This is a genomic window from Desulfopila sp. IMCC35008, assembly GCF_010646885.2.
GTDB lineage: Bacteria > Desulfobacterota > Desulfobulbia > Desulfobulbales > Desulfocapsaceae > Desulfopila.
This window is the reverse complement of sequence record NZ_CP050700.1, coordinates 1,104,386-1,162,056: the sequence shown is the minus strand read 5'-3', so window position 1 is coordinate 1,162,056 and position 57,671 is coordinate 1,104,386. Positions and strand designations below refer to the sequence as shown.

Here is a 57,671-nt window from a genome sequence, read left to right as displayed (position 1 = left end):
TTGATTCGGGTTCATAATTTTTCGAGCACAATAGAGGAATTGGTATAAACACAGACAGAAGCAGCAATTTCCATTGCAGTCCTGCAAATTTCTTCAGCATCGAGATCGCTCTTTCGAACCAGGGCGAGAGCTGCCGAATGTGCATAAGGACCACCGGAACCGATGGCCAGCACGCCACCATCATCCGGTTCAATTACATCACCGGTGCCGCTCAGCAGCAGGGAGTGCTCTTTGTCGACGGCGATTATCATCGCCTCAAGCCGCCGCAGCATCTTGTCCATTCGCCACTCTTTTGCCAACTCAACGGAGGCACGCATCAGGTTGCCGTTGTATTGTTCCAGCTTCTGCTCCAGTTTTCCGAACAGGGTAAAGGCATCCGCAGTCGCTCCCGCAAACCCGACAATCACCTGGTCCTTGTACAAACGCCTCACCTTCCTGGCGTTATGTTTCATGACGGTGTTACCCAAGGAAACCTGGCCGTCACCGGCAATGACAACTTCCCCTTTATGGCGTACGGTAAGAATCGTTGTTGATCTGATTTTCATTACTATTTCTTTCCTTCTTTAAGTCAATTACTTCCTGTCATCACCAAGAGGATGAGCCTTATCATACACATCCGAAAGATGATCCAGGGTCAGGTGCGTATATCGCTGGGTAGTGGACAGGCTGGCATGACCGAGCAATTCCTGCACCGATCTCAAATCTGCCCCCATTTCAAGCAGGTGGGTAGCAAAAGAGTGCCGCAAAGCATGCGGGGTTACAATCTGGGTAATACCGGCCCGCTCACCATAGGCACGCACAAACCTCTCCACGCTACGAGTTGTGAGGCGGCTACCCCTGTTGTTTAAAAACAGGGCATCGGTATCCGCCTTTTTCCCGCGTGCTGCCCTCTGTTCAAGCAACTGGCGCCGTTGCGGTAAGTATTTATTCAATGCTTCAACGGCAGGGCGACCAACCGGAACGATCCGCTCCTTGTTGCCTTTGCCCCTCACCCTAAGCACTTCTTCCTCGAAATCAAGGTCGGCAAAATCGCGCGAAACAAGTTCGGAGACACGCATCCCCGTTGAATATAACAACTCCAGCAAAGCCCGATCACGAAGCTTGAATGTGTCTCGTTCATCAGGGGCTTCGAGCAGGGCAAAGGTTTCGTCAACGGTCAGGAAAACGGGTATCGATCTGCCAACGCGTGGTCCAACAACCCCGGCCAGGGGATCACCCGTCATTAATTTATGCCGTTGGAGGTACCTGAAAAAGCTCCTGAGCGCAGAGAGTTTTCGACCTACGGTGGCACCGCTGTTTTTGCCATGGAGGGATACAACGAAACCACGTACGTCAGTTGAGGAGACCTGCCTTGCAGCCGTACCTTCAGCCAGAAAGCTTGTAAACTCGAGCAGGTCGCGCCTATACCCAGCCACAGTGTGGACCGAATACCCCCGTTCTACGGAAAGGTATCGGATAAAGAGTTCGATTGATTTTTCCATGGTAAATGTATAGTGTTGTCTGGCCTGAGTGAAAACGTGAAAGAGGGCTAATGAGGCCCGCAGGCTACCTGAGAACAACGCAGAGTAAAAACTACCCTATACATAATATCAGTCCAGTTCAATATCCTTTTTAGTAAACAGCATCCTACCCGCCATGGCCAAAAAAACATTTGAATCCGCTTTGTCTCGCCTGGAACAGATCACCGAAGAGCTCGAGGACGGTGAGCTGAGTCTTGACAAAAGCCTCAAGAAATTTGATGAAGGCATTCAGCTTGCCCACTTTTGTAACGAACAGCTTGATGAAGCACGGGCAAAGGTAGAACTCCTGCTGGAAAAAGATGGAAAACTTGAAGCCGTTCCCTTTAACGAAAGCGAAGATGAAGATTAAAGAATACTTAGCCGAACAGCGCGCCGTTGTCGAAGAAGCGATGGACGCTTTCATGCTGGCAGTCGAAGAGCCCTTTACAAAACATATCGAAGCGATGCGCTACAGCCTCTTTGCGGGAGGAAAACGAATTCGCCCCATTCTCTGTCTTGCAGCAGGTAATGCGATCGATGACTCACCCGAGATGACTGAGAAACTGCTCTCCATTTGTGTTGCACTGGAGTGTATTCACACGTACTCCCTGATCCATGACGATCTGCCGGCCATGGACGATGACCACCTGAGACGCGGGAAACCAACCAACCATATCCTCTATGGCGAAGCGGGGGCTATTCTTGCCGGCGACGGCTTGCTGACGTATGCGTTTGACCTGCTCAGCAAACCGGATATCTGTACTATCAACGCCACAGCCAGGCTGCGGATTATTTCTCTTATTGCCCAAGCCGCCGGCTCTATTGGCATGGTAGGAGGGCAAAGTCTCGATATGATTAATGAAAATAAGGAATACCCCATAGAGACCCTGCAGACCATTCATCGCCACAAAACCGGTAGCCTGATAACATGTTCTGTACTTACCGGAGCTGTCGGGGCCGGGGCAGATGAGAAACAAATTGAGGCTCTACAACAATACGGGGACAATATCGGTCTTGCTTTCCAGATAGTGGATGATCTGCTTGACGCCACCTCAACAACAGAACAGTTGGGCAAGGAGGCAGGAAGCGATGCCGAACGTGGAAAGGCAACCTATCCCGCTTTTTACGGCATAGAAAAAACCCGGCAGCTGGCTCAAGAGGCGGTAGAAAGATCAACTCGCGCCTTGTCTGGTTTTGACGATAAAGCAGAACCACTGAGAGCACTCGCCACGTATATATATACCCGCAGTCACTGATATTCCGGTTTTTTTCACCAATACACGTTTGCAGATTGTGCTATCTGTAGTAAGTTAAGGGGTTCTACATACTACAGATGACTGTTTGCCGTCTCAAAAATTGGCGGCTTTTGCTTATAGATTACGAACATGTTACCCACCTTCACAACAGAACTGGATGCACGCTTGCTGCCCAAGATCAATTCACCGGAAGATGTCAGAAAACTCTCCATTGGTGAGTTGAAACAACTTGCTCAGGAACTGCGTGACACCATTATCCACACCGTTTCCAAGACAGGGGGACACCTTGCCCCAAGTCTCGGCGTAGTCGAGTTGACCCTTGCGCTGCATTATGTGTTCAACACCCCGGAAGACAAACTGATATGGGATGTCGGGCACCAATCCTACGCCCACAAAATCATCACCGGACGCAGGGAACTTTTCGCCAGCCTCAGGCAATACAAAGGGCTCAGCGGTTTTCCAAAAAAAAATGAGAGTCCCTACGACGCTTTTGAGACCGGTCACAGCTCTACGTCCATCTCTGCTGCGCTCGGCATGACCATTTCAAAAGACCTGAAACATGACAGGAACAGGGCCATTGCTGTTATCGGCGACGGATCCATGACCGCGGGCATGGCTTTTGAGGCACTCAACCATGCAGGAGACCTGGATAAGGATCTGATCGTTATCTTAAATGATAACGAGATGTCCATCTCACCTAACGTAGGGGCAATCTCCAGCTTTTTGAGTCGCAAACTGACCGGCAAGACCATGCGTCAGGTGAAGAATCATATCGAAGAGAGGTTACAGGCCTTTTCCAATGTCGGCGACAACATCCTCAACGTACTGAAAAAAAGCGAGGGATCGTTTAAAAGTTTCTTTACACCCGGCATGCTCTTTGAAGCCTTCAAATTTGATTATATCGGACCAATACAGGGACACGAACTCGATGATCTGATATCCACCCTTCAGGTCACGCGGGACAACTATCATGGACCAACACTGGTCCACGTACTAACCACCAAGGGCAAAGGGTATAAGCCAGCTGAAAAGAACCCCGGCGCCTACCATGGGGTCGGCCCTTTCAGTATTGAGACCGGTACCATTCGCAAATCCAAGGGACCTGCCAGTTATACCCAGGTTTTTGGCCAGGCCATTTGTGATATCGCGGAACAGGACGACCGTGTGACAGCGATTTCTGCAGCCATGACGGGCGGGACAGGGCTGCTGCCTTTTGCTGAACAATATCCTGAACGTTTTTTTGACGTGGGTATCGCCGAACAGCACGCGGTAACTTTTGCCGCAGGTATGGCTGCTGAGGGACATCGTCCAGTGGTGGCCATCTATTCGACCTTTATGCAACGTGCAATGGACCAGATTATACATGACGTTTGCATCCCCAACCTGCCTGTCACCTTTGCTATCGACAGAGGCGGTGTGGTTGGTGATGACGGTCCGACTCATCATGGAGTATTTGATATTTCGTTCCTGCGCTTCATCCCTAACATGGTTATCATGACACCAAAGGATGAAGAGGAATTGCGGCATATGCTCTATACAGCCATTCGTTACGACGGCCCTACAGCGGTGCGTTACCCACGCGGTGCAGGTGAAGATATCGACCAAACAGAGGGATTCGAAGAGCTTGAAATTGGCAAAGGGGAGTTATTGGTTGAGGGCGACGACATCTTGTTGCTACCCATAGGAAACAGGGTGTACCCTGCGTTGAAAGCTGCAGAAAAACTTCAAGAAGATGGTGTTCATGCGGCGGTTATCAACCCTCGTTTTGTCAAACCTCTCGATGCGGAGTTGATCTGCACGTGGGCTGAGCATACAGGTGCCCTGATCACCATAGAAGACCACGTGACAAGTGGAGGTTTTGGCACCGGCATCCTTGAGCTGCTAAGCTCCAAAAATATCAGTTCGGTAAAAACACGTCTTCTCGGCTATCCTGATAGTTTTATCGAACACGGCCCCCAGAAAACACTGTGGAAAAACAATCATATCGATACAGCGGCTATCGTCAGGGCGAGCCTTCAGCTTCTCGACATCCCACCCAGGGACAACAGCTGAAAGATACGCTTAACCTTTTTACAACATGCCGCACACCAAGCGCATGAAAGTCCTGGTCGTAGCAGACACAGTTCGTGAAGAACTTCTTGAGACTGCCGGGGGCAGTCCCCTGCTACCGGATATCGATCTCGTCATCTCCTGTGGCGACCTCCCCCCTGAATACCTGACGTCTCTCAAAGCCAGATACGACACACCCCTCTTCTATGTATTGGGTAATCACGACCTGCGCTACAAAAGCAGTCCTCCCTTGGGATGCACCTCTATCAACAGAAGACTCATAACGTATAAAGATATCAGGATAACTGGTTTTTCCGGAAGTCGTTGGTATAATGGCAATGTCAACCAGTTCACCGAGCGGGAGATGACCGGTTTCATCCGCAGGCTCAAATTCACGCTTTGGCGAAAAAAGGGAGTCGACTGGGTGGTAACCCATGCTCCACCACGTTACATCAACGATGAAGAAGACCGTTGCCACAGGGGTTTTAACATCTATCGAACGTTTATAGAAAAATACAAGCCCCCTCTGTTCCTCCATGGACACATTCATAAGTTGTTCAATAATGATGATGAGCGGATCACCCGCTACGACAACACCAAGGTGATAAACTGTTATGGCTACTACACCTTCACATTCCCGACCGATGGCCTTTCTTAAGCGACTCTTTTCCAATGAACAGGAAAAAGATCAACTCCAGAGTTTTGGGGAACGCCAGGAAAGTGAAGGAGCTTATGACCCGGTAGATCGCGGGACCTCTATGGTTGCCCTTGAAAAAATTATCGGCAGTGTAGGCAGGTACCGGGATTTTGACAGTAAATTCGAGCCTAAATCAGGCTCTATGGATGAACGCCTTATGGCCATCATAGAACGAATGAAATCAGGGAAGTCATTGCCCCCCATATCCCTTTACCAGATAAAGGAGGAATACTTCATCCTTGATGGTCATCACCGGGTCACCGCCGCCAGGAAACTGGGACACAGCCATATCAAGGCATGTATCCTGGAGCTCCTGCCCTCCGGCGACACCCTTGACAACAGACTGTACATGGAACGATCCGAGTTTCGCGATAAAACAGGGTTAACCCAGAACATCGAGCTCACGGAACTCGGCCAGTTTCCTCGTCTGGACTGGCAGATTCGAGAGCACCAGAGTTACCTGTCAGAAACAGAGGAAAAGGACATCACCTACCAACAGGCTGCTGCCGACTGGTATCGCACCATCTATAAGCCACTGGCCACACTGATCCGAAACAGCAGACTCATACAATCATTTAAGAACAGGACAATCGACGACCTCTATCTGTACATTTCTGTACACCAGTGGGAACAGGGGCAAAAAAGAAAATACGGCATCGGGGTAGACAAACTCATCCCCAAGGATATGGAAGTATTCCGCGAGAAAATGGCTGAGCACCAGGAACAGGAATACCCTGAAATGAGACGGGAGATCACCGCCTTCATCCTGCTCAATGTGGATGGCAAGCATGAAGACCGTATTTTTGACAAGCTGGTTGAACTCAGTGAAGTTCGTGAAGTACACTCCGTTCACGGCTCCATCGATATTATCTGCAAGGTAGTTTTGACGAGAGACCTGCTCTCATCGGATGCGGAGCTGCTCACCCACTTCCTGTCATCAACCATCCGACAGTGGCGCGGGGTCCACGCCACTCAGACATTACTACCGGGGCTGGCCGTCATAAAAGACAAACCAACCCTTTAGGACAACAAAATGTTATTTACAAAACCTTATAATATTCTTTATACCAGCTGACAAATTTGTCGATGCCGTATTCCAGGGTTGTTCCCGGTTTATAATCAAGATCTGCCACCAGGTCGTCGACATTAGCGTAGGTCGCCGGAACATCACCCGGCTGCATCGGCATCAGGTTCATTTCCGCTTTTTTCCCCAGGCAATCTTCAAGTATTTCGATATACCTCAGCAGTTTTTCTTTGTTGTTATTTCCGATGTTGTAGACTCGATACGGACAATAGGACGTGGCTGGATCGGGGTCAGCACTGCTCCAGGCCGGGTTGGGTTCAGGTACTTTGTAGATAACACGGAACACACCCTCCACAATGTCATGGATAAAGGTGAAATCCCGTTCCATATTACCGTTGTTGAACACATTAATCGGTTCCCCGGCAAGAATCGCCTTGGTAAACAGGAACAACGCCATATCGGGCCGTCCCCACGGTCCGTACACGGTAAAAAAGCGTAACCCGGTAGTAGGCAGCCCAAAGAGGTGACTATACGTATGGGCCATCAACTCATTGGCCTTTTTGGACGCAGCATAGAGGGACACAGGATGATCCACGTTGTCGTGGACAGAGAAAGGCATGGTGGTATTGGCCCCGTACACGGAGCTGGACGATGCATAAACAAAATGTTTTACGCCGGAATGCCGACACCCTTCAAGGATATTTACAAAAGCAACCAGGTTCGTATCAACATAGGAGTGCGGGTTTTCAAGAGAATAGCGAACACCTGCCTGGGCGGCAAGATTGACCACACAATCAAAAGAGTGCTCTTGAAACAGCTGGGCCATGGCCTGCCGATCGGAGATATCCATATTCAGATGGGTAAAGCGCTCCCCTTCTGCCAGGGCAGCCATTCTGTCTATCTTGAGCTGTGGACTGTAATAATCATTGATGTTGTCAATCCCGTACACTTCCGCCCCATTGGCGATCAATTTCTGACTCAAATGGGCCCCGATAAAACCAGCAGCCCCCGTTACCAATATCTTTTTCATCTTGCTATTCACACCCCAATAAAAATCCGGATTCCATTAAGAATCCGGATATCTGTCAAGCAGTTATCACTCTATATCCAGAAAGTCCAGCACAGGCTTCCCGCCCGGCTAATCGTCGAAATCCCCTTCCGGCCCTTTATCCACATCTAACGTTTTTGCCCTTTCTATAATAAGTTCTTTGGTCCAATCAGCAACATTTTCTATCTGCTCCGCCTTGGGGCCAAGATCATACCCACCTGCTCCGGCCAGAATATCCCTGGCTATGGCACCCGTACCACCGGCATTGAAGACATTGGTAAGCATGTTATGGACAAAATCCTCAACCCTGCTGCTCATACGTTCACGCACGTCCCGAGGTAACGCCATGATCTTACTCTCAAAAGGCAGGTTCAATTTCTTGTAATTACCACCTTGCCAGCCCTGTTTCTCGGCATAATTGGTCATTTCTTCCCATAGTTCCGCGGTTACGCCCTCTCCCTTAACCTTCCTGAAACTTCCGTCATTATCAAAGATGGCATTACCGTAATCGTTGACCTCGACTCCCCAGGCAACCATCTGTAAAGCGGTGGCCACATTCGCCTTGGTAGTCTTGGTCCTACCTGCTATGGCCCGCAGTTTATCAGAGTTGTTGCCGGAAGTACCATGTTGTGCTCCTGACACCCTGTATGAAGAAAGAGCCTCATGGATGGTTGCCGTAAGTTCCACCTGGATTCCCTGCCCACTCGCCTCGATACCATGCGCGGAGCCATTATTCAAGGCGATCCAGTCAGCTGAAATGCCATGGGCATTGAGCCCTTTGATCAGAAACGAGGCATCATCCACGGTCGAAAGACCCTGATCTCCTTTTATCTCCCCGACCTCTGTTTCAAGACCGGCCCAACCGGGAATCAAACTATTGAGTTCGATGTTGGCCAACAGGTTTTTGTCATCGGTCATATGCGAGGCATCGATAGCGATAGAAGTTACGCCTGCATCGAACATGGAAGGGATCTCCATTTTGGCATACGGCAGGTCATCTTCACTCTTGAGGCCGTAATGATCTGCATGAATCGCCACCGGAACGGTTATACCAAGCTCGTTACAGATCGCATCAACCTGGCGGGCGATATTAAAAAAATTTACCGCGCAGTAGGTACCCTCTGAACGGGCAATCTCAACAATTATAGCTGCATCAGCACGCTGGGCTGCTTTCAGGGCACCGCGGATAACAATATTGGAACGGCCGTTTGCAGCAATGGTCATCGCTTGTGACTTCTCCAGGAGTGCCCGGTCGATCACTTTGCCGCTCACTAGAAGTGCTTTTGAATTGGGAAAGAGCCTTTGTATATTCGGTGGTCGGCCTGTCTCCAGAATCTTTTCATAATCTGCAGGAAAACTCATAATCGTCCCTCCTGTTTGTAGGTAGCGGTATCAAGTGAACACAATAGGCTGCCATTTAAGTTTTAATGTAAAGCACCCTTCATTTATACTGCACGTTTGTCAGGAAATCCAGTTTGATTCCACCATTTGAGCTCGAAGATCAATCACTTTCCGGCACCATGAATTTTTTACGCCCAAAAAGCCAAACGCAAAGAACACTGATTTCATATAACACCAGTAGCGGTATTCCCATCATCATCTGGTTGACCACATCAGGTGTAGGTGTAAGAATCGCTGCAATAATAAAATTAATCAGGATGGCGTATTTTCGGTTACGATTAAGAAACGACACATCGATGATTCCGAATTTTGCCAAGAATACCATAAGGATCGGCATTTCAAAAATTGCACCAAAAGCAAGCAGGAGCCGTAAAGCCAATGAAAAATATTCACTTACCGATGGCAGAGAGGTAAGGAACTCATTGGAATACCCAACCAGGAAACGAAAAGCAGGAGGAAAAACTACATAATAGCCGAATGCCGCACCACCCAGAAAACAACAAGTCGATAATAGGCTGAAAGGCAACAGTAACCGTTTTTCATGCCGGTATAATCCGGGGGCAATAAATTTCCAAATCTGGCTGAAAATGACCGGGCTGGCCAGCAGGATTCCGCAAACTAAAGCGAGTTTTAGATAAAAAAAAACCCTTCCTGGTACGAGGTGAAGATGAGGGAGCTTCCTTCGGGTAAAACCTCGGTCAAGGGTTGAAAAAATCGGTGGCCTATGGGGCGGATAAAGGCATAAGAAGCGCAAAAGCCGAGAAAAACGGCAACAAAGGAGACAATCAAGCATGTACGGAGTTCCCGCAGATGCTCTGTTAGTGCCTGGCTTTCAAACTGTTCTGTTGAATTCTGGTCTGTCATGGTATCTATTTAAGTTATTCCGTACATCATTAATCCCCGACGATTATAAAACGAATGGGACCTTTTTCCAGAGGCCGGAGACCCAGAACGTTTACCATCTACAGGGTAAATTTGCAACGCAAAGAGCGAGAAAACGTACAGCCGATGAAACCTGCGAAAGAGACAAAAAACTGGTACGTCTATATACTTCGTTGCTGTGACGACACACTGTATACCGGTATCACCACCCACCTCGGTCGCCGGTTAGCAGAACATAACAGTCCCGGTTCCGAAACCAGATACACCAGAAGCCGCCAGCCGGTTGAAATGGTGTACTATGAAAACGCCGCAAACCGCAGTGAAGCCGGGAAACGGGAGTACCGGATTAAGAAAATGGCACGACGGGAAAAGGAAATGCTCATATCTTCGGAATCCCACCACCTTGAGGGGCCTGAAGCACAACAGTAACCTCTTGTGCTATCTCACTGTTTCGACTAAACTTGCAGGTAATCTGTTTATTTTGAGAGGATCGGGCGCAACTTCCGCTTCCCATAGAGAGCCATTGACGAGGAGCCATCGTTTCCACCATGATTTCCATACTGATTGTAGATGATGAACGCAGTATGCGTGACTTTCTTAAAATACTCCTCACCAAAGAAGGATACGATGTAACCACCGCACCGAACGGGGCGAGTGCCCTGGAGCATCTGCAGGATAACTCTTGCGACCTGATCATCACCGATAACAGGATGCCGGGCATGAGCGGTCTGGACCTGCTGGCCGCAGTCAAGGAAGAAAGTCCAGATATGCCGGTCATCATGATCACCGCCTTCGCTTCACCAAACGATGCGGTCCTCGCCATGAAAAACGGCGCTTTTGATTACATCAGTAAACCCTTCAACGTTGATGAAATCAAATCGGTTATTGAGTCTGCCACTAAAAAGAAAGATGGGGAGAACAGGACAGAAAAGATCTCCGATTCATTCCCTGGAATTATCGGTTCGAGCCGCGAGATGCTCAAGATATTTGACATGGTGAAGCGGGTCGCACCAACGCCGGCCAACGTACTTATCTATGGGGAATCGGGTACCGGCAAAGAGCTTGTGGCCCAGGCCATCCACGCGAATTCCAAGGTTGCAGGGAATGCATTTATTCCCATCACCTGTAGCGCCATCCCTGAAGAGTTGATGGAAAGTGAATTGTTCGGCCACGTCAAAGGATCATTCACCGGAGCCATAAGTGACAAAAAAGGCCTCTTTGCAGAGGCGGACCACGGAACCGCTTTTCTAGATGAGATTGGCGAACTGACACCAATTATCCAGACCAAGCTGCTCCGTGTACTTCAGGAAAGAGAGATCAAGCCGGTTGGTGGAAACCGTATTCAACAGATAAATGTCCGCATTATTGCCGCAACCAACAGGATACTAGAGGATGAAATTGCCGCCGGTCGATTCAGGGAAGATCTTTTTTACCGCCTGGCCGTTGTCCCCATCAGGGTACCGCCGCTCAGGGAGCGTAAAGGCGATGTCCCGCTCCTGGTCAACCATTTTCTGGAAAAATATTCCTCCCTGCTTGGCAAGGAAGTAAGAGAAATATCTTCCTATGCCATGGAAGTCCTCATGAATTACAACTTTCCAGGCAATGTAAGGGAACTCGAAAACATAATCGAGCGCGGTGTTGCCCTCGAAAGCTCAAATATCATCCTGCCTGAAAACCTGACCCTGCCGCGAAGTAATTCCCAATCATCTCAACCTGAAGTGGAAGATGCCCATGACACCTTCAAAGCAGTTACAAGTGAAGAGGAATTGTATGACATAGGTCTTGAAAACATCATTGTGGGGTTGGAAAAAAGGCTGATCCGCCATGCCCTGGAAAAGACCAACAACTCCAAGATGAGGGCTGCCGACCTCCTCAAGATTAGTTTCAGGTCACTGCGATATAAAGTTAAAAAATACGGCATAGATTAATCCCGGCTGAGTTATGGCATTCAAGGACCTGTTCACATCATCACCCCGCAGTTCGGCCATGGACGAAATCCTCAAGTACCAGATATTGTGGATGTTGCTCCTGCGCGTACTGCTTTATACCCTGCTGCTCGGCCTGAATTATTTTTTCCGCAAATCGAGCTTTGACCTGATCCTGATCCCTCCTGATATCATGATCGGCCTGCTGATGGCTGTGTATCTCACCTCCATTGGTTCCGGTTTTTATCTTCTGGTAAGTGAAGCCAATATCCGTAAAGCCGGATTTGTCCAGATACTTCTTGATACGATTTTTGCCACTGTGCTGGTCTATTCTACAGGTATCTCCCGTTCCGGTTTTACCTCTGTCTACTTCTTTCCCATCATTGCCGGGGGACTGTTGCTGCCTCGAAAAGGGGGGTTAGTGTCGGCGGCGGCCTCGACTCTGCAATTCGGTATTATCCTTGCGTTGGAGCTGATGGGCGATTACTACCCTGACCACATCATGGCTATGGGTTATACCGGCAACCAGGACCAGATGGTCGCCCTGAACCGTTTTGCCGTTCACGGTCTCACCTTTTTCCTGGCCGCGATCTTGAGCGGACTTTTCTCGATGCGAGTCAAGTCCACCGAATCAGCTCTCACTGATTCAATCAAGAGTTACGACAGGCTGGCAATACTCTATAAACAGATTTTTGATAATATCGGCACCGGTATTATCACTATCGATCATCGTGGCTTGATCACCTCTGCAAACGGTGCCTCTGAGCGGATAACCGGCTATGCCATGGAAAAGCTACTGGGCCGAAAAGTGGACAGGGTCTTCCCCAGCTTCAACCTGAACGCTCCACGAATGCGACAGGCGGCCAATTTTGTCCGCCTCGACGGTAAAAAAATCCGGCTTGGTTATTCCCACGTAGACCTCAAGCAACCGGAAGAAACCGGTTACGACTCACTGGACCGGCACAAGATCATCACTTTACGCGATATCAGTGAGATAGAGCAGATGGAGAGGCAGATGCGCCAAGCGGAGAAACTTGCCGCTATCGGTATGATGAGTGCATCCATTGCCCATGACTTCCGTAATCCCCTGACCGCGATATCCGGTTCCGCCCAGATATTGGCGAAAGAGTTTGCCCAGGAAAATACAGAGAACCTCGTTCATTACGAGCTCGCACACATCATTCTCAGGGAGTCAAACCGGATGATCGGCACCATCTCCGATTTTCTGAAATTTTCACGACCAGAGAATATCAACAGGGAATGGTTCTCCATAACGGGCTGCCTGGAGGAGGTCATACAGGTGGCAAAAGCCGACCCCAGTTGGCCGGTTTCGACACAGGTTAAAATCATAGTAAACAATGTAACGGACATCTGGGCTGATCCCAAGCAGATGTTCACTGTCTTCAATCACCTTATCCAAAACGCCTTGGCGTTCTGTCTTCCGGGGGAGGAGGTCATCATAATCGAAGCCCGCGAAATACGGGATGAAAAAGAAGGGGATCTCACAGAAATAACGGTCAGTGATAACGGCCCCGGTATCGATAAGGAGATTCAGGACAACATCTTCGAACCTTTTTTCACCTCGCGTGCCGACGGTACAGGGCTTGGATTGGCAATCGTGAAACAGACCATTGAGGATCACTCAGGAAGTATTAATATCGGCCGTTCAGAAGCGGGCGGAGCCAGCTTCATTATCACCTTACCTTTGCCCTCCTGAGCTCATCACTGAGTTTTGTAAATAGGTTCCCATTCTAAAACTCAGCATTCTGTTCAATATCGAGGCGTGGCTTAATTATGTACCGCACGCATATGTACGATATTCGGAGGATAAATAATGTAGCCGGAACGCTGAGATTGGGCAGAAGGGTCGTTTTAGGATGGGAACTACTTAGTACTTTTCGACTCGGCCCGTTTTACCTCTTCAAGCTCTTCCCTGAAACGGACATGCTCGGTAGTCATATAGATGGTACCTGTTCCATCCGGATCAATCGCACTTATCTCCCCTGCAAGCCAAACCTTTTGGTATGGAAGTGCGGCGAGGATATCCGGGTTATCCAGTATATTAATTTCAGTAGAAATATTAACACCGAACCCATCTTTTGAGGTATCGAAAAGAACAGTTGCCTTTACCGAATCCTGCTCCAAAATTTTGAAGAAGTAAGCGGGCCAGACGATCCGCAGGTTATTGTATTTTTCTTCAGGAACAGGCAGCTCCGATCCCACGATCTCCTTAACCATACTCATCACTTCAGCTGGAGAAGGTTTTAAAAAATAAGTGGTTATCGGCAAACCACTTTTTTGATTCCCTTCACTATCAACATCACCTGACTCAGCAGATTGGGTTGTTAAATTAACCCGCTCACGCATCTTCTCCTTATCACCCTTGTCCCCTCCCCTGAAATAATTCTGCTTCATATTGAGGCTCAGGTATATCAATAAACCGATCAGCAGAACAAACCCGGCGACAATGACCAGTTCCTGCCTTTTTTTGATCCACTTTTTCAGTGTATTCATCTATAAATTTCCCCTGCACCGGGCGGTCATATCATTCCTCTTCATCAAATTCCTGATCACTCTTCATTCTGCAAGTATTACAGGTTTTAACAAAACAGCCAAGAAGCTAATTCACCATATCCCAAAACTCACTCTTCTATTCAGGGTTGTGAAACGAGATTCTCGTAAGTACCACAGACATCTGGTCAATACAGGGGTCGAGGCGTACCTTTACTGGGGTAAAATGAAACCAAAAGGCTGAAGACCGGACAGAAGTGTAGTTTAGCGTAGCGATATTGACCAACTCCTCTCCAATGACCTTACAAGGACTCGACAGCGCCAACTTCCTATTGTATATTCTGCATAGTAGAGCATGCAGTACACATCAAGCTAATTCTTTTTTGCACCTGGAGAATATCCATGTACCGATCGGCATTCCACCTATTCAGTACACTTTTCGCACTCCTGTTGTTCCTCCCCACATCAAGCTTAGCCACGAGTGCAGACGAGATCATCAAGAAAGTGGAAGGCAACCTCAATGGCGAAAGTGCTATTTTACACTTTGCCATGGTGGTGACAACCGGCCGCGGGGAACGCACCATGAAAATGGAGAGCTATTCCATCGGTGTTGAAAAAAGCTTTATTAAAATAATCTACCCGGGAAAGGATAAGGGTATCACCTTCCTGAAAATTGACAACAACATGTGGCAGTACATCCCACGAATAGAAAAAATAATCAAAATTCCCGCCTCCATGATGCTGCAGAGCTGGATGGGTTCTGATTTTACCAATGACGATCTGGTCAAGGAAAGTTCACTGAGTAAAGATTATAGAACGACCCTGATCGAAGAGAATGGCAAAGAGTACACCCTGAATCTCGCCCCCCTCGAACACGCCCCGGTAGTCTGGGGACGGATCGTCATGCAGGTCTCTAAACAATATTCTCTGCCGACCACTGTTCAGTACTTTGATGAAGACGGTATCCGTGTCCGAACCCTGGAGTACACGGATGTGAAAAAGTTTAATGACCGTTACTACCCAACCGCATGGCTCATGACACCTCTCGATCCGGATAAGAAAGACCATCGAACCAGCGTAAAAATTGACTACGCACTTTTCAATTCTGATCTCAACCCCAATTATTTTACAAAACAGGCTTTAAAACGATATTCCCGGTAACGACATGCTGCCGCAACTGGCCCTAAAAAACATTCTTACTTTTAAGAAACGGTCTATCATTACTCTGTTGCTTACAGCTATCTCGACCGCTCTCCTGGTATTCGCGTCCGCTTTCATGGGTGGCAGTCATTCCACCATGATCAGGAATGCAGTAGAACTCTACCCTGGTTATCTGCAAATTACCGGAAAAGGTTTCAGGGACACCCCGTCTCTTGAACACATCATGGTCGACATCAAACCGGTACGGGAAATTCTCCTATCACAAAATGAAATAGAGGTCTTTGCTGAACGGTTCGAGACTTTTGTACTCTTTTCATCAGATGAAAAAGCCACAGGGGCCCTACTCGCCGGCATAGAACCTGAAAAAGAGGCTCACATCTCCCGCCTGAAAAGTTCATTAACAGAAGGGAAGTACCTGAGCAACGTTACAACAGGCCAATTATATATCGGATTCGAACTCGCTAAAAAGCTTAGAGTTGGCGTGGGAGACAGCATCTCTTATATCGGTACAGGTGCCGATTATTCCTTTGCCGCCGACAACCTGACGGTTGTCGGCATTTTCATGACCGGGCTCTATGAATTCGACGGTTCGTCCGCTTTTGTCCCCAAAAGTTACTTTGATTCCGCAATGGCATCGTACAATATGGCAAGCCATATTATAGTTCAACCAAAATTCACAGAAGGTGCAGAACAACTGGCCCAGAGACTTACAACCCTTCTACCAGACGAGTTTACAGCCGAAAGCTGGCAAGAAACCATGTCTGGCCTGGTTCAGGCGATGGAGCTCGATTCCATCTTTGGTTACATTACCCTGGCCATCATTTTTATCGTCATCTTTTTTGTCATTATGATCTACACCCTGCTCGGTGTTTTCACCAGGATCAGGGAGATCGGTGTACTGCGGGCGATCGGAACTACCTCAAATCAGGTTTTTGCCCTTTTGGTGTTGGAATCAACCCTGCTGACCCTGGCTGGTGTCCTGCTTGGAGGAGTGATTGGCGGCCTGCTTGCCTATTATTTTGAAGTACATCCTCTCTACTTCTCCGGGTATGAAGATCAGTTCAAACAATATGGTCTGGTTCAGAGTTCATTGCCCACTGATTTCTCGCCAATTGCAATCCTCCGTGACATGACGATCATGTTCCTGTTAGGTGTCGGATGCACCATTTATCCTATTTTCAAAATCCTGCGCTACAACCCGGTAGAGGCCATGCGCCATGTTTAGATTCATATGCAGAATTGGCTGGGCATCACTGCTCCGGAGACGGCTGCGCTCACTCCTTGTCATCCTGATGATTACCACCAGTCTATGGGGGTTACTCCTGATGGAAGGTGTCTATGAAGGCATGACGGAACAGATGATCGATAACGCCATACGCAGCGACAGCGGGGATATCACTATTTACGCGAAAGGTTACAGGGAAGACAACGACCTGAAACGTTTAATCCATGATACGGGTGAAGTCGAAAGTATCATCCATTCCATACCTGAAATTAAAAGTTTTACTAAAAGAATAATCCAGGATTGCCTGGTTGCTACAGCCCACTATTCCCAAAACGCGACACTGCTGGGAATGGACCTTTTGAGTGAGAAAAAGCATGGTCGACTCGACCAGTACATGTCAAAAGGGCAATTTTCTTTTGGACAAAGAGGAACAGGAGTACTGGTCGGTTACAAACTTGCGGAAAAGCTGAAAACGGATATCGGCAAAAAGCTTATCCTCTCTGCCCAGGACAGTAGTGGTGAAATCAGCTCCATCGCCCTGCGGGTTTCCGGGATCATCAAGACCAACAATATGTTGCTCGACAGCCGGGCTTTATTGATGGATCTGGAGAAAGCTGCCGAGATGCTGCAGATTGAAGACGGTGTTACCCGTATTTCACTCATTCTCTCAGACAGGGGCCTGACCGAATCCATCCACACCAAATTACAAAATGCCCTTCCGGACCGGGAATTGTTCCGTTGGGATCAACTCTATCCGGCCCTTATGCAGGGCAAAGTGATGATGGATGGCTTCAACCTGGTGACATCTATTATCGTTTTCACCGTCGCCTCTCTCGGTATTTTCGGGGTTATGATGGTCTCGGTGCTAGAGCGTTTACGTGAGTTCGGTATCATGATGGCAATCGGCACCCGTTACAGCCACCTGACCGCGATTGTCCTTTCCGAATCGGTGATTCTTGGTATGGTCGGGTACCTCTCCGGTTCGCTGCTGGGATACCTGACACTTCTTTACTTTAAGACATATGGACTTGACCTCTCTGTTTTCAGCGAAGGAATCGAGACATTCGGGATGGACACTATCAGTTATGCCGCCATACATGCAGATTATTTTATCACCGCCGGCATTGCAGTTATTTTAGCGACCCTTTCCTCAATAATAGTCCCCTTAAGGATACTTAAAAAAGTCCACCCAGTTGAAGTTATCCAGGCAATGTAGGAGATCCAGGCAATGCAACCTTTCTTACAGACCAGAAATCTCGGCAAGATTTTCGACAAGGGGAAAGACCTTGAGATAGTTGGTCTTGCAGACATCAATATCCGTATCGATCGCGGGGGCTTTGTTGTTATCTCTGGTCCATCCGGAAGTGGCAAAACAACACTTCTCAACATTATAGGCGGGCTCGATTCCCCAACCTCGGGAACGGTCGCTCTGGAAGGGGAAATTATCAGCAACTGGACCGGTAAAGATCTCACCCGTCTCCGTCGTGACGATATCGGCTTTGTCTTTCAGGCCTATAATCTGATCCCGGTACTTACTGCCGCTGAAAACATCAGTTACATCATGAAACTTCAGGGGAAGGATAGCAAGAGTTGCGACAGACGGGTGCTGGAGGTGGCTGACAAACTCGGAATTACAGAGTTACTCACCAAACTCCCCGGACAAATGAGCGGAGGACAGCAGCAGCGGGTCGCCGTTGCCCGTGCCGTTGCTGCCAAACCACGGCTCATTCTTGCCGACGAGCCGACCGCCAACCTCGATTCCATATCAGCCGCAAACCTTATGGATATGATGGAACAACTCAATATTGATGAGCAGATCACCATTATTTTTTCTTCCCATGACCCACGGGTCATCAATAAGGCGCGTCACTCGATCATCCTGGAAGACGGGCATGTCGTGCGTAACAGTCAACTGACAGAAAACAGTGAGTAAAACAGATCGGCTCTTCCCATCTCTTTTTCTCCTGTTTTTTCTTTTGCCGTCACATTCCGTTGCTGTATCTCCGCTACAAATAGAGGCATTTCTTGAAAACACAGCCATTGCCAGATCCTTGAGTAATGGTTCCTGGCAGGGACTCAACAGGTTACGACTGGACACCTTGACAACCGTTGATGGATACGAGCAATATTCCCTCACGTTCCTCGGCGATGCCAGCCTTTTTTACGACTCGGACGATGACTATATAGATAATAATCTTTCAATATACAGGCTGTATGGCAGCTACGATGGAGAGCGAGCCCGTCTCGTTGCCGGAAAACAGCGAATCCCCTTCGGGGTTGGTAAAATATGGACACCGGTGGACATCTTCAATCCGATAGATTCAACTAAAATCGAAACAGACGAGAGGGAAGGTACCGATTCGATCAGGGGAGAATACTCCCTCAATGATCTGTCTATTATTGATGCAACTCTTTCCGAGGAAAAAGGCGCTCTGCGCCTGAAGGGTTTCCTTGACCTGGGCGATGTGGCCCTGATATCCCAGTATGATACAGAGCAAAAAACAGCCATACTGGGATGGGAACTGGAAGGTGACCTTACAGGGACCGGCATTGAACTGAGAAGTGAAGGTGGTTTCTTTTATAACCGGGAATCCAACGACACAACAGTGCAAGCCATAGTGGGTTGTGAATATGGGTTCCCGAATTCCCTCACCCTGATAGGAGAACTGTACTACGATGGCCAGCAAAATGAGCAATCGTTTGGGCTTAGCGCGAGCTATCAGCTCAACATGCTCACTGTTATCAACCTGCTCACCATCGTAAATCTCGATGACGAGTCCTTTTTCCTGGCACCTTCCCTGCAATATTCAATCAGTGACGAGATGACACTGGATGCAGGTATCTTCATCAATTCAGGAGAAAGTGGTACCGGTTATGGTGACTCGCCACATGCCATTTTCATAAAATGGTTTGCGCATTTTTGATCTGAGCTGTTCCGGAGTAAGACTAATTATATACTAATATTATTCTTTTCAACCCGGACTATTCCTTTTCCTTCCAGACACTAGCACCAAGCTCGGATAGTTTCTCCACCAGTTTTTCATATCCGCGTTCCAAATGATAAATACGGGAAATTTCAGTCCGTCCGGAGGCGGCAAGTCCGGCAATGACAAGTGAAGAACTGGCTCTTAAATCTGTTGCCATAACCGGGGCACCGGTCAAACCATCCAAGCTCCTGCCATTGATCACCGCAGAGTGTCCGTCGACTCGAATATTGGCACCAAGTCGCATCAGCTCCGGCACATGCATGAAGCGGTTTTCAAATATTGTTTCCTGGATCACGCACACATCTGAACACAACGTCATGAGGGCCATAAACTGTGCCTGCAGGTCTGTAGGATAGCCAGGATATGGACGCGTGGTAATATCAACACTCTGAAGCCGGTCATAGCCACCTTTGGGTTGACGCACGGTAATAGTGTCCTCTCCCTCTTCTATCTGCAAACCAGTGGCCCGCATCTTTTCAAGAAGGGAAGGAAGGTGTTCAGGTATGCAATGAGTAATGGTTCCTTCTCCACCGCTGGCAGCAATTGCAAGCAGATAGGTACCCGCCTCAATACGGTCAGGGATAATTGCGCAGTCCGCAGGTTGGAGATGCTCTACTCCATATATAGTCAGCCGGTCGCTCCCTTTTCCTTCGATCCGGGCTCCCATTAAATTGAGCATATCGACAAGGTTGCCCACTTCCGGTTCCCGTGCCGCATTTTTTATGACCGTCTTGCCTTCGGCAAATACGGCGGCCATCAATAGATTTTCGGTCCCTGTAACGGACGGAATATCAAAATAGATAACATCGCCTTTCATGCGTCCCTCAATCGAGGCGTCCACATAGCCGTTTTCAAGTTTGCAGGTTACACCTAGACGTTCCAGTCCGGTTATATGAAAGTTAATGGGTCTCGCCCCAATGGCACAACCGCCGGGAAGGGATACCTTTGCTTTACCGAGCCTGGCGACCAATGGCCCAAGCACCAGCACTGAGGCCCGCATTGTTTTCACCAGATCATAAGCTGCTTCAGCGTGGTAGAGATCTGTAGTGTCGATTGTTACCACGTCGTGTTCCCTGCTATGACGAACACCGAGATTTTCCATTAACCTCAACATGGTCCGGGTATCCCGAAGATCAGGTACATTACGAAGAGTATGAATTCCGGAAGTAAGAAGTGTTGCGGCAATCAGAGGCAGCGCGGCATTCTTGGCACCACTGATCCTCACCTCACCTTGTAACGGTTTTCCACCTTCTATTATGAGCTTATCCATTCTACATCCTGTTCAATGGTATTTGTTATTCGATAACTGCTGAGAGCACTCGATCCCTTCCTGAGTAATCCCGGAGGATTTCTACCTCGTTAAAGGAAGGTGTCCCCTCAATCCCGGTCTGAAATAGACTTTTAACAGCATCCCCCTGATCAAAACCGATCTCCATCATAACAACACCACCTGGTTTCAGTATTCGAGGGAGGTCGACCCGAATGCGACGGACGAGGTCGAGTCCCTCTTCCCCTCCATCCAGGGCCAGTCTCGGTTCAAACCTTGCGACTTCCGGTTCTAGTTCATCACGGATAGCCCTGCGGCTCACATATGGTGGATTGGAAACGACCAGAGCAACATCGCGCTCCGAATGAAAACAGGAAGTAAGGTCCGAACAAATCAAACGGACCTGGTTATCAACTCCGTGCCTAAGACAATTATCGCGGGTAACTTGCAAGGCTCCTGCCGAAATATCAACAGCCTCAACAGAGCAAGCCAGTTCAAGGGCGAGGACAATTGAAATGACACCACTGCCACAACAGAGATCAATAAACCTGCCTGCTGGAATGGATCTGTTCTTCACATGGGAGATAACCCGCTCAAGCAGGAATTCAGTCTCCGGACGTGGAATCAGCACCTTACGGTTCACCATAAAATCCAGGGACCAAAACTCCTGTTCCCCAATGATATAGGCTACTGGCTCCCGCTGTAACCGTCGGTCAAGCAGGTTCCTAAAGATGGCCTCTGATACAGCATCAACCTGTTCGCCTCCTGCTGCGAGCAGCCCGGTCCTGCTTTTCTCAAGAACATGCCCCAACAACAGGAACACATCACTTCGACAGTCAGGAATATTCGCCTCAGTTAAGAGTGCCATTCCTTCCTGGAGTAGATCGGCTATCTGCATAGGATATACAGTCGATCCTTTATAAACACTTATTGGATAGTCTTGAGCTTTTCTGCCTGATCATGGGCAACAAGTGGAAAAATTACGTCATCGAGTTTCCCGTTCATGATCTGCTCAAGCTTATAGAGGGTCAGATTAACCCTGTGATCGGTGAGTCGTCCCTGAGGAAAATTATAGGTTCTGATCCTCTCACTGCGATCCCCGGAACCAATTTGGCTTTTGCGATCCTGGGATATCTTGTCATGCTGTTCCTGTTCCATCTTGTCAAGCAAGCGCGCACGCAGGACAGTCAAGGCCTTAGCCTTATTTTTGTGCTGGGATTTTTCATCCTGACAGGTGACCACCAGCCCTGTTGGAAGATGGGTAATACGTACAGCTGAATCTGTGGTGTTTACACTCTGCCCGCCAGGTCCGGAAGAACGGTATACATCAAACTTTAATTCGTTCAAGTCGATATCGAGTTCCACCTCATCCGCCTCCGGTAAAATAGCAACAGTTACGGCAGAAGTGTGAACACGTCCCTGGGTTTCTGTTTCAGGGACTCGCTGGACACGGTGTACCCCACTCTCGTACTTGAGTTTTGAATACACCTGTTCCCCGCGGATCATCGCAATTATTTCCTTAAACCCACCAATCCCCAAAGGGTTTGAGGTAACGGTCTCAACTTTCCAGCCCAGGGTCTCAGCGTATCTCGTGTACATCCGGAACAGATCACCGACAAATAATGCCGCCTCATCGCCACCGGTGCCAGCACGGATCTCAAGGAAGATGTTTTTATCATCGTTGGGGTCTTTGGGCAATAACAACAGCTTTATATCATTATCAAGCTGCACCTCTCTTACTGCCAGTTCCTCCAACTCCGCCCTGGCCAATTCTTTTAATTCCGGATCTTCCTCGTCATCTTTTACCAATGCCTTGTTGTCTATGATATCGGCCTGGACCTGCTTAAGTTCCTCATAGAGCAGATTGAGCTTGGAAAGCTGGGAATGTTCACGAACAACCTTCTGATACTCTTTCTGGTCGTTCACCAATTCCGGATCAGAGAGACGTCCCTCTAGCTGATTCAGTTTTTCCTGCAAGTCTTCGAATTTACCAATCATGAGTACAAAATCAGGAATGAGATATAGGAATACGAAAAAAAAGTCCACAGCCATGCCAAAGCATCACTGTGGACCAAAACTAGCCAATCTGCATCATGGATTCGACGCAGTTGCAGTCAGTGAAACAATCAGCCGTCCTGCTGCTCCTTGGTGGCGTAATGCTTCGCGTAACGCTGCTTGAACTTCTCAATACGTCCTGCGGTATCTACCAGCTTCTGCTTCCCGGTAAAAAACGGATGACAGGCAGAACAGATCTCAACTTTCATCTCATCGATAACAGATCCAAGCTCAAACTCTGCACCACAGGCGCAGGTAGCTTTGATCTGCTTATATTCCGGATGTATATCGCTTCTCATGGTTTCCGTTTCCTCCAACACACGTTGTTGTGTGATTTATATTTCAGTCTAATTCAATTCAGAATAAACACAAAACATGGCATTATAACCAAGAAAAAAACTATTTCAATAAAAAACAGCCTCAAGAGTACTATGCCATGTTGATTCAGAAGACGGATCAGCCGTTCATCGAATCAAGGAAATCCTTATTCGTCTTCTGGTGTTTAAGTTTATCGATAAGGAAATCCATGCAATCTGCAGGATTCATAGAATTGAGCAGTTTACGGAGTATCCAGATACGGTTCAACATATCCGGCTTAAGCAACAGGTCTTCCTTACGCGTACCGGAACGTTTAATATCAACCGCAGGAAAAATTCGCTTATCAGCCATTTTCCGATCGAGAATGAGTTCCATATTTCCGGTCCCCTTGAACTCCTCAAAGATGACTTCGTCCATGCGGCTTCCGGTCTCAATCAGAGCAGTTGCCAGAATGGTGAGACTGCCACCTTCCTCAATGTTTCTTGCCGCACCGAAAAAACGTTTCGGCCTGTGCAAAGCATTTGCCTCTACACCACCCGACAGGATCTTGCCGCTGGCAGGTGTAACAGTATTATATGCACGGGCCAGACGGGTGATACTATCCAGGAGGATTACCACATCCTTTTTATGTTCGACCAGTCGTTTGGCTTTTTCAATGACCATCTCTGCAACCTGAATGTGCCGCTGTGGCGGTTCATCAAAGGTTGAGCTTACAACCTCAGCAGTGCGTACCGAACGTGTCATTTCTGTCACCTCTTCCGGCCGTTCGTCGATCAAGAGGACGATGAGATACACCTCCTTATGATTGCGGACTATGGAATTGGCAATTTTCTGCATCAGGACTGTTTTACCGGTTCTCGGTGGTGCAACGAGAAGGCCACGCTGGCCTTTGCCGATTGGCGCAAACATATCCATGACACGCATTGAATAATTGTCAGGCTGCCACTCCAGATCAAATTTTTCATTGGGATGAAGAGGAGTAAGGTTACCAAATAGAGTTTTCTGCTTCGCGGCCTCAGGAGGATCAAAGTTGACACTTTCTACCTTCAATAAAGCAAAATAACGTTCACCTTCCTTCGGAGCCCTTACCAATCCGTCAATGACATCACCGGTGCGGAGATTGAGTCGGCGAATCTGGGACGGTGACACATAGATATCATCAGGACCGGGTAGATAGTTATAATCAGGTGCCCGCAGGAAACCGAATCCGTCCGGCAGAATCTCAAGAACACCGCTTCCACGCATTTTCCCATCTTTATCAGCCTGGGCCTGGAGCAGGGCAAAAATGAGTTCCTGCTTACGCATGGAACTGAAACCATCAACCTTGTATTCACGGGCGAGCTTTACCAATTCACCGATCTTTTTATTCTTCAACTCCGCCAGATTCATTAATCAGTTTCTCCTCTTCAAACTAGTAACGGGATAACCACTCATTATCCGATAAAAATATAAATAATCTACCACCCGACCTAACAGAGGACAGGTAAAATGTTATATACGCACAATCCGAACAAAAACCTCGTACTACAATGAGGAACCATAGCCCCCCCGTAATGGTGCAGAATTCCAAATATGACTTTCTACTTATATGTAAAGATAAGCGATCGAGTAGGAGTAATTGAGTATAATTGCAGGATCTTTTTTTGTTTTCGCCCGAAAATCAGGGATTTTGTTCTAGATCGAGGCATGAGAGAAATTTCATCATAGAGATCTAACTGATATTCCGTATGATAAAATTTTCGAACATATTAAGGGATCGGACAAAATAACAATTTTCGTATGGGAGCTATTTCTTTCGAAGGATCAAAGGTAAGGTCTTCTACCTGAACAAGGATGTATTGGGTAATGTGAATTTAATACGATAATTATTTCAGACTCATTAAAATGGCAGGACTTCCCTTCGATCACACCTCCCTTATACGTGCTTGAATTAACACTGTCAAGCTTTTAAGTAAAAGAGACAGGATTTCTCACTGCTTCTTGCAGATACAGGCCCAGTGAAACGGAAAACATACAGCAACTCTTCGCCCTCCTGGGCACGAAGCATTGAAATATAACCTTCATCCCTATAAGGATTCAACCACCGCCAAGTGACCGCACGACGACGGCAGTCTGCAAAACAGTTGAGGACCAGGTTCCGGCATTATTAATTACGTAATCACCCTTCTCTGCTTTTAGTTCAGGGTTCATCTGCAAAGCCAATATAGAATCGACATGTGCCGAAGACACCCCATCTCTTGAAATAACCCTCGACCTGCAAACGTCTTCCGGTGCATAAACAGTTATTACACGGTCAAATCTTTCTGCCCAGCCCACCTCGAACAGTAAAGGGATTTCTGCAATGAGAAACGCCCCTTCAAAATCTGCCTCACCCATGAGTTGCCGGACACGATCCTGTACCAGCGGATGCAAAATCTTCTCGAGTTCTTCCCGGATCTGTGGCGTTGAAAAAACGGTCTGTCTCAACAATCTCTTATCAAGCTCACCCTGAACGGTAAAAAAACGCGCACCCCATCGGGATTCCAGTGCAATGCAACCCTGATTGCCTGGTAGTAAGAGTTCACTGCATATCTCGTCAGCATCCACAGCTTCTGCACAAAGCATTCCAGCGAGAAGTGACGTTACACCGCTTTTCCCACTGCCAATATTACCGGTAACAGCAATATTCATGAGAAACCTGTTTCTGTTACACAGTACTCACTATTAAGCAGGGTCAAAACCTTTGCAAAATCAGGCCAGAGTGGAGCTGTAAAACGCATTTTCCTGCCTGTTACAGGATGATTGAATGCAAGCCGTGAGGCATGCAGCATTTGACGGGGAAATAATTTATTATCACGGCTTTTACCATATAGAACATCGCCTGCTACCGGATGTCCTGTATAATTCATGTGCACACGAATCTGATGTGTTCGTCCTGTTTCTATGCCAACCTTGAGCAATGAATAAGTATCCGCAAGGTGCTCAAGCAACTGCCAGTTACTAGCGGCATATTTTCCACTCAACTCACGAACTGCCATTCGTTGCCTATGCACAGGATGACGTCCTATAGGTGCAGTTATACGCCCTTCGGATTGTTTGATAACACCATGCACCAAGGTAAGATACTCTTTCGTTAAAGCTCGCTCCTTGAAGGCATCTATTAACCTGTTATGGGTCAGTTCGGATTTGGCTACAACCATCACTCCGGATGTATCCTTATCAAGCCGATGAACAATTCCCGGGCGGATGGAATCACCAACGCCGGCTATTTCGTTACAGTAATGAACAAGTCCATTAACGAGTGTACCACTGGGATTGCCGCTACCGGGATGGACAACCAATCCAGGGGGCTTGGAAAGGACCAACAGATGACTGTCTTCAAACAGTACATCAAATTCCACCTCCTCCCCCAAAACTTCAAGAGGTGGAGATTCTTCCGGCTGTCCGACAACCAGGTCCCCGGTTTTCAACTTGTAACTGTGCTTTTTGGAGATTCCGTTAACAGTAAATGTCCCAGAGCGGATAGAGGCTATCAATTTTGCCCGGGAACATTCAGGGAAGTGGTGTACCAGGAAATGATCAAGTCGTAACCCAGCGGAACTATTTTCTATAGTAACATGAAATGTGACGGCCGGATGTTGATCTATAGTAATGTCAGGATTGGTACTTGGCATACGACATCCGGCTCTACCATCTGGGAGGACTGGGGCCAGTGCCCCTTCATCATCAGGCGAATATGGTATCAATTCTGCTTGACACCTTTGATTCTTCTATCTTCTGAGCCAAGGATAGTTCTTTTACAAGAAGACTCTTGGCGGTATCGAGCATCTTTTTCTCACCGTAGGAGAGATCCTTGTCGACACTCAGTAGAAAAAGATCGCGTAACACCTCCGCAACTTCATGTACCGACCCTGTTTTGATTTTCTCCATATAATCCCGGTACCTTCTGTTCCACGTCTGGGTACCGATTTCACTGGTTCGATCCTCAAGGATATCTATAACTTCATCAACCTGCCGGTTGGAGACGATGGCCCTCAAGCCCACATTCTCACTACTATCTGTGGGGATCATAATTGTCATACCGTTTTCAAGAATCTCCAGCACATAAAACTTGTGGTCGACACCTGCAACAGTTTGCGTTTCGATAGCCTTGATAACACCAACTCCATGGGCTGGATAAACAGCCATATCACCTTCAGCAAACACTTCTTTCACCTCTTGGGAAAACATCTTTACCAGCAACACCATTCAAGATAAGTAAATATAAAACTTATTCCAAATCATGTTGTTAAGAATTCTGTCAGCATTGAACTGTTTCAGAATTTTCTGGATAACGTAAAATCATCTACAGACAACAGGTAGATGAATTTGAACCGAGCATTAATATATCATATTCGACGCAACTATGCCCCTCTTTTTACAGTAAGTTGGTCGGAGAGGTAGAATTCTACACCCTATTTTGAGTTTCCGACGTTGAGAAAAGAGAATAGACAACGAACAACCCAGCTACTACAAATACGGGTTATTTGATACTGTTGATAAGAGACATCGCCTTGGCGACTCCAGACTCTATAAAGGTCCGTAGTCCTTCTTCAATGGGGTCAAACCTGCTCTCAAGAATTTCCTGTTCCTCAGCCCCCATATTAGACAGCACGTAAGACTCAACGGGGATCTCTGGATGCACCTCACCCCTACCGGGCCTCCCGATACCTATTTTCAACCGAAAGAAATCGTTCCCACCAAGACTTTGGGTTATGGAACGAATACCATTATGACCGCCGGCCCCTCCACCCTGCACAAGTTTCAATCGTCCAGGATGCATATCGAGATCATCATGTATCACGATTATATGCTGTAGAGGGATCTTGTAAAACTTTGCAAATTCGGCAACAGCCTGGCCACTGCGATTCATGAATGTCTGCGGTTTGACCATCAGTACTCTGCTGCCCCACTTTCGTTCCCGGCAGGACTGACTCTGCCACTTCCCGGCAGAAAGAGAAAAGCCCCACCGCCTGGCGAGTTCATCAATGATGAGAAATCCAACGTTATGCCGGTTAAAATCATACTTAGCCCCGGGATTTCCGAGACCTATCAGAAGCAGGTCACTATCTGGCATAATACATTACGAGGGGATTATTAAACCCTGAAAAACGGGTATTTGCATTGTAGAGGACTACAATGCAGTATTCTGAGCAGTATGTACATACTCTGGTAACTTACAACGAATGACGAGAAGTAAGCCGTTACCATTTCACAGATTGTGGCATATCAGTGCCACACCGCTAAATACAAAATCCGGAAAGAGAAAATCTCTTTCCGGATTTCAAGTCGTCTTCCGGCAGCTTGTAAGCAGTAATACCGGATAAACTATTCTCCGCTGCTACTCTTTACTTGCCTACACCTACGCAGACTTTATCAGCACCAGACACCATCTCGACTGATTCTGGAATCGTAATAGCAGAAAATGTGAGGTCTTCTCCGATTGCGAGATTGCTCACATCAAGGGTACACTCATCTGGTATATCGAGAGGCCTACCTTTCAAAACCACAACATTGGAAGCCACATTCAGGAAACCACCCAGATCAACGCCCTTGGCAGTGCCTGTATAAGAAACAGGAACATCAAAGCATTGAGGTTTTTCCAAATCTATCTCACAAAAATCGGCATGCACCAGGATGTCGGTGACGGGATGTGTCTGAACTTCTTTTACAACCACATCCTTCTCAGAACCATCATCAATTTTCAATTTAACAACAGCATTCCGTCTGTATATTGAAAGCAGGTTGGTCATGAGCGACTTGGTCTCAAAGGTGAGAGCAAGGGCATCCTTACCTGAACCGTATACCACTGCCGGAGTCTGTCCCTGACTGCGCATCTGACGCATAGGACCTTTACCGGTTGCTGTCCTGACACCAGCAGACATTTCTACCTGAAGCATAATTCCTCCTTCGTACACCGATCAAGTTCCTTCACTAACATTAGATCGATTGACGAGTATCTCTATTATACGTGTTTATTCAATTAAAAAAGCCGGCCTGGCTGCTTACACGAAAAGCGAACTGACCGAATCTTCATTGTGTATTCTATTTATTGCATCTGCCAGCAGTTTCGATACCGACAGGACCTTAATTTTTTTACAATCCCTCGCTTGAGCACCCAGCGGAATGGAATTGGTGACCACCAGGGATTTTATATCCGACTTAGTAAGCCTTTCCACAGCAGGTCCAGACAACACAGGATGGGTACAGCAGGCATGGACTTCCTTGGCACCATTTTCAAGCAGGGTCTGCGCTCCGCTACAGAGGGTTCCTGCCGTATCAACCATATCGTCCATGAGAATGGCCACTTTGCCCTGAACATCACCGATAACGTGCATAGCCTCGCACTCATTTGGCTTGTCACGCCTTTTATCAATGATCGCCAGACCTACATTCAATCTCTTGGCAAAGGCTCTGGTCCTCTCAACCCCACCTGCATCCGGAGATACCATGATGACATCCGAATACTCATCCTTTATATAATCGAGTATTACCGGTGCAGCGTACAGATGGTCTACAGGGATGTTGAAAAAACCTTGAATCTGCCCTGCATGCAAATCCATGCAGAGTACCCGACGTACACCCACAGCCATAAACATCTCGGCGACAACCTTGGCGGAGATAGGTACACGCGGCGCGTTTTTCCGATCCTGACGGGCATATCCGTAATAGGGAACCACCGCAGTAATTCTCCTGGCCGAGGCACGTCGAAGTGCATCAACCATAATAACGAGTTCCATCAGGTGATCGTTGACGGGCGAGCAGGTAGGCTGAACAACAAAAACGTCAGCCCCTCTCACATTTTCCTTAACTTCAACAAAAATCTCCCCGTCACTGAACTTTCTGACGTCAGATTCTGTCAGGCTCAACCCGAGGTGCTGCGCGATGTCACGGGCCATGGAGGGATGGGCATTACCGGTGACTATCTTGATGTCTTTTGGCATGATCTTCTCTGTCGTTTACAGGAACCATTCTGTTATGTATACGAGTTGGCTGGGGCGGGAGGATTCGAACCTCCGCATGCCGGGATCAAAACCCGGTGCCTTCACCACTTGGCCACGCCCCAACACTAGCTCGCACTACAAAAACTTTATAACAGTATTCCCGGCGGATGCTTTCTGCTACAGCCGGTAAATCAATCTCTTCAGAATCCGCATCCGGAAACAGCCCGAACACCGTCGGCCCGCTTCCCGACATCATAGCCGCCGAAGCACCTGCTTTTAGCAGGCGCCCCTTCATTTGCTCGATTTCCGGAAACTTTCCAGAAGTAATCCGCTCCAAATCATTATGCATATTTTTTAATGACAACGAAGGGGATTCGTCTTTCCGAAAACCAGCCAATATAGAATTTTCATTTTGTCTTGTCAACGCAAAAGTTTCAAAAACCCATTTGGTCGACACCTCAAAATCCGGATTCACCAGGATGTAGGTATAATTATCCAACGAGGGTACCGGTTCCATTATGTCACCGACCCCTCTGGCCAGCACGGCAGAATGTTCCACGGCAAACAGAGGCACATCAGCCCCTAACGAACGCGCCATATCAACCATCTGCTGCTCACTGAATTCAAAATCACACAGCCTGTTCAGCCCACGCAGGACAGTACCCGCATCACTCGACCCTCCACCCAGACCGGCAGCAGCAGGGATATTCTTCTTGAGGTGTATACGTATACCATGGTGACCAAACCGACTGCTATTTTTTAGAAAAACATCAGCAGCCTTCCAGGCCAGGTTGGTATGATCCGAAGGGACTCCTAATGTGGAGCAAGCAAGTTGAATACCCGCAGCGGTGGTCGGCTGTAAACATATCTCATCATACAGCGCCAGCTTTTGCATCCAGGTTTCCAGCTCATGATAGCCATCCGCCCTTCTACCGACCACATGCAGATTCAGGTTAATTTTTGCAGGAGCCCACAGGGTCAGGCCTCCTTTGTCGTCAACAACGTCCAAACCGTTTATTCCTGCTGTCGCAATAACCTACTGATTATTATTTTACTGCTTTTACGAAACGAATTTTCACGTCATAGACGATATTTTTGAGCATCTCTTCTTCTTCGTGGTTGAGATTGCCTTTCGTCTTTTCCTGCAACATGACAAGAGTATCGATCGCATGCCGGGCAAGATCATAATTAACCTCACTCTTTCCCGTCGCCGGATCCTGAATTTCTCCAAGATGATACAACGCAGAGGTGTTGAGCGACATGATAAATGCGGAAAATGTCACTTCAGGCATTACACACTTGCCTTCCCTGTCCGGGACTTTACCTTCGCCGCAGCCGCAATCGCCGGTTTTCACATCATTTTTGTCCGGGGTCTTTTCTTCCATCATCATTCCTTCCAGATAATCAATTACTTGTAAAGGCCCCGGACCTTATGCTTATACGCCGTTAAGATCAAGAACCTGTGCTGCACTCACCTGATCGAGGTCGAGCACTTTCTTCAACAATTCCTTTGAAACCAGCTGGTCCGTACAGACCAGGATTATATTTTGATTGCTCTCCTCCTCATGGCCGACCGTCATACGGGAGATATTGACATCATCATTGCCGAGTGTAGTGCCCAACGCACCGATAGCTCCTGGAACATTTTTATTAAAGACCAACAACATCGGACCAGTAGGCAAGGCTTCAAGCCTGAAGGAATTCAACCTGACAAGGCGCGGTTCATTCCTGCCGAAAACGGTACCAACCAGAACGTTCTCCCCTCCTTCTGATACGACCCTTATGGAAAGCGTATTGGTGAAATCACCAGACCTGTCAGTCTTGGATTCCACAACCCGGATACCGCGGTCTTTAGCAACTACCGGAGCATTAACATAATTTACCGCATCTTTCAGTATCGGAGTGAATAATCCTTTCAAAAAAGCGACCGTGATGGGACTGGTATTCAATTCTGCCAGTTCGCCACTGTACTCTAAGTTCACTTCCTGAACCCCGCCCTGTGATAGCTGCATATGCAGGGAGCCAAGTTTCTCACCCAGTGTAATATAGGGCCCGACCTGGGCCAGCACATCACTGGAAACAGAGGGCACATTCACCGCATTGGTGACTGAACCGCTGTTTAGGAATTCTGAGACCTGCCGGGCGATAATGAGTGCTACATTTTCCTGTGCTTCACTGGTCGAGGCTCCAAGATGCGGCGTACAAATAAAATTATCCAGGCCAAGCAGAGGGCAATTCTCAAGAGTTGTCGGTTCTTCGGCAAAAACGTCGAGTGCTGCACCACCTATCTGACCAGCCGCCAATGCTTCATAGAGCGCCTTCTCGTCGCAGACCCCCCCCCGCGCGCAGTCAATAAACATACCGTCCTGTTTCATGTTGTTGAAAAACTCCGTGGAAACCAGGTTGGCAGTCTCCTTGGTTTTAGGAACATGAACAGTAATGTAGTCGGATCGCTTCGCCAGTTCTTCCAGGTCTACAAGTTCGACCCCGATTTTCTCGGCCATTTCCGGAACCATGTGCGGGTCGAAGGCTATAGTCTTCATTTTAAGTCCCTGCGCCCTGCTTGCGGCTATAGAACCAATCCGACCTATACCAATAATGCCAAGAGTCTTACCTGTCACCTCCCGGCCCATAAATTTTTTCTTTTCCCATTTGCCGGCTTTCATCGAACCGGTTGCCTGCGGAATGTTCCTGGATAGCGCCAGCATCATGGATATGGCATGTTCAGCAGTGGTTGTGGCGTTGCCGTCAGGAGCGTTCATGACCACAATACCCTTCTGACTGGCAGCGGGGATGTCCACATTATCAAGCCCGATACCTGCCCGCCCCACAACTTTGAGGTTGGTGGCGTTTTGAAGCAACTCTTCCGTCACCTTGGTGGCACTCCTGATCACAAGCCCGTCATAATTACCGATAATTTTAGCCAGTTCTTCAGGCGGAAGACCGGTATTGACATCTACTGTCAGCCCCGCTTCCTCCATGACTTTAACTCCTACAGGTGATAAATTATCGCTGACCAGTACTTTCATTTTCACTCCTTTAACGGCGCACCAACCACTGCAATTCGCACTGAAGACGCACACATTTGCATATTTCGTAAAATAATCGACACAAATTGCCGAATACCGAACGTAAGCTCTAGTAAAGGCGAACATTCTTTCCATGTAAAATTCGAAAATATACTGCTTTACCAAGGAGAGAACAACAAAAATTCTGCCAATTACAGCCCTGTTTCATAAACTCAATTACGAATACCGGCTTCTGCAACGAATAATTCCTTTACTGCTTTTCCCGGAATGGTATTGAAGATTCATCCTAATGCGTATATATAGCATGCACATCCGGGTGAGAACCACCCTGCCGAGAAACAGCTAATTAGCACGGAGTAGCGCATAATTATCTCAATATAGATGGAAGAAAAGCGCTTTGCGCCGGTGTGAGAGATGTACAAAAGACAATTCGTGGTTACTTTTTGTACGCTTTAAATAGATGACTTTCACACCACAATTTTCACTGATACTACATTTTCTCAGGAGTTCTTTGCAATGACCGAAGTACGATTACGCTTTCCACCGAGCCCTACAGGGTACCTGCATATCGGAGGGGCCAGAACTGCTCTTTACAACTGGCTCTTTGCCAAGAAAAACAACGGTAAACTTATCCTCAGGATTGAAGACACCGATACCGAACGCTCAACCGACGAATCGATCCAGGGTATCATTGAAGGACTGGAATGGCTGGGTATCGATTTCGACGAAGGCCCCTATTTCCAGACCACGTTCGATGGCGACCATAAGGCAGCAGCCGAACGATTACTTCAGGAAGGAAAGGCCTACAAATGTTTTTGCACCAAGGAAGAACTCGACGCCAAAAGGGAAGCAGCCCTGGCAGCCAAGCAAAGTCTGGGATACGACCGGACCTGCAGAAACCTCAGTGCTGAAGAGGTTGCAGCCAAGGAGGCCGCAGGAACCCCGTCTGTTATCCGCTTCAAGGTCCCGGAACGTGAGGGTCGACTTGGTTACGACGATTCGATCCTCGGCCGAATTGAAGCTGATTACAAGGAACTCGATGATTTTGTCATCGTCCGCTCCAACGGGAAACCTCTCTATTTACTCTGTAACGTTGTCGATGATATCAGGGATCGTATCAGTCACGTTATCCGCGGTCAGGACCACATGACCAACACCCTTAAGCAGATATTACTTTACGAGGCTCTTGAGGCGCCGGTTCCGATATTTGCTCATATGCCGCTTACCCTTGACACCAAGAAGGCAAAAATCTCCAAACGGAGTCATGGTGAGATTGTTGCCGTCCAATTCTATCGGGATTGCGGTTTTATTCCCTGGGCTTTCAATAATTTTCTGGTTCTTCTTGGCTGGGCTCCCGGCAACGACCAGGAGATCTTTTCAAAAGAAGAGCTGATCGAAACTTTTTCGCTTGAACGCATCAACAAATCGAGCTCGATCTTCAATTACCGGAAAAACGACCCGAAATTCTTTACCGACCCCAAGGCCATTTCCATCAATGAACACTACCTGCGAACCATGGAAATATGTGAATTGGCCAAGCTGGTTGAGCCGGAACTGAAAGCCGAAGGATTATGGCAGGAGAGCTTCAACGGAGAAAAAAGAGAGTGGTTCCTGGCCACCCTCGATCTTATCCGGGACCGCTTCCATACCTTAAAGGATTTTACCAGCCTGGGACGTGCTTATTTTGGTGATGATTTTACCGTAGAAGAGAAGCCCCTCAAGAAAAATGTTTTAAAACATGACGGCCTGAAAGAATGGCTACCGATGCTCGCAGACCGCTATGAGCAACTTGATGACTTCACCCTTGAAAGTGCGGAACAGGCAGCACGAGACCTGGCTACGGAACTGGACATCAAACCGGGCATCATCATTAACGCCATGCGGACTGTGGTGACTGGGCAATTGGCAGGACCTTCAATGTTTGATATTCTTATCGCAATCGGCAGGAAAAAGGTAATTGAACGGCTCAGGGACGTCGCCAGGCTCTACCCGGCATAATCATTTTTGGGTACCCACTATCCTCAACAATCTATAATGAAAACTATGGAACCAAAAGACGTAAAAGAAGAAAAACCCCTCGATTTTATCAGACAGATCGTTGCGGAAGATCTTGCCAGTGGTAAACATAGCACGACCATCACCCGTTTCCCACCGGAGCCAAACGGGTTTCTGCATATTGGTCACGCAAAATCGATATGTCTCAATTTTGGCATCTCCGTGGAAAACGATTCAACTTGCCACCTGAGGTTTGACGATACAAACCCAAGCAAGGAAGAAACGGAATACGTGGAGTCAATCAAGAAAGATGTGCAGTGGCTCGGTTTCAATTGGGGGGACCATCTGTATTTCGCCTCCGATTATTTTGAAAAACTCTATGACTTTGCCGTCCAGCTTATCAAATTAGGCAAGGCCTATGTATGTGAGCTGAACGCCGAAGAGATGCGCCAGTACCGCGGCACTTTAACTGAACCTGGAAAAGAAAGCCCATATCGCAACAGATCCGTTGAGGAAAACCTGGATCTTTTCGAGCGTATGAAAAGAGGGGAGTTTGAAGAGGGGAGCCATGTTCTAAGAGCCAAAATTGACATGGAGTCTCCAAACCTCAATATGCGTGATCCTGTTATTTACAGGATACTTAAGACGGATCATCATCGCACCGGTGACACATGGTGCATCTACCCGATGTATGATTACACTCACTGTCTTTCCGATTCTATTGAGAATATCACTCACTCCCTCTGCACTCTGGAGTTTGAAGACCACCGCCCCCTTTATGACTGGGTGTTGGAGACGTTGCAGACTCCGTGTCATCCGCGGCAGATCGAGTTTGCCCGTCTCAACCTGACCTATACGGTCATGTCAAAACGAAAACTCCTGCAACTTGTAACTGAAAAGTATGTGGACGGCTGGGATGATCCACGCATGCTCACCATTTCCGGCCTCAGAAGGCGAGGATATACGCCTGCCTCGATCCGTAACTTCTGCCACACCATCGGTATCGGCAAAAGAGAAAGCTGGATCGACATGGGCGTACTTGAAAACGCAATCCGGGACGACCTTAACCCCAAAGCACCGCGAGTAATGGGAGTTCTCGACCCGCTGAAGTTGGTCATCGACAACTATCCGGAAGATAAAACGGAGATGATGACAGGGCAAAACCACCCACAAAACCCCGAAATGGGTACCAGGGAACTCCCCTTTAGCAGGGAACTCTACATCGAGCGGTCCGATTTCATGATCGATCCTCCCAGGAAATTCCACCGTCTTGGGCCCGGCCGGGAAGTCCGTCTTCGTTATGGGTACCTTGTAACCTGCGTTTCTTACGATACAGACGAAAGCGGTGAAATTACAGCTATTCACTGCACTTATGACCCGGAGACAAGAGGCGGCTCCGCACCTGATGGCAGAAAAGTCAAAGGCACCATCCACTGGGTGGATGCAAACTCAGCAATAGATTGCAAAATACACCTTTACGACAGGCTGTTCACCGTTGAACATCCGGATGCGGATAAGGATACTGATTTTAAACAGTTCCTCAATCCGGAATCTAAAGTGGTCATAGAACATGCCAAGGTTGAACCATCCCTTAAAGATCTGGAACCCGGAAGGCAGGTACAGTTTGAGAGAACTGGCTACTTTAGTCCGGACCCGGTGGATTCATCCCCCGGCAACCTTGTATTTAACAGGGTGGTCACCCTGAGGGATTCCTGGGCAAAAAAACAGAAAAATGGCTGATTTCACAGGCACCCTGGGGTACACAGGGAGTGACTTAACATTTTGCATTGAGGTGTAGTATGGCGCTTATAAATCTGCGTCAAATGAAGAAAAATCAATCGGGAACCATCCAGGCCGTTAAAGTGGGAGGAGAACTGGGCCGCAGAATCAGGGAAATGGGTCTGGTTCCTGGTACCGACATAACGATACAGGGTCGAGCCCCACTCTATGACCCGGTTGCACTTCGGGTCATGGGCGGTACCTTGACCCTGCGCAATAACGAAGCGGATTTTATTATTGTCGAAACCCCTAAAAGTACGTAGACCATTTGTTGTGGGGCAGGAGTCCTTCCTGCCCTATTCGTGCTAAAGCCACAGCCCATTACTCCTCTCAGCCCGAATTTTCCATGATTATTGTTTCGATTTGATTCTAATCCAGGCATTACCTGGCATTTAATACTACGTTGTCTGTTACCAAATCATACACAATGTTCATCCAAGGTGCCCTGAATGAGATCCGTGAAGACTTCGAATGTCCTTGGAGTGCTTCCCGGGAGGTACCTTCTTCGGCAGTTTTTTTAGCAGTAGACAGAGCTTGCTGTGTCTGCTGCTAAAAATTATTATTCCGGTGCAGCCTGAACTAATTAGAAATCCGAGCTGATATTCATATACTCCACAATCATTTTAATATTTCATCCCTTTCCTCACCGTTGATTGACCATAGTATTAGACGTGACTAATATTATTTCAATGGTTTGAAAAAGATATTGACTCACTTTCATGTTTGGTGTACCTAAGAAGACACTTTTACAATAAGGGCAGGAAAGGCTTTGAAAAAATTTAACCAGACATGTTGCAGTTTTGCTGACAGGGTACGGAAACGATTCGGGAAGCGTCGTTGCCATCATGGCATCTCCCCCCTCTCAAAGCATTATAATAATGGGCCGGTAAAAATCCACCGGGTAAAAGGCGACAGAAGGCAATGCGCCAGGATGGCCGATCTCGGCCTTTATCCTGGGACGGAAGCCGAGCTTGTCTGCCAGGAAAATGGCAGCCAGTGTATTCTGAAAGTGAATGGCAGCACCATCTGTCTCGACCAATCAATCACCGAAAATATTCTGGTCGAGGGCAGCTGAAAAATAGTATTTTTTATAAACTTTCCGTGTTCGCGGATTTTTTTTGGCAACAACAGTTAGTTGGTTCTAATTTTAGATGGCACCGTAAACAGTATGCTTCAGACAATTATCTCCACAATTATTATTGCCCTCTGCGCCTTCTTCGTAGGCAGAAGACTTTACAGGCAATTCAAGTCGGCAGTTGATCCGAATAAAACCATTTCCTGCAGCTGCAGTTGCCCTGACTGCTCAGTCTCTTCCTGCGACAGCAAGGAGCAATCATCATGAGCATAAAAAGAAAGACTGTCGAACTGCGGGAGATGCAAGAAAACCATACCGGCACTATCGCTGCCATCCGCGCCGGGGGAGAACTGGGAAGAAGAATCCGTGACATGGGCATTATAACCGGATCACAAATTACCGTCTGTGGCAGGGCTCCACTCAAAGACCCGGTAGCCTTCCGGGTTCTCCACACCACCCTCACCCTCAGAAATAACGAGGCGGATTATATCTCTGTTCAGATTCTCGAAAAGTAGAACAGATCTCCTCAAAAAATATTTTCTGTTTTTATCTTCGATAGAATAGTATGCAGATGCTTTACAGCTTACATAATTTCCAGGTTTGATTTGCCTGCTTTAGACTTTTAATTAACTTCTCTGAAACCACAATGAAAGATTCACTATCCGTAGCCTTGGCCGGCAACCCCAATGCCGGTAAGACAACACTTTTCAACCAAATTACAGGTGCACGCCAGCACGTAGGGAATTACCCCGGAATTACGGTTGACCACAAGGAAGGAAAGGCCACACATAATGGCCACAAAATAATTGTCACCGATCTTCCCGGCATTTACTCGATGACTGCCTACACTGCTGAGGAACTCGTTTCGAGAGATTATCTGGTAAACGAGAGGCCCCAGGTCGTTATTAATATCGTTGATGCCTCCAATCTGGAACGAAACCTTTATCTCACCTGCCAGTTCATGGAACTGGGCGTTCCCATTGTAATCGCCCTGAACATGATGGATGTAGCCAAAGACCGGGGGATAGAGATCAAGGCTGACAGGCTGTCCGAGCTTCTTGGCGTGCCCGTTGTACCTATTATTGCCCGGTCAGGTATGGGACAGGAAGAACTGCTTGATGCCACCATAGCTCTTGCCGGGGAAAACCGGGAATGGACTCCCCGCGATATTTCATACGGCGAAGACATTAACGATACGATCATGACCATCATCGATCTGGCCGCCGAGAACGATTTCCTGACCGAAGACTATCCTCCCCGCTACACCGCCATAAAATACCTGGAAAACGATGAACAAATAGTCGAGAAAGGACGATCAACCAACCCCGGGATGGCCGACAAACTTGAGGCCATGGTTGAAAGGGTCAGCAACCATACCATGAAAACCATGGAAGTGTACCCGGAAGCCATCATAGCCGATCATCGCTATGGTTTTATTAAGTCTATTGTTAAACAAGGGGTTATCACTCACAAGTTTGATGCCGACAGACTCTATACCTCAGACAAAATCGACAAGGTATTGACCAACAGGCTCATCGGGCCGGCCATTATGCTGCTTATCCTGCTGGGACTTTACCAATTCACCTTCTCGTGGAGTGAGGCGCCCGTTGCCTGGCTTGAATCATTTTTTGGATGGATAGGCGGCCTGGTCGAATCAACGATGCCTGATGGACTGCTCAAATCAATGATTATTTCCGGGATCATTGATGGTGTAGGCGGTGTACTCGGTTTTGTACCACTTATCATGTTCATGTTTTTTGGTATCGCCATTCTCGAAGACTCAGGCTACCTTGCCCGTGTCGCCTACATGATGGACAGGCTGTTCCGCATTTTTGGCCTGCATGGTTCGTCAGTCATGCCGTTTATCGTCTCCGGAGGTATTGCCGGCGGCTGCGCAGTTCCCGGCGTTATGGCAACCCGCACATTGCGCTCACCGAAAGAGAGAATGGCCACCCTGCTTACCGTCCCGTTTATGAACTGCGGGGCCAAGCTGCCTGTATTGGCCCTCCTTATTGGTGCTTTTTTTAGTGAGCATCAGGCTCGTTACATGTTCATATTCACCATGCTGGCCTGGGTTGTAGCCCTGCTCGCTGCCAAGATCCTTCGCTCAACGGTACTCCGGGGTGCGCCAACACCTTTTGTTATGGAACTCCCTCCTTACCGTTTCCCAACCATGCGCGGCCTGCTCATTCACACCTGGGAGAGAACCTGGCAGTACATTAAGAAGGCGGGAACTGTTATCCTGGGAATATCCATTTTACTTTGGGCCTTGATGACCTTCCCCGGACTCCCGGAACAGCAATCCGCCCGGTTCGAACAAAACAGGCAGACTATTCTTGCCGCGCATCCCGAGCTTGAAGAAATTAAAGCGAGTTCAGGCATTGAGAAACTCCCGGCAACATCCCGCCAAGCCTATACAGAACTTATCAGAATAGATAATCTTGAAAGTGAAGCGACCTTAAGGAACTCGTTTGCGGGCAGAATAGGGACAACTCTTGAGGGCTTCTCGCGTTTTGCCGGTTTTGACTGGCGAACAAACATAGCACTGGTTGGAGGCTTTGCTGCAAAAGAGGTTATCGTTTCAACCCTTGGTACAGCCTACTCCATGGGGAATGTGGATGTTGAGGCCACAGAGAGCTTAAGCCAGCGGTTGCAACACGACCCAAACTGGAACCGTGTAGCCGCCGTGGCAGCCCTTGTCTTTATAATGTTCTATGCTCCCTGCTTCGTTACCGTGGTCTGTATTGCCAGGGAATCCTCATGGAAATGGGCAGCTTTTTCCATTGTCTTCAACACCGTTTTTGCCTTTATGCTGGCAACTCTCGTTTATCAAGTCGGCACCATACTCAATCTTGGTTAAGCCAAATTAATGCTTGATATCGTGTAAAGTTCCGTCAAAGGTAGTGGGATCCGCAATACTTTGCCCCTTCACCAAAAAAAAAAGCGCCTGGTGATACACTCACCGGGCGCTTAGGGGGGGAAAGGAGAAATAATTCTCTCATCTACAAATAAAGCAAGAACAAGGCCAACCGAAAAATAAATTACACTATCACGCAACTTCAGCACGATAACAAACTATTCCTGTCTCTTCCTGCATACCAGCACTGAACATGTGCGCAAATTTTTCCCGTTACCTGCGCAAGTGGGAAATGTTTGCACACTTTCTTGTGATCGAAATATCGTCCGGACTGCATCATGGCCTTTCGCCCCTTTCTTCTCAACTTACCACAGCATAGACATTACCGTTCTTTTTCCAGAAAGTTATCCGGTTCTCTTCTATGCCCAGGGTATACGTTTTTCCCAACTCAATATGGAAGCCGGCATCATTTTCATCTACTACAAAAACAGATACCAGTTCGTCGCCTTTGCCATACACCATGTGAATTACCCGGCAATCCTCAATCGTGCAAAACCGCGCACCCTTCACAGTAAATCCTTCAGGAATCCGATCAGGAGAACCGACTTTTCGTTCCACATTTCCAGTCAGCCATACGGCGGGATCGTCAACAGGATCGTAAATGTCCAATGCCCCGTGATTGAGATGTCCCGCTAGAACGGAGGCTGCGAGTTGATCCATGGTTATAAAATCAGGTCGCTGATTTAAGACCATCGCCACACCAAAAACGAAGCAGAGAGCGACTACGGCCCCGATAAAACCGGTGACACCTTTTCGCGCACGAGATCGGTCCAGACTCATATCAATGCGCTGCATCAAGCCATCCGGTATTGACTCTCCTGCCATAGCCTCTCGGATACAACGATCCAGAGCTTCATCCTGCAACATGAGTTTGCTGCACTTTCTGCAGGACTCGGCATGGATGCGGGCGCGATCTGCTTCAGATACATCATGTATATCCCGGTTTTCTAACCATGAGATAAATGATTCACATTTCATGTGGACCTCCCTTCTAAACGAACAAACCGGTGAGGTAGATAATATCTGCACCTTTTTTCCCGGTACCGAAAGCACTTTTCACCAGACTGGATTTGAGATGTTTCTTTCCACGAGCTAAACGGGACATGACTGTCCCGATGGGTATATCAAGAAAATCGGCGATCTCCTGATACGTCATTTCTTCCATATAATAAAGCACAACAATCGTCCGGAACTTTTCGTCTAACCCGGCCAGTCCTTTCTCCACCCGTGCCTTATCCATCTTATTGTCTAACTGTTCAACAAAATCAACGCCTGCCGTGTCCGGAATATTTTTAAGGTACCCGGAACCGTCGTCCAGTAGCGGCCTTTTGATATATTTCCGGTGTTCCCTCAAAAAATGGCTGCGCAGGATTGAAAACAGCCAGGCCCGGCATTTACCTGTATCCCGCAACTGGTGAAATTTCCGGTAAGCGGTATACATCGTTTCCTGGACCAGATCTTCGGCATCATAGGAGCGGGATGTATATTTCATACCCATATTGTACAGAAACTCCATATGAGGATAGGTGAGTTCCTTGAACTTTTTTTTATCTACACGTCGTAAAATACCCATCACGTTCTCCGATTACCGGATGTCAGTATCCCTAATCCGAATTTCTCATCAGTCCGTAGTGAGCATTGGGTGAAGTCTTTCATGTACAGATATTGCTTTAACTAACTGCAAGATCTAATGAAATCCTGAATTGACACAATGCTCATGAGAAATAGAGGTTAAGATGCTACGAACAGCACCATTCACAGGATACCTATTTCAGTTCTGATTATATGATGAAGAAGCGGGCGTACCTATTCCCGGAAAAATGGGCTGTGCTCAAAAACTGGGCATTTTTATTGAGAAATCTCCACGACCGTCCCTCCCCGACGCGGGTCTCCTGCACCGCTTTCCCCTGGAATGACAGCATGGACTCCACCGAAATAAACATCTTTCTGTTCCCAGATAACAGTTTTCACTCTCTCCTGCAGGATATCGGTCACAGATCTCGGAAAACCGGGTTCAACCTGAAGACGGTCCTCATCCCAGTAAAGTCTGGGAGCAGCAACTGCCTCGTCAAGGTCTCTCCCGAAATCCACAACCTGGCTTATTACCTGGCTGATCGCGGTACGGATTCGTTTTGATCCACCACTGCCGATTACGAGCTGTACTTTATCGTCGCGCAACAAAAGGGAAGGAGACATCATGGAACCAACCCGTTGTCCGGGAGGGCTGGAATGAAACCCTTCCGGATGGAGATCATCTTCTCCCATCATATTGTTGAGCATGATGCCGGTTCCCGGCGCAAAATACCCGGACCCCTCACCGTTTGAACAGGTCATCGATGCACAGTTCCCTTCACAATCAGCTATGGACACGTGGGTTGTCCCCCTGGAGAAAAGCCGACCATCAGCTGTCTGCTCTCCCACAGTCCTGTTAGCCAGATATTTCCGCAACGCGCCAGGATTAGTAATTCCCAACGCCCTTTTCCGTTCCACATCCTGCATCAACCGTACAGTGCGCAGCAAATGATCGGAGGACCCCCAGGAGTCTTTTGGTATGTCACCAGAAGCAGCGAGAAGCGAGAGGGATAAACCGATCAATGTTCCTCCCATGGATGGTTCCGACGGTGTCAGGAAGGTGTAACCGCGATACGGTATCCTGAGTGGTTTTGCTTCGTGCACCCTATACCCGGCCATATCTTCCATGGTCAACAAGCCGCTTTGCCCGGCCATCTCCGAGACTATTGCCGAGGCGATCTCACCCCGGTAAAAACTTTCGTCACCCTCGATCGCGATTTGATCAAGATAACCTGCTAATTCGGGATTACAAAGTCTATCCCCGCTTTGCAGGTAGCTGCCTCCCGGTTCATATAACTTTTTCCCCACTTCGCTTATCGTCATGATAGGGTAGAGCAACCTCAAAAAATGTGCCTGCTGCTGATTCAGGACATGGTCTGCCGCCAACTCCCTGGCAGGCCTGATAACCTCCTTCAAACCAATCCGACCAAGTTTGTTATGAATATGCAGCAATCCTTTCAGGGTGCCGGGAACAGCAACTGAGCCGAGGCCCACATTGAAGTCTTGTGATGTTCCGGAAAAATTAACGGTAACAGGAAAAAAATCAGGGGGCTCATTGTTCCTGATTCCACCCCTGCCCGGTGTATCGACAAAAAAATCATAGTATAGTTCCTGCCCCTTCTGAGCGTTGTACCCCACCATCAGACCACCGCCCCCCAGACTTGTGAGTGCCGGTTCCACTACCGCTGACGCAAAACCCGCAGCAACCACTGCGTCAAAGGCGTTGCCTCCCTCGGCAAGGATCGTACCCGCAGCCCGGCAGACCTCTTCGTGACCTGCTGCCACTATTGACTTCTCATATCTGCTCATTTCCAGAACTCCTCCTGCAAGGCCCTTATCACTCTCAGGAAACTCTTTTCCCTGTTATATATTCTTCGCTGCAGTGCGGCCACCGAATCACGGACAAGGATGTCCTCCACCAGTTGCAAGTGTGAAGCACACCCCAGCCTCACCGAATAGGGCTGGATACGTTTCAGCAACTGCGTACACGCCTGCTTCATACCGACCGGACCAGGACTAATCATACCTGAAAGGTCGATAAAACGTCCCTGCAGCCCATGTCGGGCCGCCTGCCACTTGTTTGCCTGGAGAATGGTATTATCAGGAGGTTTTTGAACATCTTCCTGTTCTGCCAGGAAAGCACCCAGACATTGTATGGCCGCTGTCAGACCGAGTATATCATTGAACCGACCCGGCAAATCGCAGATGCGTATCTCCAGGGTTCCGAAAGCAGGATTCAGCCGCGCATCCCACCAGAGATCCTCCAATTCATTGATAATACCTAATCGTTTCAGCCTGTCCACACCCGCAACCAAATCGTTCCATGACGTAAACCTGTTATAGATTCCTGCCAGGGGAAGCATCTCAAACAACTTCGTGCGATAGGACATAAATCCGGTATCCACTCCTTGGAAATACGGTGAAGATGCGGAAAGTGCCAAAAAAATTGGCAGATATTGTTGAATGGAATTCCAGACCCGGACAGCGGTATCACCATCCGGCATACCGATGTGAACATGGAAACCTTGCGAAATGAATTGCCGGCCAACCAGCTGCAGTTCTTCCATGATTCGGTTATACCTTACATCGGACGACAACACCTGATCTTCGATGCGGGCAAAAGGATGAAGGCTTGCTGCATAGAGTAAGGCCCCGTTATCTTTCGCCAGCTCTTCGGCAAGACAACAGGTCTGTTGAAGGTCATACTCCACATCATCCATGGTGAAACAGACCCCGGTGCGTATCTCAAGGATTGAACGAATGAGTTCTTTGGCGATTCGGGGTCTTAATATCGGTGGGGCATTTTCATACAGAGTTGGGGCAAAAGGTGCCAGGTTGAGGGTCTCAGCATCCAGAGTCTGGAATTCAACCTCAACGCCAAGCGTATATCGTGAACTTGCAGTGAACTTCATCCTGCGTGGTTCCCCCTCTACCGGTTGGCTCACCACCTCGTCAATTACTCGATCCTGATGGAACCGACATCAGGTGCATCATCATCTTCCGGAGAATCATCATCGAGTTCCGTTGTCAATTCAGGCTCCGACTCGACATCTGCATCTTCAACGGCTTCCCACTCCTCAACGATATCGTCTTCAGGTTCTTCAGCAGGTGTTTCCTCTTCCAGTTGTTCATAAACCATGAGTCCCGACTCGCCCTGATCTTCCTCAGACGGAGTGACAGGCATCGTAACGGGAGTTTCCTCCTGCCTTGGCGTATATGGTTTGGTTTGCAACTCTTCGAGCAAAGGCTGCTTGAAAACACCTACAATCCCATCCCGGGTATCCAGCATGGAGATAAGCTCCCACCCGGCCTTACCAAATTCATTCAGAATTTCTTCCATTTCGGACTCATCAAGGAAGACCCCCCCCAGCAATCCGTCCTTCTTCATCTCAAAATGAATAGTTTTATAACTCCAGCGCACGACTACCTCTTTTGGTTACCGTTTCTCAACCAGTCTATCATCCTTGAACAGACCACTGAATACCCTTCCGTCAGCCAGTTTCAGGGTGCCCTCGCCGTTTCGCTTGCCCCCTCTGAAACCTCCTTCAAACCGACTACCGTCAGAAGAAATCAGTATACCGTGGCCATGCGGCAGGTCATCCTTGAAGTCACCCTTGTAGACGGTGGAATCATTATATGTGAGGGTTCCCTTGCCATTAAAGCTGCCATCAGCAAAATCGCCTGTATAGGCACTGCCGTCGGCAAAATGATAGGTTCCCTTCCCGTTGAATTGGTCGTCCTCGAAGTTCCCCGAGTAACGGGTGGAATCCGGGTAGACCAGAACCCCTTCTCCATATTTCACACCATTCATGAAGTGGCCTTTATATTCTCGTCTGTCACTATATTTAAGGGTTCCGGTTCCGTCATACTTACCACCCTTAAAGGTACCTTCATAACTGTCGCCATTGGGATGCTGCAGCAGTCCTTGACCCTGCAACAACCCATTGCGGACCTCACCTGAATAAATGGACCCGTCCTGCAACAATATCTGGATGGTACCGTCAACCGGTTTCCCGGTACCGTCGTCATAGCAGATCTTGCTTCCCTGGAACGTATAGCGGTTATATTTCCCTGGTTTTGGCGGGTTCACCCGGTATTGATCAACCGTCTGGGCCACACCATTACTGACCTGGCCGACATGATCATCAAGTGGCCTGCCACCAACAAAGGTACCGCTGAAATCGGTGCCGTCCGCATACGTAATATGTCCCTGCCCTTCCATTATATCGTCCCGGAACTCCCCCGTATATATGGATTGGTCGGCAAAGGTGTAGGTTCCGATACCGCTCCGTTTCCCCATGGAAAAATGTCCTTCGTAACGGCTGCCATCACTGTACTCGATGATACCGTTGCCATCACGCAGGTCATCGGCAAAATCGCCCGTATATTTGCTCTGGTCGGCCATGGTGAGGACCCCCTTACCCTGCCGTTTAGAATCAACAAATTCACCCGTATAGCGTGATCCATCCGGATAATTCAAAACACCCTGGCCATTATAGCGGCCGCCCGCAAAAAAGCCCTCATACCTGTATCCTTCCGGGCTTGTGAGTACACCGTATCCATGTCGTTTACCGGCCCTGAAACTTCCAACATAGACGGAACCGTCAGGGTAGATCCGCCTGCCGTCACCGCTCGGTTTACCGTTGACGAAACGCCCTTCGTGGGAAGAACCGTCGGCATAGGTTATCTTGCCGTTCCCATAGATAATATTATTTCTGAAATCGCCGACATATTTCCGGCCATCAGGATAACTAAGGGTGCCACGGCCATGATATTTACCTAGGCTGAATTCCCCCTTGTATTTCAACCCATCATTGTATAATAAGGTTCCCTCGCCCTCGATAACATTCTGCTGGAAGGAGCCCTCATATTTCCGGCCGTCACTTCCTATCAACCGTCCTTCGCCGTGAAATTTCCCCCTGTGGAATTCACCCATGTAGACAGTTCCGTCTGGATATTTCAGTTGCCCTGAGCCCTCGCTTAACCCCTTTTTGAACTCCCCGTCATACTCCCTCCCATCCTCATGGACAAAAAGACCAAAACCGTTGATGCAGTCACCACGCACACAGCCAGCTTCCGCAATAAACGGTGCCGTAAAATACAATAGTGTAAGACCTGCCAGGACAATTATTCGACCCGCGTTCATTCCGCCTCTCCCCGCTCGTAAATAGAGTTCAAGATTATTCATGTAGTTTCTCAAGATGCCCTGGTCGAAACCCGCTCAGGCAATGCTTTTAGTAATCGGACCAAGATAAAGGTGACCACCAGGGAAAAGAGTATCCGCCCCCACAGGATACCACCAAGTCGCCCCCCCATTGCAACCATAATGAGCGTATCTTCAACCAGGCCATGACATAAACCCATCATAGCCATGGAATTAAAAACCTCTGCCCGACTCATTTTTCCGGCTGCAATCTCCCGGATGATGAGAGCGCCGCCGTAGCTAATACCCATCACCATACCAACAACAGTTACGGGGGCCATCTTGCCACTCATCCCGAAAAGGGGTAATACCGGAGTCAGGATTCGTTCCAGCAGCCCTAATACACCAACGGAACGAAGTACGCGCATAATAAGCAATATACAGAAAATAATGAAAATAATCAGGCCAATATTGAGACATTGCTGCAACACCCAGGCCCCCAGACTTAGTTTTTCGGCCGGCACTACAAAGAGAAGGAGCGCAGGCTGTTGCCATATACCCAAGGCGCTACATAACCTGTCGAGAATAAAGCAGTAACAAAGTGCACCGACAACCCGAAGAAGCAGGATAGGGAGAAGCGGTACACCCGACTTTTTGCTGATACTCAACTCGATCGGCAGGGAGTGAGCGATAAGCATTGCCGAACAGAGCACCGTCACCTGGGCAATGTTCAGGTCAAGGGAAGGTGCCAGGGCCGCGAAGACAGCAAGGCCGCCATAAAGCGTCGTCAACATGGCTGTCCCCCAGACCAGCCCCAATTCACCCGGCAACCCAATCAGATTCATCAAAGGGGAAAGCAGGGTTGACAAGGTTGAAATCAGCCCGCATTCCTCCAGTATCTTGGTAATTATAATGACGGGAACCGTGATCTTGATTAATTCCCAACTGGTCAGGATCGTGTCCCTTCCAAGTGATTGCAGATAGGCAACTATCCTGTTTTCCTGCAGCTGTGTCATCTGTTTGTCAACGCCTGTTGCCCTGACCCGTCTTTTTGGGTGTAAATAACTGGCAGATAAGACCCGAACTCTCGTAAACAACAATCGCCGGATTTCGTTTACTCCTGAAATTCATGGCCCTGCAACCATACGGCAAGGACGGGTTATGGGTTATATAAAAATGCTTGCAGTGTCTGCACTGCGGAACCTTTTCTGACATTATCGCCCCTTCATTCCAAAAACAGCCAGCGAAGCCAGGATCATCATCGATCCGGCCACTACAAAACCGTATCCAAGTCTCGACATATCACCGACACCACCTATCAGGGTCGGCAATATTCCCCCGCCGGCAAGAAATGCCAGGGGCAACAAAAACGAGATAGCAGCTCCTTTGTCTTTCCCGTGACCGAGAGACGAAATCTCTGCAAAGCCAACAGGGAAAAAGCAAACGGCAACCATGGCCTGGGCCACAATGAGCACCACCAATGGTAAACCACTTGAGACCCCCAGGGGAACGGTCAACACACCTGCCAGAAACAGGACACCTCCCATAATCTTCCTGTTTCCGAAACGGTCGCCCAACCATCCTCCTGCAATAGGCATAAACACGGAACTAATACGGGATAAAGACACCAGCAGATTTGCCGCTTCCTCCCCCATGCCTTTCTCTGTGACCAGATAGAGGGGTAACAGTGCATATATACCAAGGGTAGAACATATCGCCATCGAAAACATCAGGGTAAGCAGCCAAAAACCGGGTAGCCGAACCATCCGCATAATCAGGCTAAAACCTGGTATGGTCCCGAATCCACAATCCTTTTGGGCCCGCAGGTAATAGAGAGCACCCACAACCATCAAGATGCAGCCAAGTACAACCAGCCCCTGACGCCAGCTGATAAAGGGGAGTGCCGCCCCACAGAGAAGAGGGGTAAGGACAAAAGATAAACTCGGTGCCAATTCGTGTATTGCCATACCTCTGGCCAGATAGCCACTCGGAACCATCCTGCCAATTGTCGCCAGACCAGAGGGAAAATAGAGACCGGCCGTCATGCCGATACCCACAAGACCCAACCTGAGGGTGGTGAAAGAAGTACATGATGCTAGCACCAGCAACATCACACCGGACAAACAAGAGGAAAGCGCAACGGTAGGGGTGTGGCCCAGTCGTGACGAAACATGACCGGACAGCAGAATCGATACAAAATAACCAGCTGAGATAAAGAAGAAAAACGAACCGGAATCGAGATAATCCAGCCCCAGCTCACCACTGACAACAGGCAACAGAGGTGAAAATACAACCCGGGAAGTAAAGTTGAGGAAAAAGATCAGGGCCAGAAACAACAGGGCCCGCAGTACCGTCGCAAATGGCAGTCCGTCCTCCCCACCCGGGGAAGAATCACTCATGCTGTTCCACCCTGCCTGTGTTTTTTGGGATAATCAAAAAAATCCATATCTGCCAGGCCGCCATTCACCATCTGCCAGGAATCACAGTTGAAATGCATGGCAACGATACCTGCAGTCGGTACATTGATAAGAACCTCACCCGTAAAAAATTCTGCGAGTTCTGTCAAAACATAATTATGCCCCACCAAAAAGAGGGTTGTAACATTGGCGGGTGCACCGCGGATTACAGCCATCAGAATATTGATATCAGAAGTATATATATCACCTTTTCTGACAATTTTTTCCACTGGGTAACCAACACCCTGGGCAATGTGTTTCGCTGTCTTCCGTGCCCTTTTGGCCGGGCTTGTGTATATCAGGTCGGGCTCGATACCCATCTGGTGGAGTCTGCCGGCCATAAATGGGGCATCCCTCTTCCCTCTTTTATTTAAAGGTCTGTCGATATCTGCCAAATGAGGCTTGGTCCAGCTTGATTTAGCATGACGTATCAGGATCAATCTCTTCATGTAACCGTGCTCCTGCTCCAGATCTCTGCCCACAGTCGGCTATACTGCATAGCAGCACGGGAAGATTTTGACATCGCCCCTACCGGCTGGCGATAAATACCCATTTTCTCCACCTCTGCCAGATAAGGGATCTGGGTTGACCTGAATATCGGGTACTTGCTGTATTTATCAATCACGTCCCTATGCATGATCTTCCGCGGTTCCACCATGGAGAAAAAGGCATGAAGCCGCCCTTTTTCTGCTCCGACCTTCTTGAACATCTTCAATAACTGCTCTAAAGCAACCAGGGAGAGAGTGGTCGGAATAACCGGGGAGACCACACTATCGGCGGCAACCATGATATTTTCAGAAAGCAGGGTGATATTCGGCGGACAATCGAGAACCAGGACATCATACTCTTCGGCAAAAATGGAAAACAGGCTCCGTAAGGCCTGACGCCGCCTCGCCCCTTCCAGCTTATCGAGAGCCAGGTCAAGGTTACGAAACGAGAAATGGGCTGGCAGCAAATCGAGGTTATCAAAGTCCGTCGCACGGATAAACTCGCCAATCCTGCCATTAAGGAGTTTTTTGCTGCTGAATTTTTTCCTGGGCCGTATACGGAAATAATAGGATGCGGCCCCTTGGGCGTCCATATCGCAGAGCAATACTTTTTTGCCCCTGGTAGAAGCGGTGTAGGAAAGATTTACCGCTGTAGCTGTCTTGCCTACTCCGCCCTTACTGCTGTAGATGGCCAGAGTTTTCATTTCGGCCCTCCCTTTGCCGTTTCCTCATCAGGTTCGGCAAAGATTGATTCAAGCAACTCGATATTCTCAAGGGAAGCAAACCTTTCAAAAGTCTTTTCAAATTTTTCCCGGACCTGTTTCTGTCTGTCCCGCAGGTGGACAATAAGCCCTCCGAGTGCGGCCCCTGCCTGAATCGCCTTATCGTCATCGGCCGAGAGCAATTCCATCTGGGTAGCTAACATCTCAGCCTGGACAGAAAGGTCATTAAAATCGCCAAGATTATTCTGCAGCCGTTTAAGCTGTTTATGATATTTATCCACCGCATCCCTTACAAAAAGTGAGCGGAAGAATTCCAATAAATACCTGAATTTTTTTCCCTCTATCCGCAAGGCATGAAGACTCTTGTCCGGAGACTCCGGGCTGATATGGCCACCATCCCGCAATATCTTCGTAAATCGTTTGCGGATAATCTTGCGTGCTACCATGCGACATGTTTTTTTGCCTGCTGGGTTTAGGTTGTTTTCCGGAAGCTCTTCTAAAAATTGCTTCCACTTCTCCATAAAAACTGCAAACCGTTCCGAGGCCAGGTTTCGACGCAATGCCCGGATACTCTTTTTGCGGCGTATTTCAAGGTCATTAAAAAAATTATCAAGACCTGGATGGAGCAGCAACGGCAACATCTTCCTGAATTCATCTTTTGCCAGCAGATAGACATCGAGATCTCGTGTCGGCCCGGTGATATTTCCCAACCATTTCAGCTCATCCCGATAAAACTGTAACCCCTCAACATCAAGATACTTTTTCAACAGTGACAGAAGCGATCGGGTTCTGCGTATGGCAACCCGGAGATCATGCAGAAACTCGGAATCAATATCTTCATGTATGCCGGGTAATGTCTGCAACATCGTCTCCCTCAATTGCAAACAGATATCGCGCACCACCTCATCGACAGTCTCTTGGCTGTCAAGGCTTACCTCAAATTTTGAGTTCGTCACTTGCGGATCGACCCCATACAGGGCCAGGGCTTCTTCAACATAAGTAGAGCCAGAATCCCATTCAACCAAGCCAATATCATTAAGCAAACCGCATATTGATCGCATTGGTTTCGGGTATCCCCTCAAAGGTTCAACCATCAGTATATTCTGCAAATCAAACGATTGATCATGTCCCTGCCTGGAGATACGTGAGCGTACCAAGATCAGCCGCAGGACGATCTTTTCATCCTTGTTCAGCAACTGAAACTGTTCTGTGACACGGTCCATTCCAAATTGCTCCTGCAAGGCCCGTACTTCCATGACTGGTTGGAGAATATTCTGCAATTCGCCCGTCTCCAGATCCCACCAGAAAGGGTAGTTCTTTCTCGATCCGTTCCCTTTGGCGATCTCCCTCCCGACACCATCTTCCAGGCTGTATGTTGCCCGTTTGCGGCAGAGGCAGTGCCCCTTTTGAAAAAGGCGCCAGTCATACGTATCAAGGCAGGAATAGCGGCCCTCCTCTGCACCCACTTCTTCTAGCAGGTAAAGAGCACCTATCTTCTCGAACAGGGGTTCCGTCTCAAAATCCGCCGGTACCAGAAAAATTCGAGTATCTGCCATGTTTTCTTCCTACGATCTGTAATCCGCATTAATCTTGACATAATCAACGGAGAAATCACTGGTATAGATCTCCTCGCAACCACTCCCCTCCTTCAGATCGATACTGACAGTAAAATTTTTCTTCTTCAATACCTCGCCTGCCCTTGACTCCGCATCCTTACTCACCGCAACACCGTTTTTGACGATGACCACATCATTAAAGGCCATATCAACCGTTTCCGGGTTAAATCGGACCCCTGACCGACCCATGGCGGCAATTATCCGCCCCCAGTTTGCATCTTCACCAAAAAATGCGGTTTTCACCAGGGCAGAGTTGGCAATGGTTCGGGCCATCTGCTCGGCATCTTCCTCTTCCTTCGCTCCGCACACCCTTACTGTAATACATTTGGTGGCACCTTCACCATCGGATACTATCATGAGCGCCAACTCCTTGAGTATGGACTCCAGTGCATCCTCAAAGATCTGCCTGTTTTCCTCCGCCTCTTCATCAATCCACGGATTATCAGCATTGCCATTGGCCATTACCAGTACCATATCATTGGTACTGGTATCGCCATCGATAGTGATCCTGTTAAAGGTACGCTGCACACTGTTGATCAGGCTGGTGTGCAACTCCGGAAAACCAATCTGGGCATCAGTGATAACAAAAGAAAGCATGGTCGCCATGTTAGGCATTATCATACCTGCCCCCTTGGCCATGCCCATCAGCTCAACCTTCTTGCCACCAATCTCAATGGTTCGGCACACGACCTTCGGTACAGTATCCGTCGTCATTATTGCCTGAGCCACATCGTCAAAGTTATCCGGCCCAAGATTTTCGACCAGTTGCCTTATATTATCTTCAAAGGCCTTGACGTTCAGTTGCTCACCGATCACCCCGGTGGATGAGAGTTGAATCATTTCATCCGGAATACCGAGTGTTTCGGACAGTAGCTCACTGGTACGCATTGCTGCGGCCGTTCCTTCCTTGCCAGTACATGCATTGGCACAACCGCTGTTGACCAGGATCGCCTGGGCATGCCCCTGTTTCAGCCTCTCTATGTCGAGGACTACAGGAGCAGCTTTCACCTGATTGGTAGTAAAAACACCTGCCGTCACGGCCGGTTTCTCACTATAGATGAGCCCCAGATCCAGTCGATCCGCATAGCGGATACCCGCTGCAATCGCAGAAGTCAAAAAACCTTTCACTCCCATATTTTCCTTTCCTTACCCTGTTGTATTCAATAATAATCGCATCAATGCATCCGAAATAAAAAGTAGCAACTGTATAATTAACTTACCAGATAGCCTGCTTCCCTAATACCCACTGTGCCAGCGCCAACAACACAGTACACTGGCCATATGACATACAGTCTAGCATTTAACGATCCGATTGTGCTAGTCTAAAAGCAAACACTTGCAATAAGTCAATATTACTTTAAAATTCATTTAATAGTTTATTTATACATCCTTGCTCCCTCGTACACCAGGTGATTGCATCGTGGAAACAAGCGGCTCGAGCTATTCGATATTTTCAACGATTTTTCTGATTACCGACCTTCTGATCCGAATCGGCCTTTCAACACGGGTCATCATGCGGCGCAGATCCTATGGGGTATCTTTTGCCTGGCTTATCGTCATCCTTCTTTTTCCTATATTCGGCGCATTCATATACCTGTTGTTCGGTGAGAACAGGATTTCAGACAGACGAGCCGCACGCATCAAGGATTCCTCTGCACACTACCAGCACTGGCTGGAAACACTGGAGGGAAGAGCCCCGGTAAACTGGCAGGGGTATAACATCGAATGCCGCCCACTACATAACCTGGCCCGTCGCCTGACCGGCTTACCGGCCATGGACGGTAACCAACTTGAACTGCTTGACACATCGGATACCATCATCACCTCAATCATAAACGACATTGATCAGGCCCAATCCACCTGTCACCTGCAGTTTTATATCTGGGAAGAAGGCGGGCAGGTGGACCGTGTAACTGATGCCCTGATGGGTGCTGCCGAACGTGGAGTCACCTGCCGATTACTTCTTGACGACCTTGGCAGCAGGTCTTTTCTGGCGAGCCCGACAGCCAAAAAGATGCAAGAGGCAGGTATCCGCATCCAGACCGCCCTGCCCGCTGGTCTTATCAAGGTTTTCCGGGCCAGGATAGATATCCGTAATCACCGCAAAGTCGTCATCATTGACGGGAAAATAGCCTATACGGGTAGCCAGAACATGGCGGACCCGAGATTCTTTAAGAAAGGTACGGGAGTCGGCAGCTGGGTAGATGTCATGGTGCGCATCCGTGGGCCTGTGGTCGAGACTCTCGCAGGCACCTTCATAAGCGACTGGTTCCTTGAAACAAACAGCGACCGTTTTGAGATGCGCTCCCTGCTCGAAGACATCGATACAGTACGCCGAATCGCTGACATCCACAGTCCCCCCTTAGAAGGAGACGTTGCTGTTCAAGTCGTTCCTTCAGGACCCGGTTTTGCACCCGATGCAATCCACTCCATGTTGTTGACAACCATCTATGCTGCCCGTAAACAGCTGATCCTTACGACACCCTATTTTATCCCCGACGAGGCGTTGCTGGCCGCACTTGAATCTGCAGCCTTCCGCGGTGTGGAGGTAACAATTATCATACCGGCCAAAAACGACTCAAAGCTGGCGGAATATGGTGCCAGGGCACGGTTTGAGAAACTATGTGAGGCAGGGGTGAAAATCTACCGTTTCCAGGATGGATTCCTCCACTCAAAAACTATTACTGTCGATGGGGATTTCGCCATGTTTGGCTCAGTCAATCTCGACATGCGAAGTTTCTGGCTCAATTTCGAGACAACCCTTGTTATATACGACCGGGATGTATGCCGGGATATACAAACAATACAGCTACGCTACATTGCCTCCTCAAGTCGACTTGACATCGATACATTCTCCCAGCGTTCCGTTTTCGAGAAATTCAAGGAGAACGCGGTACTCCTGATAGGGCCTCTGTTATAATCATGGAAATACTGCTCATCTCAGACATCCACGGCAATTATCCGGCTCTGGAGGCGGTTGCCCAACGTCTGGAGCCCTCCGCCTTCGACCACATCATCAACTGCGGCGACTCTCTAGTCTATGGCCCGTTTCCCAACAAAACACTCAACTGGCTGCAACAGCACAGGGCAATTTCCATACTTGGCAACACCGACAAGAAGGTTATCAAACTACTCAGTGGCAAAACCTTTAAGAAACCATCCAAACCTGAAAAACTGATTATGTACCGGGTCTGTGCAAATCAACTCAGCATGAAAAACAGTTCATATATCGGCTCTCTGCCCATCAAGGCTTCACTTGATCTTCCCTGGAAAATAGATGGGAGCAGCTACCATTCATCAACCATCGGGATCTTCCACGGCAGCCCTGCCAGACCCCACGAATTCCTGTTCGACACCACCGAACAGAATCGGTTTGAAGATCTAGCCCGGGAGTATCCGTATAGGGTGATCGTCACCGGACACTCCCATACACCCTACCATCTAAGCGTGGGACAAACACATTTTATCAATCCCGGCTCCGTCGGCAGGATGTTTGACGGCGATCCAGCGGCAAGCTGTGCCGTCCTGGAAGTGTCTGCCAACTCAATTGAGGTACGCCATTTCAGAATTCCCTACAATATCGATGCCGTCATTTCAGGTTTGCGGAAACACCAGCTACCTCAGATCTATGAGGATATGTTTAAAACAGGCCGAAAGCTGAATTGATTGATTGCAATAGATTATATTTTCACCTATCATATTAAGTAAATAGACACAGATCCCCAACACATTCCTAACGAATACCTAATAATCACGTCCACGTTTTTAACGGAGTTGTAACTAATGGTAGCCAAGAAGTCAAAAACAGTGCCCAACGATTCCTTCGAATATGATCGCACCACTACCTCTGTTATTAGAGAACTGGTGAGAAACCGGGACTCGAAACTCAAAAAACAGACACCTTCCGATATCAGCCAGGCCATCGCCTCCGTTCTCACCGACAGCCACAAGGAAGAGATCGTCGAAGCAGCCCTGCTGAAGTATTATTATGCCGAGGAGCTCAAACCGTACCAGGCAGAACTCATAAAAATGCAGCACCACCTGGAACGAACCGGTAAGAAAATGATCATTCTTTTCGACGGGCGCGATGCATCCGGTAAAGGAGGGACCATCCGAAGGGTAACCCGGTACATGAACGAAAAGCGTTATCGTGTTGTCGCCCTGGGAAAACCCAACGAGATCCAGCGCACTGAGCTGCATATTAAAAGATATATTGAACAATTTCCCCACGCAGGTGAAATTGTCCTCTTTGACCGTAGCTGGTACAATAGGGCCATGGTGGAACCGATCATGGGATTCTGTTCGGACGCACAGTACAAGCGGTTCTTAAAAAAAGTAAACAGTTACGAGGAAAACTTTATCCTTGATGCTGGCAAAACCATCCTGCTCAAACTCTATTTTTCTGTTTCCAAAGATGAGCAGGCCAGGAGGTTCGAACGACGCAAAAACGATCCATTACGCCAATGGAAACTGAGCGAGGTGGATCTCCAGGCTCAGGAGTTGTGGGACGAGTTTACCGAGAAAAAAAGAATCCTTTTACAGAAGACCCACACCGAGAATTCAAGATGGTGGGTCGTCCGCTCAGACAATAAACATCTCGCCCGTCGTGAGA

Annotated in this window: 57 protein-coding genes and 1 tRNA gene (2 of these 58 running past the window's edge); 23 read left to right on the top strand and 35 right to left on the bottom strand. The window is 48.3% G+C overall.

Going from position 1 to position 57,671, the window contains the following annotated elements:
• The 3 genes in view from hslU to xerC are tightly spaced (at most 27 nt apart) and all read right to left on the bottom strand, a layout consistent with a single transcriptional unit that may run on beyond the window.
• Nucleotides 1-15, bottom strand: partial view of an ATP-dependent protease ATPase subunit HslU gene (gene hslU, locus GA520_RS05285; protein ID WP_163339596.1) — the 5' portion only. 1,404 nt of this gene lie to the left of the window's left edge; only the first 15 of its 1,419 coding nucleotides appear in the window; the start codon lies at nucleotides 13-15; the stop codon falls past the left edge of the window.
• Complete coding sequence (hslV, locus tag GA520_RS05280; protein WP_163339597.1) at nucleotides 12-545, bottom strand: ATP-dependent protease subunit HslV; 534 nt, start codon at nucleotides 543-545, stop codon at nucleotides 12-14. The genes hslU and hslV overlap by 4 nt, the downstream gene beginning before the upstream one ends.
• Before the next feature lie 27 nt (nucleotides 546-572).
• Nucleotides 573-1,481: a tyrosine recombinase XerC gene (gene xerC, locus GA520_RS05275; protein WP_163339598.1), complete on the bottom strand. Its 909-nt coding sequence runs from the start codon at nucleotides 1,479-1,481 to the stop codon at nucleotides 573-575.
• Nucleotides 1,482-1,635: 154 nt separating this feature from the next.
• On the opposite strand from xerC, the gene GA520_RS05270 reads away from it, so the two are divergent.
• The 5 genes from GA520_RS05270 (at nucleotide 1,636) to GA520_RS05250 (ending at nucleotide 6,525) form a co-directional block, all read left to right on the top strand.
• On the top strand, nucleotides 1,636-1,869 hold the full coding sequence (locus GA520_RS05270) for an exodeoxyribonuclease VII small subunit (RefSeq protein WP_163339599.1): 234 nt from the start codon (nucleotides 1,636-1,638) through the stop codon (nucleotides 1,867-1,869).
• Nucleotides 1,859-2,755, top strand: coding sequence for a polyprenyl synthetase family protein (locus tag GA520_RS05265; RefSeq protein ID WP_163339600.1), 897 nt, complete (start codon nucleotides 1,859-1,861; stop codon nucleotides 2,753-2,755). The genes GA520_RS05270 and GA520_RS05265 overlap by 11 nt, the downstream gene beginning before the upstream one ends.
• Before the next feature lie 129 nt (nucleotides 2,756-2,884).
• Nucleotides 2,885-4,807 (top strand): 1-deoxy-D-xylulose-5-phosphate synthase, encoded by a 1,923-nt coding sequence (dxs, locus tag GA520_RS05260; RefSeq protein ID WP_163339601.1) that lies wholly within the window; start codon nucleotides 2,885-2,887, stop codon nucleotides 4,805-4,807.
• 43 nt (nucleotides 4,808-4,850) lie between these two features.
• Entirely contained in the window at nucleotides 4,851-5,462 is a 612-nt protein-coding gene (locus GA520_RS05255; protein ID WP_163339602.1) for a metallophosphoesterase, read from the top strand.
• Nucleotides 5,419-6,525, top strand: a complete 1,107-nt coding sequence (locus GA520_RS05250) for an Lrp/AsnC ligand binding domain-containing protein (RefSeq protein WP_163339603.1) — start codon at nucleotides 5,419-5,421, stop codon at nucleotides 6,523-6,525. Before GA520_RS05255 ends, GA520_RS05250 begins: the two co-directional genes overlap by 44 nt.
• Before the next feature lie 16 nt (nucleotides 6,526-6,541).
• Here GA520_RS05250 and GA520_RS05245 read toward each other — a convergent pair whose 3' ends face one another.
• The 4 genes from GA520_RS05245 to GA520_RS05230 all read right to left on the bottom strand — a co-directional run bounded on the left by GA520_RS05245 (nucleotide 6,542) and on the right by GA520_RS05230 (nucleotide 9,838).
• Complete coding sequence (locus GA520_RS05245) at nucleotides 6,542-7,555, bottom strand: NAD-dependent epimerase (RefSeq protein ID WP_163339604.1); 1,014 nt, start codon at nucleotides 7,553-7,555, stop codon at nucleotides 6,542-6,544.
• A 108-nt stretch (nucleotides 7,556-7,663) separates the two neighbouring features.
• The gene (locus tag GA520_RS05240; RefSeq protein ID WP_205749353.1) at nucleotides 7,664-8,935 is read right to left on the bottom strand and encodes a class II fructose-bisphosphate aldolase; all 1,272 of its coding nucleotides are present in this window, start codon (nucleotides 8,933-8,935) and stop codon (nucleotides 7,664-7,666) included.
• A gap of 139 nt (nucleotides 8,936-9,074) precedes the next feature.
• On the bottom strand, nucleotides 9,075-9,689 hold the full coding sequence (gene tatC, locus GA520_RS05235) for a twin-arginine translocase subunit TatC (RefSeq protein ID WP_240910229.1): 615 nt from the start codon (nucleotides 9,687-9,689) through the stop codon (nucleotides 9,075-9,077).
• A complete protein-coding gene (locus GA520_RS05230) occupies nucleotides 9,605-9,838 on the bottom strand; it encodes a twin-arginine translocase subunit TatC (protein WP_240910218.1) in 234 nt (77 codons plus the stop codon). Before GA520_RS05230 ends, tatC begins: the two co-directional genes overlap by 85 nt.
• 144 nt (nucleotides 9,839-9,982) lie before the next feature.
• Between GA520_RS05230 and GA520_RS05225 the strand changes: the two genes are divergently transcribed.
• The 3 genes from GA520_RS05225 (at nucleotide 9,983) to GA520_RS05215 (ending at nucleotide 13,498) form a co-directional block, all read left to right on the top strand.
• A complete protein-coding gene (locus GA520_RS05225) occupies nucleotides 9,983-10,285 on the top strand; it encodes a GIY-YIG nuclease family protein (protein WP_163339606.1) in 303 nt (100 codons plus the stop codon).
• Nucleotides 10,286-10,404: 119 nt separating this feature from the next.
• Nucleotides 10,405-11,784 (top strand): sigma-54 dependent transcriptional regulator, encoded by a 1,380-nt coding sequence (locus GA520_RS05220; protein ID WP_163339607.1) that lies wholly within the window; start codon nucleotides 10,405-10,407, stop codon nucleotides 11,782-11,784.
• Nucleotides 11,785-11,842: 58 nt separating this feature from the next.
• Complete coding sequence (locus tag GA520_RS05215; RefSeq protein ID WP_163339608.1) at nucleotides 11,843-13,498, top strand: nitrogen regulation protein NR(II); 1,656 nt, start codon at nucleotides 11,843-11,845, stop codon at nucleotides 13,496-13,498.
• 167 nt (nucleotides 13,499-13,665) lie between these two features.
• On the opposite strand, the gene GA520_RS05210 is transcribed toward GA520_RS05215, so the two are convergent.
• Nucleotides 13,666-14,295 (bottom strand): hypothetical protein, encoded by a 630-nt coding sequence (locus tag GA520_RS05210; RefSeq protein WP_163339609.1) that lies wholly within the window; start codon nucleotides 14,293-14,295, stop codon nucleotides 13,666-13,668.
• Nucleotides 14,296-14,694: 399 nt separating this feature from the next.
• Between GA520_RS05210 and GA520_RS05205 the strand changes: the two genes are divergently transcribed.
• The 5 genes from GA520_RS05205 to GA520_RS05185 are packed head-to-tail and all read left to right on the top strand — an operon-like array spanning nucleotide 14,695 to nucleotide 19,602.
• Entirely contained in the window at nucleotides 14,695-15,453 is a 759-nt protein-coding gene (locus tag GA520_RS05205; RefSeq protein ID WP_163339610.1) for an outer membrane lipoprotein-sorting protein, read from the top strand.
• 4 nt (nucleotides 15,454-15,457) lie between these two features.
• On the top strand, nucleotides 15,458-16,678 hold the full coding sequence (locus GA520_RS05200; protein ID WP_163339611.1) for an FtsX-like permease family protein: 1,221 nt from the start codon (nucleotides 15,458-15,460) through the stop codon (nucleotides 16,676-16,678).
• The gene (locus GA520_RS05195; RefSeq protein WP_163339612.1) at nucleotides 16,671-17,894 is read left to right on the top strand and encodes an ABC transporter permease; all 1,224 of its coding nucleotides are present in this window, start codon (nucleotides 16,671-16,673) and stop codon (nucleotides 17,892-17,894) included. Before GA520_RS05200 ends, GA520_RS05195 begins: the two co-directional genes overlap by 8 nt.
• A 12-nt stretch (nucleotides 17,895-17,906) precedes the next feature.
• Nucleotides 17,907-18,611: an ABC transporter ATP-binding protein gene (locus tag GA520_RS05190; protein WP_163339613.1), complete on the top strand. Its 705-nt coding sequence runs from the start codon at nucleotides 17,907-17,909 to the stop codon at nucleotides 18,609-18,611.
• On the top strand, nucleotides 18,604-19,602 hold the full coding sequence (locus tag GA520_RS05185) for a hypothetical protein (RefSeq protein WP_163339614.1): 999 nt from the start codon (nucleotides 18,604-18,606) through the stop codon (nucleotides 19,600-19,602). Before GA520_RS05190 ends, GA520_RS05185 begins: the two co-directional genes overlap by 8 nt.
• 58 nt (nucleotides 19,603-19,660) lie before the next feature.
• Here GA520_RS05185 and murA read toward each other — a convergent pair whose 3' ends face one another.
• From murA to serA, 15 genes are all read right to left on the bottom strand, one after another.
• Entirely contained in the window at nucleotides 19,661-20,935 is a 1,275-nt protein-coding gene (murA, locus tag GA520_RS05180) for a UDP-N-acetylglucosamine 1-carboxyvinyltransferase (RefSeq protein ID WP_163339615.1), read from the bottom strand.
• Nucleotides 20,936-20,960: 25 nt separating this feature from the next.
• The gene (prmC, locus tag GA520_RS05175; RefSeq protein ID WP_163339616.1) at nucleotides 20,961-21,800 is read right to left on the bottom strand and encodes a peptide chain release factor N(5)-glutamine methyltransferase; all 840 of its coding nucleotides are present in this window, start codon (nucleotides 21,798-21,800) and stop codon (nucleotides 20,961-20,963) included.
• A 59-nt stretch (nucleotides 21,801-21,859) separates the two neighbouring features.
• Entirely contained in the window at nucleotides 21,860-22,930 is a 1,071-nt protein-coding gene (prfA, locus tag GA520_RS05170; protein ID WP_163339762.1) for a peptide chain release factor 1, read from the bottom strand.
• A 128-nt stretch (nucleotides 22,931-23,058) separates the two neighbouring features.
• On the bottom strand, nucleotides 23,059-23,286 hold the full coding sequence (gene rpmE / locus GA520_RS05165) for a 50S ribosomal protein L31 (RefSeq protein ID WP_163339617.1): 228 nt from the start codon (nucleotides 23,284-23,286) through the stop codon (nucleotides 23,059-23,061).
• 157 nt (nucleotides 23,287-23,443) lie between these two features.
• On the bottom strand, nucleotides 23,444-24,694 hold the full coding sequence (gene rho, locus GA520_RS05160) for a transcription termination factor Rho (protein ID WP_163339618.1): 1,251 nt from the start codon (nucleotides 24,692-24,694) through the stop codon (nucleotides 23,444-23,446).
• A 687-nt stretch (nucleotides 24,695-25,381) separates the two neighbouring features.
• Nucleotides 25,382-25,975: a dephospho-CoA kinase gene (gene coaE / locus GA520_RS05155; RefSeq protein WP_163339619.1), complete on the bottom strand. Its 594-nt coding sequence runs from the start codon at nucleotides 25,973-25,975 to the stop codon at nucleotides 25,382-25,384.
• Nucleotides 25,972-26,958, bottom strand: coding sequence for an RluA family pseudouridine synthase (locus GA520_RS05150; RefSeq protein ID WP_163339620.1), 987 nt, complete (start codon nucleotides 26,956-26,958; stop codon nucleotides 25,972-25,974). Before GA520_RS05150 ends, coaE begins: the two co-directional genes overlap by 4 nt.
• Before the next feature lie 52 nt (nucleotides 26,959-27,010).
• A complete protein-coding gene (locus GA520_RS05145; RefSeq protein WP_205749354.1) occupies nucleotides 27,011-27,514 on the bottom strand; it encodes a CarD family transcriptional regulator in 504 nt (167 codons plus the stop codon).
• A 292-nt stretch (nucleotides 27,515-27,806) separates the two neighbouring features.
• Entirely contained in the window at nucleotides 27,807-28,400 is a 594-nt protein-coding gene (pth, locus tag GA520_RS05140) for an aminoacyl-tRNA hydrolase (RefSeq protein WP_163339622.1), read from the bottom strand.
• 271 nt (nucleotides 28,401-28,671) lie between these two features.
• Nucleotides 28,672-29,223, bottom strand: coding sequence for a 50S ribosomal protein L25 (locus tag GA520_RS05135; RefSeq protein ID WP_163339623.1), 552 nt, complete (start codon nucleotides 29,221-29,223; stop codon nucleotides 28,672-28,674).
• A 105-nt stretch (nucleotides 29,224-29,328) separates the two neighbouring features.
• Nucleotides 29,329-30,267: a ribose-phosphate pyrophosphokinase gene (locus tag GA520_RS05130; RefSeq protein WP_163339624.1), complete on the bottom strand. Its 939-nt coding sequence runs from the start codon at nucleotides 30,265-30,267 to the stop codon at nucleotides 29,329-29,331.
• Between the two features lie 46 nt (nucleotides 30,268-30,313).
• A tRNA-Gln gene (locus tag GA520_RS05125) sits at nucleotides 30,314-30,389 on the bottom strand.
• Nucleotides 30,353-31,276, bottom strand: coding sequence for a 4-(cytidine 5'-diphospho)-2-C-methyl-D-erythritol kinase (gene ispE / locus GA520_RS05120; protein WP_163339625.1), 924 nt, complete (start codon nucleotides 31,274-31,276; stop codon nucleotides 30,353-30,355). Before ispE ends, GA520_RS05125 begins: the two co-directional genes overlap by 37 nt.
• 37 nt (nucleotides 31,277-31,313) lie before the next feature.
• Nucleotides 31,314-31,658, bottom strand: coding sequence for a DUF1844 domain-containing protein (locus GA520_RS05115; RefSeq protein ID WP_240910219.1), 345 nt, complete (start codon nucleotides 31,656-31,658; stop codon nucleotides 31,314-31,316).
• 45 nt (nucleotides 31,659-31,703) lie between these two features.
• On the bottom strand, nucleotides 31,704-33,296 hold the full coding sequence (gene serA / locus GA520_RS05110) for a phosphoglycerate dehydrogenase (protein WP_163339626.1): 1,593 nt from the start codon (nucleotides 33,294-33,296) through the stop codon (nucleotides 31,704-31,706).
• A 516-nt stretch (nucleotides 33,297-33,812) separates the two neighbouring features.
• Here serA and gltX point away from each other — a divergent pair.
• From gltX to feoB, 7 genes are all read left to right on the top strand, one after another.
• Nucleotides 33,813-35,294, top strand: coding sequence for a glutamate--tRNA ligase (gene gltX, locus GA520_RS05105; protein ID WP_163339627.1), 1,482 nt, complete (start codon nucleotides 33,813-33,815; stop codon nucleotides 35,292-35,294).
• 36 nt (nucleotides 35,295-35,330) lie between these two features.
• Complete coding sequence (locus GA520_RS05100; protein ID WP_163339628.1) at nucleotides 35,331-37,031, top strand: glutamine--tRNA ligase/YqeY domain fusion protein; 1,701 nt, start codon at nucleotides 35,331-35,333, stop codon at nucleotides 37,029-37,031.
• Between the two features lie 59 nt (nucleotides 37,032-37,090).
• Entirely contained in the window at nucleotides 37,091-37,333 is a 243-nt protein-coding gene (locus GA520_RS05095; RefSeq protein ID WP_163339629.1) for a FeoA family protein, read from the top strand.
• Between the two features lie 506 nt (nucleotides 37,334-37,839).
• Nucleotides 37,840-38,145 (top strand): FeoA family protein, encoded by a 306-nt coding sequence (locus GA520_RS05090; protein WP_163339630.1) that lies wholly within the window; start codon nucleotides 37,840-37,842, stop codon nucleotides 38,143-38,145.
• A 93-nt stretch (nucleotides 38,146-38,238) separates the two neighbouring features.
• Entirely contained in the window at nucleotides 38,239-38,412 is a 174-nt protein-coding gene (locus GA520_RS27075) for a FeoB-associated Cys-rich membrane protein (protein ID WP_163339631.1), read from the top strand.
• The gene (locus GA520_RS05085; protein ID WP_163339632.1) at nucleotides 38,409-38,660 is read left to right on the top strand and encodes a FeoA family protein; all 252 of its coding nucleotides are present in this window, start codon (nucleotides 38,409-38,411) and stop codon (nucleotides 38,658-38,660) included. The genes GA520_RS27075 and GA520_RS05085 overlap by 4 nt, the downstream gene beginning before the upstream one ends.
• Before the next feature lie 131 nt (nucleotides 38,661-38,791).
• A complete protein-coding gene (gene feoB / locus GA520_RS05080) occupies nucleotides 38,792-41,005 on the top strand; it encodes a ferrous iron transport protein B (protein ID WP_163339633.1) in 2,214 nt (737 codons plus the stop codon).
• Nucleotides 41,006-41,362: 357 nt separating this feature from the next.
• On the opposite strand, the gene GA520_RS05075 is transcribed toward feoB, so the two are convergent.
• The 12 genes from GA520_RS05075 to argJ form a co-directional block, all read right to left on the bottom strand.
• Complete coding sequence (locus tag GA520_RS05075; RefSeq protein ID WP_163339634.1) at nucleotides 41,363-42,040, bottom strand: hypothetical protein; 678 nt, start codon at nucleotides 42,038-42,040, stop codon at nucleotides 41,363-41,365.
• Between the two features lie 13 nt (nucleotides 42,041-42,053).
• Nucleotides 42,054-42,635, bottom strand: a complete 582-nt coding sequence (locus GA520_RS05070) for a sigma-70 family RNA polymerase sigma factor (protein WP_163339635.1) — start codon at nucleotides 42,633-42,635, stop codon at nucleotides 42,054-42,056.
• A 275-nt stretch (nucleotides 42,636-42,910) separates the two neighbouring features.
• A complete protein-coding gene (locus GA520_RS05065; RefSeq protein ID WP_163339636.1) occupies nucleotides 42,911-44,443 on the bottom strand; it encodes a gamma-glutamyltransferase family protein in 1,533 nt (510 codons plus the stop codon).
• A complete protein-coding gene (locus GA520_RS05060; protein WP_163339637.1) occupies nucleotides 44,440-45,579 on the bottom strand; it encodes a YbdK family carboxylate-amine ligase in 1,140 nt (379 codons plus the stop codon). Before GA520_RS05060 ends, GA520_RS05065 begins: the two co-directional genes overlap by 4 nt.
• An 11-nt stretch (nucleotides 45,580-45,590) precedes the next feature.
• A complete protein-coding gene (locus GA520_RS05055) occupies nucleotides 45,591-46,055 on the bottom strand; it encodes a DUF4177 domain-containing protein (protein ID WP_163339638.1) in 465 nt (154 codons plus the stop codon).
• 15 nt (nucleotides 46,056-46,070) lie between these two features.
• Nucleotides 46,071-47,822 (bottom strand): MORN repeat-containing protein, encoded by a 1,752-nt coding sequence (locus GA520_RS05050; RefSeq protein ID WP_163339639.1) that lies wholly within the window; start codon nucleotides 47,820-47,822, stop codon nucleotides 46,071-46,073.
• A gap of 8 nt (nucleotides 47,823-47,830) precedes the next feature.
• On the bottom strand, nucleotides 47,831-48,793 hold the full coding sequence (locus tag GA520_RS05045; RefSeq protein WP_163339640.1) for a hypothetical protein: 963 nt from the start codon (nucleotides 48,791-48,793) through the stop codon (nucleotides 47,831-47,833).
• A gap of 198 nt (nucleotides 48,794-48,991) precedes the next feature.
• Nucleotides 48,992-50,176, bottom strand: coding sequence for an MFS transporter (locus GA520_RS05040; protein WP_163339641.1), 1,185 nt, complete (start codon nucleotides 50,174-50,176; stop codon nucleotides 48,992-48,994).
• Entirely contained in the window at nucleotides 50,173-50,682 is a 510-nt protein-coding gene (locus tag GA520_RS05035) for a histidine phosphatase family protein (protein ID WP_163339642.1), read from the bottom strand. The genes GA520_RS05040 and GA520_RS05035 overlap by 4 nt, the downstream gene beginning before the upstream one ends.
• Complete coding sequence (locus GA520_RS05030) at nucleotides 50,679-51,425, bottom strand: ParA family protein (protein WP_163339643.1); 747 nt, start codon at nucleotides 51,423-51,425, stop codon at nucleotides 50,679-50,681. The genes GA520_RS05035 and GA520_RS05030 overlap by 4 nt, the downstream gene beginning before the upstream one ends.
• A complete protein-coding gene (locus tag GA520_RS05025) occupies nucleotides 51,422-52,999 on the bottom strand; it encodes a CHAD domain-containing protein (protein ID WP_163339644.1) in 1,578 nt (525 codons plus the stop codon). The genes GA520_RS05030 and GA520_RS05025 overlap by 4 nt, the downstream gene beginning before the upstream one ends.
• A 9-nt stretch (nucleotides 53,000-53,008) precedes the next feature.
• On the bottom strand, nucleotides 53,009-54,193 hold the full coding sequence (gene argJ, locus GA520_RS05020) for a bifunctional glutamate N-acetyltransferase/amino-acid acetyltransferase ArgJ (protein WP_163339645.1): 1,185 nt from the start codon (nucleotides 54,191-54,193) through the stop codon (nucleotides 53,009-53,011).
• A gap of 286 nt (nucleotides 54,194-54,479) precedes the next feature.
• Here argJ and cls point away from each other — a divergent pair, with 286 nt between their 5' ends.
• The 3 genes from cls to GA520_RS05005 all read left to right on the top strand — a co-directional run.
• Nucleotides 54,480-55,979: a cardiolipin synthase gene (cls, locus tag GA520_RS05015; RefSeq protein WP_163339646.1), complete on the top strand. Its 1,500-nt coding sequence runs from the start codon at nucleotides 54,480-54,482 to the stop codon at nucleotides 55,977-55,979.
• A gap of 2 nt (nucleotides 55,980-55,981) precedes the next feature.
• The gene (locus GA520_RS05010) at nucleotides 55,982-56,725 is read left to right on the top strand and encodes a metallophosphoesterase (RefSeq protein ID WP_163339647.1); all 744 of its coding nucleotides are present in this window, start codon (nucleotides 55,982-55,984) and stop codon (nucleotides 56,723-56,725) included.
• A 117-nt stretch (nucleotides 56,726-56,842) separates the two neighbouring features.
• Nucleotides 56,843-57,671, top strand: partial view of a polyphosphate kinase 2 gene (locus GA520_RS05005; protein ID WP_163339648.1) — the 5' portion only. Its footprint extends 149 nt past the window's final position; 829 of the gene's 978 nt are visible here — the first part of the coding sequence; its start codon is at nucleotides 56,843-56,845; the stop codon falls past the right edge of the window.

Coding starts and splice junctions, on each gene's coding strand:
- hslV (WP_163339597.1), bottom strand. CDS start 545: ATGAAAATCAGATCAACAACGATTCTTACCGTACGCCATAAAGGGGAA.
- xerC (WP_163339598.1), bottom strand. CDS start 1,481: ATGGAAAAATCAATCGAACTCTTTATCCGATACCTTTCCGTAGAACGG.
- GA520_RS05270 (WP_163339599.1), top strand. CDS start 1,636: ATGGCCAAAAAAACATTTGAATCCGCTTTGTCTCGCCTGGAACAGATC.
- GA520_RS05265 (WP_163339600.1), top strand. CDS start 1,859: ATGAAGATTAAAGAATACTTAGCCGAACAGCGCGCCGTTGTCGAAGAA.
- dxs (WP_163339601.1), top strand. CDS start 2,885: ATGTTACCCACCTTCACAACAGAACTGGATGCACGCTTGCTGCCCAAG.
- GA520_RS05255 (WP_163339602.1), top strand. CDS start 4,851: ATGAAAGTCCTGGTCGTAGCAGACACAGTTCGTGAAGAACTTCTTGAG.
- GA520_RS05250 (WP_163339603.1), top strand. CDS start 5,419: ATGGCTACTACACCTTCACATTCCCGACCGATGGCCTTTCTTAAGCGA.
- GA520_RS05245 (WP_163339604.1), bottom strand. CDS start 7,555: ATGAAAAAGATATTGGTAACGGGGGCTGCTGGTTTTATCGGGGCCCAT.
- GA520_RS05240 (WP_205749353.1), bottom strand. CDS start 8,935: ATGAGTTTTCCTGCAGATTATGAAAAGATTCTGGAGACAGGCCGACCA.
- GA520_RS05230 (WP_240910218.1), bottom strand. CDS start 9,838: ATGACAGACCAGAATTCAACAGAACAGTTTGAAAGCCAGGCACTAACA.
- GA520_RS05225 (WP_163339606.1), top strand. CDS start 9,983: ATGAAACCTGCGAAAGAGACAAAAAACTGGTACGTCTATATACTTCGT.
- GA520_RS05220 (WP_163339607.1), top strand. CDS start 10,405: ATGATTTCCATACTGATTGTAGATGATGAACGCAGTATGCGTGACTTT.
- GA520_RS05215 (WP_163339608.1), top strand. CDS start 11,843: ATGGACGAAATCCTCAAGTACCAGATATTGTGGATGTTGCTCCTGCGC.
- GA520_RS05210 (WP_163339609.1), bottom strand. CDS start 14,295: ATGAATACACTGAAAAAGTGGATCAAAAAAAGGCAGGAACTGGTCATT.
- GA520_RS05205 (WP_163339610.1), top strand. CDS start 14,695: ATGTACCGATCGGCATTCCACCTATTCAGTACACTTTTCGCACTCCTG.
- GA520_RS05200 (WP_163339611.1), top strand. CDS start 15,458: ATGCTGCCGCAACTGGCCCTAAAAAACATTCTTACTTTTAAGAAACGG.
- GA520_RS05195 (WP_163339612.1), top strand. CDS start 16,671: ATGTTTAGATTCATATGCAGAATTGGCTGGGCATCACTGCTCCGGAGA.
- GA520_RS05190 (WP_163339613.1), top strand. CDS start 17,907: ATGCAACCTTTCTTACAGACCAGAAATCTCGGCAAGATTTTCGACAAG.
- murA (WP_163339615.1), bottom strand. CDS start 20,935: ATGGATAAGCTCATAATAGAAGGTGGAAAACCGTTACAAGGTGAGGTG.
- prmC (WP_163339616.1), bottom strand. CDS start 21,800: ATGGCACTCTTAACTGAGGCGAATATTCCTGACTGTCGAAGTGATGTG.
- prfA (WP_163339762.1), bottom strand. CDS start 22,930: ATGATTGGTAAATTCGAAGACTTGCAGGAAAAACTGAATCAGCTAGAG.
- rpmE (WP_163339617.1), bottom strand. CDS start 23,286: ATGAGAAGCGATATACATCCGGAATATAAGCAGATCAAAGCTACCTGC.
- rho (WP_163339618.1), bottom strand. CDS start 24,694: ATGAATCTGGCGGAGTTGAAGAATAAAAAGATCGGTGAATTGGTAAAG.
- coaE (WP_163339619.1), bottom strand. CDS start 25,975: ATGAATATTGCTGTTACCGGTAATATTGGCAGTGGGAAAAGCGGTGTA.
- GA520_RS05150 (WP_163339620.1), bottom strand. CDS start 26,958: ATGCCAAGTACCAATCCTGACATTACTATAGATCAACATCCGGCCGTC.
- GA520_RS05145 (WP_205749354.1), bottom strand. CDS start 27,514: ATGTTTTCCCAAGAGGTGAAAGAAGTGTTTGCTGAAGGTGATATGGCT.
- pth (WP_163339622.1), bottom strand. CDS start 28,400: ATGCCAGATAGTGACCTGCTTCTGATAGGTCTCGGAAATCCCGGGGCT.
- GA520_RS05135 (WP_163339623.1), bottom strand. CDS start 29,223: ATGCTTCAGGTAGAAATGTCTGCTGGTGTCAGGACAGCAACCGGTAAA.
- GA520_RS05130 (WP_163339624.1), bottom strand. CDS start 30,267: ATGCCAAAAGACATCAAGATAGTCACCGGTAATGCCCATCCCTCCATG.
- GA520_RS05115 (WP_240910219.1), bottom strand. CDS start 31,658: ATGATGATGGAAGAAAAGACCCCGGACAAAAATGATGTGAAAACCGGC.
- serA (WP_163339626.1), bottom strand. CDS start 33,296: ATGAAAGTACTGGTCAGCGATAATTTATCACCTGTAGGAGTTAAAGTC.
- gltX (WP_163339627.1), top strand. CDS start 33,813: ATGACCGAAGTACGATTACGCTTTCCACCGAGCCCTACAGGGTACCTG.
- GA520_RS05100 (WP_163339628.1), top strand. CDS start 35,331: ATGAAAACTATGGAACCAAAAGACGTAAAAGAAGAAAAACCCCTCGAT.
- GA520_RS05095 (WP_163339629.1), top strand. CDS start 37,091: ATGGCGCTTATAAATCTGCGTCAAATGAAGAAAAATCAATCGGGAACC.
- GA520_RS27075 (WP_163339631.1), top strand. CDS start 38,239: ATGCTTCAGACAATTATCTCCACAATTATTATTGCCCTCTGCGCCTTC.
- GA520_RS05085 (WP_163339632.1), top strand. CDS start 38,409: ATGAGCATAAAAAGAAAGACTGTCGAACTGCGGGAGATGCAAGAAAAC.
- feoB (WP_163339633.1), top strand. CDS start 38,792: ATGAAAGATTCACTATCCGTAGCCTTGGCCGGCAACCCCAATGCCGGT.
- GA520_RS05075 (WP_163339634.1), bottom strand. CDS start 42,040: ATGAAATGTGAATCATTTATCTCATGGTTAGAAAACCGGGATATACAT.
- GA520_RS05070 (WP_163339635.1), bottom strand. CDS start 42,635: ATGGGTATTTTACGACGTGTAGATAAAAAAAAGTTCAAGGAACTCACC.
- GA520_RS05065 (WP_163339636.1), bottom strand. CDS start 44,443: ATGAGCAGATATGAGAAGTCAATAGTGGCAGCAGGTCACGAAGAGGTC.
- GA520_RS05050 (WP_163339639.1), bottom strand. CDS start 47,822: ATGAATAATCTTGAACTCTATTTACGAGCGGGGAGAGGCGGAATGAAC.
- GA520_RS05045 (WP_163339640.1), bottom strand. CDS start 48,793: ATGACACAGCTGCAGGAAAACAGGATAGTTGCCTATCTGCAATCACTT.
- GA520_RS05040 (WP_163339641.1), bottom strand. CDS start 50,176: ATGAGTGATTCTTCCCCGGGTGGGGAGGACGGACTGCCATTTGCGACG.
- GA520_RS05035 (WP_163339642.1), bottom strand. CDS start 50,682: ATGAAGAGATTGATCCTGATACGTCATGCTAAATCAAGCTGGACCAAG.
- GA520_RS05030 (WP_163339643.1), bottom strand. CDS start 51,425: ATGAAAACTCTGGCCATCTACAGCAGTAAGGGCGGAGTAGGCAAGACA.
- GA520_RS05025 (WP_163339644.1), bottom strand. CDS start 52,999: ATGGCAGATACTCGAATTTTTCTGGTACCGGCGGATTTTGAGACGGAA.
- argJ (WP_163339645.1), bottom strand. CDS start 54,193: ATGGGAGTGAAAGGTTTTTTGACTTCTGCGATTGCAGCGGGTATCCGC.
- GA520_RS05010 (WP_163339647.1), top strand. CDS start 55,982: ATGGAAATACTGCTCATCTCAGACATCCACGGCAATTATCCGGCTCTG.